This window comes from Vibrio sp. SCSIO 43137 (assembly GCF_028201475.1).
GTDB lineage: Bacteria > Pseudomonadota > Gammaproteobacteria > Enterobacterales > Vibrionaceae > Vibrio.
In genome coordinates this window covers 980,414-1,038,084 of sequence record NZ_CP116383.1, presented here as the reverse complement: position 1 = coordinate 1,038,084, position 57,671 = coordinate 980,414, and the positions used below count along the sequence as shown (strand labels likewise).

47 protein-coding genes (2 of these 47 running past the window's edge) are annotated in these 57,671 nt (G+C 46.4%); 22 read left to right on the top strand and 25 right to left on the bottom strand.

Annotation, left to right across the window (positions count from 1 at the left end; all coding sequences use genetic code 11):
- Nucleotides 1-901, bottom strand: the 5' portion of a protein-coding gene (rluC, locus tag PK654_RS04960) for a 23S rRNA pseudouridine(955/2504/2580) synthase RluC (RefSeq protein ID WP_271697988.1). 44 nt of this gene lie to the left of the window's left edge; 901 of the gene's 945 nt are visible here — the first part of the coding sequence; its start codon is at nucleotides 899-901; its stop codon lies off the left edge, out of view.
- 627 nt (nucleotides 902-1,528) lie between these two features.
- Between rluC and rne the strand changes: the two genes are divergently transcribed.
- Entirely contained in the window at nucleotides 1,529-4,477 is a 2,949-nt protein-coding gene (rne, locus tag PK654_RS04955; RefSeq protein ID WP_271697987.1) for a ribonuclease E, read from the top strand.
- A 94-nt stretch (nucleotides 4,478-4,571) separates the two neighbouring features.
- Here rne and PK654_RS04950 read toward each other — a convergent pair whose 3' ends face one another.
- The 6 genes from PK654_RS04950 to hutW form a co-directional block, all read right to left on the bottom strand.
- Entirely contained in the window at nucleotides 4,572-5,054 is a 483-nt protein-coding gene (locus PK654_RS04950; protein ID WP_271697986.1) for a GNAT family N-acetyltransferase, read from the bottom strand.
- 2 nt (nucleotides 5,055-5,056) lie between these two features.
- The gene (locus PK654_RS04945; protein WP_271697985.1) at nucleotides 5,057-6,853 is read right to left on the bottom strand and encodes an ABC transporter ATP-binding protein; all 1,797 of its coding nucleotides are present in this window, start codon (nucleotides 6,851-6,853) and stop codon (nucleotides 5,057-5,059) included.
- Nucleotides 6,854-7,128: 275 nt separating this feature from the next.
- Nucleotides 7,129-9,264: a TonB-dependent hemoglobin/transferrin/lactoferrin family receptor gene (locus PK654_RS04940; protein ID WP_271697984.1), complete on the bottom strand. Its 2,136-nt coding sequence runs from the start codon at nucleotides 9,262-9,264 to the stop codon at nucleotides 7,129-7,131.
- 96 nt (nucleotides 9,265-9,360) lie between these two features.
- On the bottom strand, nucleotides 9,361-9,882 hold the full coding sequence (gene hutZ / locus PK654_RS04935; protein ID WP_271697983.1) for a heme utilization protein HutZ: 522 nt from the start codon (nucleotides 9,880-9,882) through the stop codon (nucleotides 9,361-9,363).
- Entirely contained in the window at nucleotides 9,882-10,355 is a 474-nt protein-coding gene (gene hutX / locus PK654_RS04930) for a heme utilization cystosolic carrier protein HutX (RefSeq protein ID WP_271698803.1), read from the bottom strand. Before hutX ends, hutZ begins: the two co-directional genes overlap by 1 nt.
- 60 nt (nucleotides 10,356-10,415) lie before the next feature.
- Nucleotides 10,416-11,768: a heme anaerobic degradation radical SAM methyltransferase ChuW/HutW gene (gene hutW / locus PK654_RS04925; protein ID WP_271698801.1), complete on the bottom strand. Its 1,353-nt coding sequence runs from the start codon at nucleotides 11,766-11,768 to the stop codon at nucleotides 10,416-10,418.
- 166 nt (nucleotides 11,769-11,934) lie between these two features.
- Between hutW and PK654_RS04920 the strand changes: the two genes are divergently transcribed.
- From PK654_RS04920 to PK654_RS04890, 7 genes are all read left to right on the top strand, one after another.
- Nucleotides 11,935-12,681 (top strand): energy transducer TonB, encoded by a 747-nt coding sequence (locus PK654_RS04920; protein WP_271697982.1) that lies wholly within the window; start codon nucleotides 11,935-11,937, stop codon nucleotides 12,679-12,681.
- Between the two features lie 3 nt (nucleotides 12,682-12,684).
- On the top strand, nucleotides 12,685-13,401 hold the full coding sequence (locus PK654_RS04915) for a MotA/TolQ/ExbB proton channel family protein (protein ID WP_271697981.1): 717 nt from the start codon (nucleotides 12,685-12,687) through the stop codon (nucleotides 13,399-13,401).
- On the top strand, nucleotides 13,398-13,817 hold the full coding sequence (locus PK654_RS04910; protein ID WP_271697980.1) for an ExbD/TolR family protein: 420 nt from the start codon (nucleotides 13,398-13,400) through the stop codon (nucleotides 13,815-13,817). The genes PK654_RS04915 and PK654_RS04910 overlap by 4 nt, the downstream gene beginning before the upstream one ends.
- On the top strand, nucleotides 13,814-14,644 hold the full coding sequence (locus PK654_RS04905; RefSeq protein WP_271697979.1) for a heme/hemin ABC transporter substrate-binding protein: 831 nt from the start codon (nucleotides 13,814-13,816) through the stop codon (nucleotides 14,642-14,644). The genes PK654_RS04910 and PK654_RS04905 overlap by 4 nt, the downstream gene beginning before the upstream one ends.
- Before the next feature lie 76 nt (nucleotides 14,645-14,720).
- On the top strand, nucleotides 14,721-15,776 hold the full coding sequence (locus tag PK654_RS04900; RefSeq protein ID WP_271697978.1) for a FecCD family ABC transporter permease: 1,056 nt from the start codon (nucleotides 14,721-14,723) through the stop codon (nucleotides 15,774-15,776).
- On the top strand, nucleotides 15,776-16,549 hold the full coding sequence (locus PK654_RS04895; protein WP_271698799.1) for a heme ABC transporter ATP-binding protein: 774 nt from the start codon (nucleotides 15,776-15,778) through the stop codon (nucleotides 16,547-16,549). Before PK654_RS04900 ends, PK654_RS04895 begins: the two co-directional genes overlap by 1 nt.
- A 369-nt stretch (nucleotides 16,550-16,918) precedes the next feature.
- On the top strand, nucleotides 16,919-18,478 hold the full coding sequence (locus tag PK654_RS04890) for a SulP family inorganic anion transporter (RefSeq protein ID WP_271697977.1): 1,560 nt from the start codon (nucleotides 16,919-16,921) through the stop codon (nucleotides 18,476-18,478).
- A gap of 91 nt (nucleotides 18,479-18,569) precedes the next feature.
- On the opposite strand, the gene PK654_RS04885 is transcribed toward PK654_RS04890, so the two are convergent.
- A complete protein-coding gene (locus PK654_RS04885; RefSeq protein WP_271697975.1) occupies nucleotides 18,570-19,022 on the bottom strand; it encodes a low molecular weight protein-tyrosine-phosphatase in 453 nt (150 codons plus the stop codon).
- Nucleotides 19,023-19,188: 166 nt separating this feature from the next.
- Here PK654_RS04885 and cobO point away from each other — a divergent pair, with 166 nt between their 5' ends.
- Nucleotides 19,189-19,794 (top strand): cob(I)yrinic acid a,c-diamide adenosyltransferase, encoded by a 606-nt coding sequence (gene cobO / locus PK654_RS04880; protein ID WP_271697974.1) that lies wholly within the window; start codon nucleotides 19,189-19,191, stop codon nucleotides 19,792-19,794.
- A gap of 42 nt (nucleotides 19,795-19,836) precedes the next feature.
- Here cobO and PK654_RS04875 read toward each other — a convergent pair whose 3' ends face one another.
- The 4 genes from PK654_RS04875 to apbC form a co-directional block, all read right to left on the bottom strand.
- A complete protein-coding gene (locus tag PK654_RS04875) occupies nucleotides 19,837-22,488 on the bottom strand; it encodes a DUF2339 domain-containing protein (protein ID WP_271697973.1) in 2,652 nt (883 codons plus the stop codon).
- A gap of 173 nt (nucleotides 22,489-22,661) precedes the next feature.
- Complete coding sequence (locus PK654_RS04870) at nucleotides 22,662-24,809, bottom strand: AsmA family protein (protein WP_271697972.1); 2,148 nt, start codon at nucleotides 24,807-24,809, stop codon at nucleotides 22,662-22,664.
- A gap of 202 nt (nucleotides 24,810-25,011) precedes the next feature.
- On the bottom strand, nucleotides 25,012-25,653 hold the full coding sequence (gene udk, locus PK654_RS04865) for a uridine kinase (protein ID WP_271697970.1): 642 nt from the start codon (nucleotides 25,651-25,653) through the stop codon (nucleotides 25,012-25,014).
- Between the two features lie 157 nt (nucleotides 25,654-25,810).
- Nucleotides 25,811-26,875 carry an iron-sulfur cluster carrier protein ApbC gene (gene apbC, locus PK654_RS04860; RefSeq protein WP_271697968.1) on the bottom strand — a complete coding sequence of 355 codons (1,065 nt, stop codon included), beginning with the start codon at nucleotides 26,873-26,875 and terminating at the stop codon, nucleotides 25,811-25,813.
- A gap of 226 nt (nucleotides 26,876-27,101) precedes the next feature.
- Between apbC and metG the strand changes: the two genes are divergently transcribed.
- Nucleotides 27,102-29,141, top strand: coding sequence for a methionine--tRNA ligase (gene metG / locus PK654_RS04855; protein ID WP_271697967.1), 2,040 nt, complete (start codon nucleotides 27,102-27,104; stop codon nucleotides 29,139-29,141).
- A 97-nt stretch (nucleotides 29,142-29,238) separates the two neighbouring features.
- Here the strand turns inward: metG and fadR are convergent, their stop codons facing one another.
- Nucleotides 29,239-30,078 carry a fatty acid metabolism transcriptional regulator FadR gene (fadR, locus tag PK654_RS04850; RefSeq protein ID WP_271697966.1) on the bottom strand — a complete coding sequence of 280 codons (840 nt, stop codon included), beginning with the start codon at nucleotides 30,076-30,078 and terminating at the stop codon, nucleotides 29,239-29,241.
- 594 nt (nucleotides 30,079-30,672) lie between these two features.
- On the opposite strand from fadR, the gene nhaB reads away from it, so the two are divergent.
- Nucleotides 30,673-32,265 carry a Na(+)/H(+) antiporter NhaB gene (gene nhaB / locus PK654_RS04845; RefSeq protein ID WP_271697965.1) on the top strand — a complete coding sequence of 531 codons (1,593 nt, stop codon included), beginning with the start codon at nucleotides 30,673-30,675 and terminating at the stop codon, nucleotides 32,263-32,265.
- A 76-nt stretch (nucleotides 32,266-32,341) separates the two neighbouring features.
- Nucleotides 32,342-32,851 (top strand): disulfide bond formation protein DsbB, encoded by a 510-nt coding sequence (gene dsbB, locus PK654_RS04840; RefSeq protein WP_271697964.1) that lies wholly within the window; start codon nucleotides 32,342-32,344, stop codon nucleotides 32,849-32,851.
- A gap of 54 nt (nucleotides 32,852-32,905) precedes the next feature.
- Here the strand turns inward: dsbB and PK654_RS04835 are convergent, their stop codons facing one another.
- Entirely contained in the window at nucleotides 32,906-33,496 is a 591-nt protein-coding gene (locus tag PK654_RS04835) for a YecA family protein (RefSeq protein WP_271697962.1), read from the bottom strand.
- A gap of 132 nt (nucleotides 33,497-33,628) precedes the next feature.
- Between PK654_RS04835 and dusC the strand changes: the two genes are divergently transcribed.
- Nucleotides 33,629-34,588 carry a tRNA dihydrouridine(16) synthase DusC gene (gene dusC / locus PK654_RS04830; protein WP_271697961.1) on the top strand — a complete coding sequence of 320 codons (960 nt, stop codon included), beginning with the start codon at nucleotides 33,629-33,631 and terminating at the stop codon, nucleotides 34,586-34,588.
- 96 nt (nucleotides 34,589-34,684) lie between these two features.
- On the opposite strand, the gene PK654_RS04825 is transcribed toward dusC, so the two are convergent.
- From PK654_RS04825 to yfbV, 4 genes are all read right to left on the bottom strand, one after another.
- Nucleotides 34,685-35,479, bottom strand: coding sequence for an ABC transporter ATP-binding protein (locus PK654_RS04825; RefSeq protein WP_271697960.1), 795 nt, complete (start codon nucleotides 35,477-35,479; stop codon nucleotides 34,685-34,687).
- Nucleotides 35,476-36,420, bottom strand: a complete 945-nt coding sequence (locus PK654_RS04820) for an ABC transporter permease (RefSeq protein WP_271697959.1) — start codon at nucleotides 36,418-36,420, stop codon at nucleotides 35,476-35,478. Before PK654_RS04820 ends, PK654_RS04825 begins: the two co-directional genes overlap by 4 nt.
- 90 nt (nucleotides 36,421-36,510) lie before the next feature.
- Nucleotides 36,511-37,476 carry an ABC transporter substrate-binding protein gene (locus PK654_RS04815; protein WP_271697957.1) on the bottom strand — a complete coding sequence of 322 codons (966 nt, stop codon included), beginning with the start codon at nucleotides 37,474-37,476 and terminating at the stop codon, nucleotides 36,511-36,513.
- 311 nt (nucleotides 37,477-37,787) lie between these two features.
- Nucleotides 37,788-38,240, bottom strand: a complete 453-nt coding sequence (gene yfbV, locus PK654_RS04810; protein WP_271697956.1) for a terminus macrodomain insulation protein YfbV — start codon at nucleotides 38,238-38,240, stop codon at nucleotides 37,788-37,790.
- A 325-nt stretch (nucleotides 38,241-38,565) separates the two neighbouring features.
- Here yfbV and PK654_RS04805 point away from each other — a divergent pair, with 325 nt between their 5' ends.
- Together PK654_RS04805 and pta are read left to right on the top strand one after the other, a co-directional pair.
- The gene (locus PK654_RS04805) at nucleotides 38,566-39,762 is read left to right on the top strand and encodes an acetate kinase (protein ID WP_271697954.1); all 1,197 of its coding nucleotides are present in this window, start codon (nucleotides 38,566-38,568) and stop codon (nucleotides 39,760-39,762) included.
- 103 nt (nucleotides 39,763-39,865) lie between these two features.
- A complete protein-coding gene (gene pta, locus PK654_RS04800; RefSeq protein WP_271697953.1) occupies nucleotides 39,866-42,001 on the top strand; it encodes a phosphate acetyltransferase in 2,136 nt (711 codons plus the stop codon).
- A gap of 88 nt (nucleotides 42,002-42,089) precedes the next feature.
- Here pta and PK654_RS04795 read toward each other — a convergent pair whose 3' ends face one another.
- Nucleotides 42,090-42,950, bottom strand: a complete 861-nt coding sequence (locus PK654_RS04795; RefSeq protein WP_271698798.1) for a Tim44 domain-containing protein — start codon at nucleotides 42,948-42,950, stop codon at nucleotides 42,090-42,092.
- Between the two features lie 216 nt (nucleotides 42,951-43,166).
- Here PK654_RS04795 and PK654_RS04790 point away from each other — a divergent pair, with 216 nt between their 5' ends.
- The 3 genes from PK654_RS04790 to PK654_RS04780 all read left to right on the top strand — a co-directional run bounded on the left by PK654_RS04790 (nucleotide 43,167) and on the right by PK654_RS04780 (nucleotide 46,671).
- Nucleotides 43,167-43,760 (top strand): TetR/AcrR family transcriptional regulator, encoded by a 594-nt coding sequence (locus PK654_RS04790; RefSeq protein ID WP_271697952.1) that lies wholly within the window; start codon nucleotides 43,167-43,169, stop codon nucleotides 43,758-43,760.
- A gap of 4 nt (nucleotides 43,761-43,764) precedes the next feature.
- Nucleotides 43,765-45,639 (top strand): MFS transporter, encoded by a 1,875-nt coding sequence (locus PK654_RS04785; RefSeq protein WP_271697951.1) that lies wholly within the window; start codon nucleotides 43,765-43,767, stop codon nucleotides 45,637-45,639.
- Nucleotides 45,640-45,753: 114 nt separating this feature from the next.
- Nucleotides 45,754-46,671 (top strand): YeiH family protein, encoded by a 918-nt coding sequence (locus tag PK654_RS04780; protein ID WP_271697949.1) that lies wholly within the window; start codon nucleotides 45,754-45,756, stop codon nucleotides 46,669-46,671.
- A 275-nt stretch (nucleotides 46,672-46,946) separates the two neighbouring features.
- Here PK654_RS04780 and menE read toward each other — a convergent pair whose 3' ends face one another.
- The 6 genes from menE to PK654_RS04750 all read right to left on the bottom strand — a co-directional run bounded on the left by menE (nucleotide 46,947) and on the right by PK654_RS04750 (nucleotide 54,346).
- On the bottom strand, nucleotides 46,947-48,371 hold the full coding sequence (gene menE / locus PK654_RS04775) for an o-succinylbenzoate--CoA ligase (protein ID WP_271697948.1): 1,425 nt from the start codon (nucleotides 48,369-48,371) through the stop codon (nucleotides 46,947-46,949).
- Nucleotides 48,371-49,363, bottom strand: a complete 993-nt coding sequence (gene menC / locus PK654_RS04770; RefSeq protein WP_271697947.1) for an o-succinylbenzoate synthase — start codon at nucleotides 49,361-49,363, stop codon at nucleotides 48,371-48,373. Before menC ends, menE begins: the two co-directional genes overlap by 1 nt.
- A 255-nt stretch (nucleotides 49,364-49,618) precedes the next feature.
- Nucleotides 49,619-50,485 carry a 1,4-dihydroxy-2-naphthoyl-CoA synthase gene (gene menB, locus PK654_RS04765; protein WP_271697946.1) on the bottom strand — a complete coding sequence of 289 codons (867 nt, stop codon included), beginning with the start codon at nucleotides 50,483-50,485 and terminating at the stop codon, nucleotides 49,619-49,621.
- Nucleotides 50,486-50,554: 69 nt separating this feature from the next.
- Nucleotides 50,555-51,352 carry a 2-succinyl-6-hydroxy-2,4-cyclohexadiene-1-carboxylate synthase gene (gene menH / locus PK654_RS04760; RefSeq protein WP_271697945.1) on the bottom strand — a complete coding sequence of 266 codons (798 nt, stop codon included), beginning with the start codon at nucleotides 51,350-51,352 and terminating at the stop codon, nucleotides 50,555-50,557.
- Nucleotides 51,339-53,051, bottom strand: coding sequence for a 2-succinyl-5-enolpyruvyl-6-hydroxy-3-cyclohexene-1-carboxylic-acid synthase (gene menD, locus PK654_RS04755; RefSeq protein WP_271697944.1), 1,713 nt, complete (start codon nucleotides 53,049-53,051; stop codon nucleotides 51,339-51,341). The genes menH and menD overlap by 14 nt, the downstream gene beginning before the upstream one ends.
- Complete coding sequence (locus tag PK654_RS04750; RefSeq protein ID WP_271697943.1) at nucleotides 53,048-54,346, bottom strand: isochorismate synthase; 1,299 nt, start codon at nucleotides 54,344-54,346, stop codon at nucleotides 53,048-53,050. Before PK654_RS04750 ends, menD begins: the two co-directional genes overlap by 4 nt.
- Nucleotides 54,347-54,615: 269 nt before the next feature.
- Here PK654_RS04750 and PK654_RS04745 point away from each other — a divergent pair, with 269 nt between their 5' ends.
- From PK654_RS04745 to PK654_RS04730, 4 genes are all read left to right on the top strand, one after another.
- Nucleotides 54,616-55,830 (top strand): pyridoxal phosphate-dependent aminotransferase, encoded by a 1,215-nt coding sequence (locus PK654_RS04745; RefSeq protein ID WP_271697942.1) that lies wholly within the window; start codon nucleotides 54,616-54,618, stop codon nucleotides 55,828-55,830.
- A gap of 90 nt (nucleotides 55,831-55,920) precedes the next feature.
- The gene (gene yfbR / locus PK654_RS04740) at nucleotides 55,921-56,520 is read left to right on the top strand and encodes a 5'-deoxynucleotidase (protein ID WP_271697941.1); all 600 of its coding nucleotides are present in this window, start codon (nucleotides 55,921-55,923) and stop codon (nucleotides 56,518-56,520) included.
- Between the two features lie 358 nt (nucleotides 56,521-56,878).
- Complete coding sequence (locus PK654_RS04735) at nucleotides 56,879-57,220, top strand: DUF3316 domain-containing protein (RefSeq protein WP_271697940.1); 342 nt, start codon at nucleotides 56,879-56,881, stop codon at nucleotides 57,218-57,220.
- A 159-nt stretch (nucleotides 57,221-57,379) separates the two neighbouring features.
- On the top strand, nucleotides 57,380-57,671 hold the beginning of the coding sequence (locus PK654_RS04730; RefSeq protein WP_271697939.1) for an anti-phage deoxyguanosine triphosphatase. Its footprint extends 1,034 nt past the window's final position; 292 of the gene's 1,326 nt are visible here — the first part of the coding sequence; the start codon lies at nucleotides 57,380-57,382; its stop codon lies off the right edge, out of view.

The window sequence follows — 57,671 nt, the reverse complement described above, 5'->3', positions numbered from 1 at the left end:
CCATCTCCGCGGCTATCTCCATAACCTCACCTTTTGCCGGATGAGTAAAACGGATATGAGCTGCATGCAAGAAGAGCCTGTCCAAACCGCACTTGCCGGTATAAGCATCAAAACGTCTGTCACCATATCTGTCATCCCAGGCAATAGGATGGCCAGTGTATTGAGTATGAACCCGGATCTGATGAGTACGGCCGGTAATCGGGCTCGCCTGAATTAATGTCGCTTCATCAAACGCTTCTATTATCTTAAAGCGGGTTTCTGACGCTTTACCGTTGGGATTTACCCTGACAATGCTATTAACTTCATTTTTCAGCAGCGGAGCATTAACCACTTTGCAACTTGGCTTCCAACGCCCCATTACTAAAGCGTAGTAATACTTTTGTACCGTCTTATTTCGGAACTGCTCCTGCAGTTGTCTTAAGGCAGAGCGTTTCTTGGCAACAAGCAAAATGCCTGATGTATCTCTGTCGATACGATGAACCAGTTCAAGAAAACGGGCTTCCGGCCTGAGTGCCCTTAATGCTTCAATGGCACCAAACTTAAGCCCGCTTCCGCCGTGTACTGCAGTACCAGACGGTTTATTCAGTATCAGCAGATGGTCATCTTCAAAGATGATGCAAGACTCTAATTGAGCAACTTTATCCAGCTTGGTACTCAAAGGAGCCGGTGACTCACTCTGCTCAACCTTAACGGGCGGAACCCGGACAATATCTTGCGCCTTAAGCTTATATTCGGCTTTAACGCGTTTTTTATTCACCCGCACCTCGCCTTTACGGATAATTCTGTAAATCAGGCTTTTTGGTACGTTCTTTAACTGGTTTTTCAGAAAGTTATCGATACGCTGACCGGCCATATCCGCATCAATATCAATAAACTGTACTTGGGTTTTTATCTCATTCATGGCGCGTATTTTAGCACTCAAACAGGTGAATTATCACTTTTTATTGATAACTTGCCGGAAAAGGAAAAAAATCCAACATTACTTGTCACTAAACACCGGACTCAGCTAAAAAATTCTTATCAGAACAGATTGTGTATAAATTCTGGGATTAAATTTGGACAAACGGGAAATCAAAGGCAATAAATATTTATTTTTCATTATGTTAACTGTCTTATTTTTGCAAACAAAATAAAAAACCACCCCTGTTTATAACAAAGCAGATTGCTGAAATTGCCCTTCACTGCTATAGTTCACACCTGTAATAGGCGAATTGATTATATTTTGAACTTTATCGATTGCCTTTTAGTCAGCAGAATGAGTAGATCGCCCTATATCAAAATGCAGCAACTGGCGTAAGACATTGAGAATAGAGCTTGCTTGTCGCACTACTCATCGTTTACTGATGTTGAGTATTAACCACCAAAAGTGTGGATCAGGATTTTATTATTTCCTGATAACTGGAGTGTCCGAGAGCATCCCTTCCAGCCGTGAGGTTGCAACTAATAAACCATGGGATCAGACGCCATCAGTATCGACGCGCAGCGGCAAGTAACAATCAAAAATAGAGAAAAAACGAGAATTTCTACAATGAAAAGAATGTTAATTAACGCAACTCAAAAAGAAGAGTTGCGTGTCGCTTTGGTTGACGGACAGCGACTTTTCGATCTTGATATCGAAAGCCCTGGCCACGAATCAAAAAAAGCGAATATCTACAAAGGACGTATCACCCGCATTGAACCAAGTCTTGAAGCCGCATTTGTTGATTACGGCGCTGAACGACACGGTTTCCTCCCTCTAAAAGAAGTTGCAAAAGATTATTTCCCTGATGGTTATACCTATCAAGGCCGCCCAAGTATTAAAGAAGTACTTGAGGAAGGTCAGGAAGTTATTGTGCAGGTTGAAAAAGAGGAACGCGGTAGCAAAGGTGCGGCACTAACCACTTTTATCTCTCTTGCCGGTAGCTATCTTGTTCTGATGCCGAATAACCCTCGCGCCGGTGGTATTTCCCGCCGTATCGAAGGTGATGAACGCACACAACTAAAAGCCGCATTGAGCACGCTGGAACTGCCTCAGGGCATGGGCCTGATTGTTCGTACCGCAGGTGTTGGTAAAAGTGCTGAAGAGCTGGAATGGGACCTTAACCTTCTTCTTAACCGCCATGAAGCGATTAAAGAGACGGCCGAGTCCAGACCTGCTCCGTTCCTGATCCATCAGGAGAGTAACGTGATTGTTCGTGCAATCCGTGACTACCTGCGCCGTGATATCGGTGAGATCCTGATTGACAGCAACAGCATCTATGAGCGCGCCCGTGAGCATATTCAGTTTGTTCGTCCGGACTTCCTTAACAGAGTTAAGAAGTACGACGGCGAAGTGCCTCTGTTCAGTCACTACCAAATCGAAAGCCAGATTGAATCAGCCTTCCAGCGTGAAGTTCGTCTTCCGTCCGGCGGCTCAATTGTTATCGATCCGACTGAAGCACTCACTTCTATCGATATCAACTCCGCCCGTGCAACTAAAGGCGGCGATATTGAAGAAACAGCCCTGAATACTAACCTTGAAGCCGCAGACGAGATTGCCCGTCAGCTACGTCTTCGTGACTTAGGTGGTCTGGTTGTAATCGATTTTATCGATATGACACCGGTTCGCCACCAGCGTGAAGTAGAGAGCCGTCTTCGTGAAGCTGTCCGTATGGACCGTGCACGTGTACAGATCGGTCGTATCTCCCGCTTTGGTCTTCTTGAGATGTCCCGTCAGCGCCTGAGCCCGTCTCTGGCAGAAGCGAGCCATCACATCTGTCCTCGCTGTATGGGTACTGGTGTTGTACGTGACAACGAGTCTCTGGCTCTGTCAGTACTGCGTCTGATTGAGGAAGAAGCCCTTAAAGACAACAGCTCTCAGGTTATGGCCATCGTACCTGTTGCCATTGCTTCTTACCTGCTGAACGAAAAACGTCGTTCAGTGAACCATATTGAGAAGTCGCAGAAAGTTAAGATTATTATCGTTCCGAACTCAGATATGGAAACACCTCACTTTGAGGTCGTCCGTATCCGTGAAGGCGAAGAGCAGGAACTACTCTCTTATCTGTTGCCTAAGAAACTGGAAGCGCTGAAAGAAGCAGAAGCCGCTGAGCCGGAAGAAGCTGAAATTAAGCCTCGCAAGATCGAAGAGCCAGCCCTGCAAGGGTTCGCAGGTCCTGCTCAGTCTGCACCAACACCAGCACCGGCACCTAAGCCAGTTGAGAAGAAACCTCAGCCAAGCCAGCCGGGTCTGTTTGCAAAACTGTTTAAAGCTCTTGGTAATCTGTTCTCCGGCTCTTCGGAAGAAGAAGTAAAAGAAGAGAAGAAAGAGCAAAAACCAAGAAACAACCGCAATAATCGTAACCGTCGCGATCGCCGTGACCGTAACGATAACCGTCGCCGCAATAATCGCGATGGTTCGCGTGACCAAGACAGAGATCAGAATCGCCGTAAGCGTAAGCCAAGCCGCGATGATGAGCAGCAAACTAACAAACAAGAGCAACGCAAAGAGCAGAACCGTAAAGGCAAGCAGGAGAGAAAAGGCAACAAAGCTCCTTCTAAACTAGCCGAACAAGGTAAGCAACTTGCTGCTGATGCTCAGTCTGATAGTTCAGCTGAAGAGAAAACCGTACAGGTTAAACAGCGTCGTCAACGTCGCCAGCTACAGAAGAAGGTTCGTGGTAAAGCGGCTGAAGAGCAGAATGTTGTTGATTCAGCTGCTATTGTTGCAGAACAAGCTGCAGTAGCAGAAGCCGCTAAGCCAGCAGTTGAAGTTGAGAAGGAAGAAAACAAGCGTCGTAGCCGTCGTTCTCCTCGTCATCTTCGTGCCAGCGGACAGCGTCGTCGTCGTGGCCGTGATCGCAGACCAAACCCATTCCGCCTGCGTAAAGGTGGTGTAGCCTCTCCTGAGATGGCGATGGGTAAAGTTATGCCGAAATACGACCTGCCGAAACCTAAGCGCAGGGAACGTAATCGCAATAAGAAGCGTGATACGGAACTGCTGACTCTGGGCGGATTCTCATGTCCTGAAATGGCAATGGGTAAAGTTATTATCCTGAAAGCCGCAGAAGAGAAAGTGACTGTAGAGCTTCAGGCAGAAGCCGCTGTAACTGAAACTGTGCAAACAACTGAAACCGTACAAACGGTAGCAGAAACCAGCCCTCAGCCGGCACCTCAGGTTGAGAAAGCGGAAGAAGTTGCAGTTGAAGCTGTAGTTGCAGAACCAGAAGCAGTTGTTGTGGAAGAAAAAGTTGAAGTACAACAACCTGAAGCTGTTGAACCGGCTCCTGTCGCAGAACCGGTAGCCGTAAAACAAGTAGCAGAAGAAAAACCTGCACCGGTTCAGCGTAAATCACATGCAAGCTCTGCAATGGCTAAAGCGCCGGGTCCTCAGGAGATCAAAGAGATTGAAGTGGTTGCCGCTCCTTTCCGTGATCAAATGTTCCAGGGTAAAGGCGCAGGCAGTCAGGCAGCCAGTAATAAAGCATTTGCTGAAATGACAAAACCTGACTTCAGCTAACTGAAAAATCAGTGACAAAAAAGCCGGATTTGATATCCGGCTTTTTTATTGCCTGCAGTTTATTACTCAAAGACAGCGAGTAGTTTTGCTTAAGCTACCCTGACTTTAGGTATTTATGCATCAATAACAGATCCCACTGCTCTCCCTCAAGCATTAACACGCCTTTCTCAGTTGATGTAATAACAAATCCCAGAGAGTGATAACAAGCAACTGCAGCACGGTTATGAGCAAAGACACGCAGGCTCAGTTCTGAGCAGTTATATTCATTCTCAGCCAGACAGATTAACTCCGTCAGCATAACCTCAGAGAAACCTTTTCCGCGGTACTTATCAGCAATAAATACCCGGCAGATCCGGTAATGCCCTTGTGATACACGGCAAAGTTCAGCAAAACCAGCTTCTTTACCCTCTACCAGAAACAGAAAAGCGCTGATTTCTGCTTTAGAGCAGTGCTGAGCAATACTCTGCTTCGTAAGAGGAAAGGAATAAGTCGTTGATCCCCAAAGCCGGTTAAGCTTTTCACTATTAATCCAGCTTATAAGCAGAGGGTAGTCCGGCTTTTCAAATGGTCTTAGCATCACTAGCCTGCCTGAAGAGAACCGTATAGAGTCTGATACAGCCCGTCCTCATTAACCAGTTCATGGTGGCGGCCGGTCTGAATCACCTTGCCGTCCTCCAGCACATAGATCAAATCAGCTTGTTTCACTGCCGACAACCGGTGAGCCACAATCAGTACCGTCCTGCCGTCAAGAAACTCATTTAGTGCCGAATGTAATGCTGCTTCTGTCGAGGTATCCAGTGCTGAAGTTGCTTCATCCAGAATAACCAGATCCGGGTTAGCCAGTACCATACGGGCAATCGCCAGCCTCTGTCTCTGTCCTCCTGACAGACGTACCCCCTGACGGCCAAGTTCTGCATCAAGGGTATCACTCAAGCCTTCGACAAACTCTTTAAGCTGGGCGACTTCCAGCGCATGCCACAAGCGGCTCTCTGCTATCTCTTCACCGAGCGTCAGATTTTCTCTTAACGTATCGTTAAAAATCATCGGCTGCTGCAATACAACGGCCAGTTTCTCCCGTAACTGGTCATAACCGACTTGCTCAATGGGGTGACCGTTTATCAATATCTCGCCGCTATTTTTCTGATAAATACCGAGCAGCAACTGGATCAGGGTAGATTTACCGCCACCGGAGGCGCCGACCAGTGCCACCCGCTTACCTTGCGGAATATGCAGGCTGAGATCATCGATAATCTTTCGCTCTTCATTATAAGAAAAATCGATATTTTTCAGTTCAATATCAAACGAAGTATTAGGCTGGAATGGGTTGATAACCGCCCGACTCTTCTGCTCCTCTTCCAGATGAAGAATGCTGTTTAACCGTTTCATTGCCGCTGAAGCACCAAACCATGAATATTGAATGCTTAACAAGTCCTGTATCGGCGAGAGCAAAAACCATAGATAACCAAATACTGCAATAATCTGCCCCACAGTAAGGTCGCCCCACAGCACCATCACCATTGAAACGGCGCGGAAAACTTCAAAGCCCAACAGGAATAGCAGAAAAGAGATTCGGTTCGCCGCATCGGACTGCCATGCGAAGCTGTCGGCATCCTGCCGGATAGATTCGGCATCTTGCTTTAGCCTGTTCAGGTACTCTCTTTCCCGGTTTGAAGCACGAAGCTGATACAGGCCGTCCAGTGTCTCCACCAACCGCTGCTGAAAACGCTCAAAAGATCTGTTTTCGCGTTTTTTCAGTACCTTAACCCGTTGCCCCATCTTTTTGGAGAAGTAGATAATCACCGGGTTAAGCAGAATGATAAACAGTGCCAGTTTCCAGTCGAGCCAGAAAAGCACCAGTGAGATACCAATAGTGCTTAATACACTGACAACAAAGCGACTAAGGCTGGAACTGATAAAGCTGTCTATGGTTTCTATATCGGTAACCAGATGAGAGGTTAGTGCCCCGCTGCCCCGCTCTTCGTATTGGCGCATGCTGATTCTGCCCAGCTTGGCTAAGATCTGCTGACGCAAAAAGCAGGTAAGGGTTTTAGAGATAAGGGTAAACTGCCTTGTCTGAAGAATATTCAGTGCCTGACTGCTGATCCGCATTACAATTACCAGCAGCAGCACAAGTGCTATATAGCCCTGCGGAGTTTGTAGAGATTCAGGCAACAGATAGTTGAGCAGGTTTAATCCGCCAGCCGGCTGGCCAAGTAAAACTTCATCCACCAATAAGGGTAGTAACAGCGGAATAGGAATGCTGATAAGGGCAGCAAACAGAGCCACGATATTGGCAAAAATCAGTTTGTTTTTATGCTTACCCGCTTCCCTGAGTAACCATTTTGTATTGAGTTCAAATAAGGCGTTGTCCGACACGATTTACTTCCAATTTAAAAAGCCGTCCTCTCTATTATACCCAAGTGACCTCAAGATGCAGAGTTCAGAACCACTTCTTAGATTACTTGACTATATGATCGGACGGCTAACTAACTGTTGTTAAATATAAGTCACTTTGGCAAATAGCGAACACAAACACGCATAACCCCCATCCATGAGGCTCCGCCGCGCCATCCTTGGCGCGGAGGGTTTGTTTATCGCTATTTCCAGTATGACAAAGTTGCCTGATAGGTAAAGGCGATAACCTTCTGTTATTAAAACTGGTAATCCAGAGTAACAGCCCAGTTTCTGCCTGGCTGAGATTTACCATCAATATGGAAAGTACTTGATGTACGGCCGGCGATATCATCGTATAGCCAGTATTTCTTATCAAACACGTTAAACAGCCCGGCAGATAATTTCAGATCTTTTATCGGCTTGTAATAAGCGGTTAGGTCGACCAATGTATAGCCCGGCGCTTTAACATTGTTATCTGTTTGCCACTCATCTTTTCCTTTAACCATTTTCACATTCATCAAGCCACCGAAGGCATCCCTGTCCAGACCAAGACCAACCACAGTAGTCAGAGGCGCTGTCGAATCGAGAGACTTACCGGATTTCTTATCTTCACCATCCACATAGGTAACGGCAATACGGGCGTAAGATCCCTGAGGTGCATCAACCGTGTTTTCCAGATCCAGCTGACCGCTGAACTCAGCACCATAAATCTTAACTTCATCAAGGTTCTTGTTGGTGTAAACGGTTCTGCCCATACGGGTGCCCGTTGTTACCTGTGCGATAAAGTCCTCATAGTCATTGTAGAAGGTGGTAATTTCAAAGTTACCAATATCATTCTGACCTCTCAGACCAAGCTCATAGGCAAGGCTGCGCTCTGCTTTCAAATCTGGGTTGGCTTCGATAATGGCAAAAGAATTATAGGAGTAATACAGATCATTTATCGTCGGAGCCTTAAAGCCCTGACTTATCTGGCCAAACAGGGTGAAGTTGTCATTAAGGTGATAAGCAGACCCTAATCGCCCGGTCAGTGCGCTGTCATTATTAGCCTTATAGTTTGCCGTGTAGGCTTCATCAGCAGAAGGATTAGCCCTGAAGGAGTCATAACGCAGACCCGCCGTCACTACCCAGCGATCCTCCATCAGATAAACCTGATCCTGAGTAAAGACACCCCACTGAGTTACTTTGGCATCCGGAATTAACGAGCTACCCGGAGAAACCGTATTGGTATCGAACTTAATGTCCTTATTCTTCAGCTCAAAGTCATTGTTACGATAGCTTGCCCCATAAGTGAACTCGTGGCTGTTATCGCCAATCTGTACCAGTTTGGAAAGCTGAGATTCCAGTTGAACTGACTTATTGATCGCCTCTCTTTGTCTCAGGCGTTTACCATTTGCCGGAGTGTTATCAAAGTTTTTGTTCAGCGTGCTGGAATCTTGATAGTTGACCGACCATTTCAGTGAATCTGCCATCAAGGTTTGCATGGTCATTTCATGTTCAAAGCCAACTCTCAGCCGCTTATTAGTATCTTTATTACTGCTGTCGGTATACACAAAGCCGGGGCCTGCACTATAGCCTTCATAGTTGATCTCATTTTCATCGTACTGCTTATTATAAAACTCAGTAGTAAAGCCAACTCTGTGATCGTCATTTATCTGGTAAAAAGCTTTTGCCAGCAGGTTACCCAGCTCTTTATCCGCCGGGTTTGCAGCCCCCCTGTCCGGCCCTGAAACTGTCGAACCTGAACCATGGGTTTCCGTTTCATGGCCTTTGGCATAAGTCGCCATAACTAATGTTTCCAGCTTATCCTTACGCATTGCCCAGGTCAGAGTATTTTTAAACTGCTCATCTTCCGATGAATAACCTGATTTAATGCCAAAACGATGCTCATCACCGTCAGTCAGCAGAATATCTTCAGGGTTTTTCGTCCTCAGCAGCACAACACCACCTAGGGCATCTGAGCCGAACAAGGTTGAAGATGGCCCTTTGTTCACTTCGATACTCTGCAGAGTATCGATTTCAATAGAGTTTGGATAACTTCTCTGCTCTGTACGTCCAGCACTGTATGGCACTGGCTGCTGAACACCATCGATCATCATTTTTATGCGGCTGTCTTCCACGCCACGAATATTAAAGCCTGAGATACCAAATCTGCCTGATCCCTTTACATCAACACCGGGAGTGAATTTCAGTGCCTGCTTGATATCACCCGCCATGGTTTGTTCCATCTGCTCCGCAGAGACAGTTTCAATAGAAGAAGGCGCATCTTGCTTTGCAAGCTCGGTACGGGTGGCAGAAACCACCACCTCATCAAAAGTATAGTTTTCTGCATTTACAACGGCCGGAGCAGCTACAAGGGCCCCGATAACCATTGCCAATGGTGTTTTATTAAACATGATTAATCCTTTTTTTGGACAAAATAATCCCGGGCGAAATAATGTATTTCACCTAAGTTACTGTTATTTAGTTAGTAATTTACTTTCTTGTTATTGCTACTTGCTTACAGAGCGGTGGCCCTGATCAAGGTGAACAAAGCCCACCATGTCCTGACCTGATATGTCGAATGCCTTTCCGAAACCTTTTACAAAACGGCCTTTTTCCGGCACCAGACGGTATAGATTAAAGTCCTCAAGTGTACTTAAGCCGGTGACAATCTCACCGAATCTCTCTTCAAGGGCAGAGATACCCTGCTGCCACTCCTGAGAATCCCGTTCAATCAAATTTGCCTGAGTATCAAAACTAAGGCGTTTTCTGGCATAGATACTTTTCGCCTGTTGCTCATCTTCAATCATCATGATGGAAGCATCACGGGACTGCTTCAGATTCTGCCCGTGCTGAGCGACATCACTGATTAGAATGTAATAGCCGCCTGGCAAGAAAACGAAGGGGCTATAGCTGACATGGGGAACACCTTCAGGAGTGATGGTTGCCAGTTGCAATGTTTTTTGCTGCTGACGAAACTCTTCAACTTCCGGCCCGATACGATTTTGCAATCTCTCCTGCTTGCTTTCCATCAAACAAACTCCGTTTTCATTTGGTTAAATCTCTCTATCTGTTCAGGTATCAGTTGGCGTCTCTTATCTCTTCCCAGATACACTTTAAACACGCAACTTCCTGCTGCACTGTAAAAGCCGATATAGTGGCTCTCTGTGCCTCTGAAGGGTTTACTGACAAAGGCAATATCTGTTACCAGATCTAATCTCAGGTGGCCGTGAAGCTGCCCCTCTTTACCACCCATCAAATTATAGTAGCCATGTGCGGCCTTTCCTTTAGGAAAGGGGGCTTTGGCTTCAAATATTGAACCCGCAGAATGGACAATAGTGGTTACTGTGCCCCATTCAGGCAGCAACTGCAGTATCGCCTCTGCAAACTTGCCGTCCGCCCTTGTCATCATTGTCTGATCAAGAGCCAGTGTCACTTCTCCCTCTGTCAGGGCAAGCTCGCCGGCCATCTCGGCCAGAGAAAGATTTGGTTGCTTCTCGGTCATTTCAGCCACCAAAAGCTGAACATCGGTCAGTGAATGTGTTGAGTACACTCTTTTTTCTCCTTATGCGACTCTTTTTTCTAATTGATTTTTTTGCAACACAGTAATGACATTCTGAGCCAGATTAACTGACCAGAACTCACCGGCAAGGTTAAGGCTCAGATAGTCGCCATCTAAGTTAACCAGACCATTGTTTTGCCACGCCAGAAATAGTGGCGTGAGTTGTTGAAAGATATGTTGTTTGCCAATTTCTGCCAGAGAACGCTTCGCTAATACACCTCTGTCAAAACCGGCTTTAATCACAGCATAAAGCTGATGATCTGTTTCGCTGTAAAGCGCCATAGCGACAGGAAACTGCTGCTGTTTAACTGCCTGGCTATACTGCTCCATATCACGATGGTTCATCATCTGCAGACCGTTAACGTTGCCGCCCGCTCCTGCCCCCAGAGGCAACACCTCGGCATTATTCTTCGCCAGACTGTTGTAAATACTTCTCTCACGGTTTGATGAAGCCCAGTGACTGACACTTAACCGTCTCTGGTGGTGTCTGGCCATAAAACTGACGCCCATTTCAAACATGGTCGCCTTCATCTGGGTGTCCGCCGGATGGGGCAGTTTACCCTGACTCACCATTCGCTCCATCGGAAGCCCCTGCATCTCTATCAACTGATAAAGATCTACTCCGTCAGCTCCGGACTCCAAATACTGCTGTAAGTCATCCTGCCAGATATCTAATGTCTGATGCGGCAGGCCAAATAAGAGATCAATAACTATTGGGGCGGCGTTGTAACGGCTCATAGCATTCAGTCTTTTAATTACAACTTCTCTGTCATCCAGACGCTTAGCAGCACGTCTTACATGGCTGTCAAAGCTCTGAACACCAAAAGAGAAACGGTTAAAACCACCTTCCAGTGCCGCTTCAAACTTATCTTCAGCAAAGCGGTTGATACGCCCTTCAAGGGTAATTTCACAATCTGGTGCCAAAGGGAAATAACGACGTATAGCCTCGCCCAGTTGTTGAAGTTGCTGCGCTGAAAGATCCGTTGGGGTACCGCCACCGATATATACCGCCTGAAACGGTGCGCTCTGGCTCCAGTTAAATGAGGACTTCCAGCGGATCTCCTCCAGCAGAGCATTGAAATACTGTTCAATCAGAGAAGTGTTAGTGGCGTACTGGAAGAAATTGCAATAAGTACAACGGACTCTGCAAAAGGGAATATGAATATACAAACAGCGATCCCTGTTCTCTGCAGTTGCAGTAGACAGAGCTGAGTGCAACGCACTTTGGGTTTTATCCCCGGCTAACGGCCGGGTCATACCACCGGCATGGGCACTGGTCTTACGGCTAAAGGCAAATCGCAGCGGATCGGGGGAGCTCACTCCGACAATGGATACATCATCAAGATCAATATTCATGTAATCACTAATTCTAGTTATCAAAACCTGTCCGTCTCATTTCTGACGACGGGCTGGATTTTACCTATCTATTTTCAAATGTAAATGATAATTGATCTCATTATCATTTAGATCTAGAATCGTGGCCTGTTAGGTACTTATCATAGAACGTTATAGGGATAGCTGTTTGAATATTAGCCGATATGTGCTTTGTGGGGCTTTGTCTATGCTGCTGCACAGCCTGTTTTTTTCCGCTACCGCCAAGGTTAGCGAACGGAGAATTTCTGATCATGATGCAGGAACCGCTGTCAATATTCAGTTTCGTGCTCCCTCAGCCCCGGCAAAAAACAGACCTCCGGAGCAGAAGAAACAGCCAAAAGAAACGGTAGCCAAAGCAGAAGCAGTTGTTCAACCGCCACCCCCAAAGCCAAAGCCAAAGCCAAAGCCAAAGCCAAAGCCAAAGCCAAAGCCAAAGCCAAAGCCAAAGCCAAAGCCAAAGCCAAAGCCAATTATTAAAAAATCGGTCACAGAGGTAAAGCAAGCCGAACCGGTTAAAAAAACGCAAGAAAAACAAAAAACAGAAGAACAAAAACAACCCGAGACTTCAACAGAAACTGCCAAAAGTTCTTCTGTTGCACAGGTGGCCGCTAAGCCAAAACTGGTAGAAAAACCGCGCTTTGCTGCCAGACCAACCAAAGTACGTTATCCGCGTATCGCCAGAAAAAAGGGCTATCAGGGACGGGTTCTGGTTGAAGTCTCTATAGATAAAAACGGTCAGCAGTTGGCAAGAGTAATACTGGAATCATCTGGTCATGATCTGCTGGATAAGGTGGCTATAGACACCATTGCTTACTGGAAATTTAAAGCGTACCAACAAGACGGAATCGCTGTTGTTCACAGGGTCAATATCCCTGTTAATTTTAAGCTGGATTAATTTATGCAAATCACCCAAATCGCGGCCACTATTCACTCACAACTGGGTGTGATGACCTGGCCTCTCTCACTTATGTCCGTTATCACCCTATTATTGCTGATAGAAAGATCCCTATTTTTATTGCTTAAAAACCGAACTCACAGCAAATCAATTCTCAGGCAACTCTATCAAACGGATATTGACGATAGTCAGGCGGTAAAAAATTTTATCGATGCCAACTCCGGCCGGAAAAACACCTTAAGTCAGGGCATATGCGTACTGCTTTCCCATAAACACTTTCGTAAAGATTTGCGTGAAGAGACCGTCAGCATCTGGCTGATTAAACAGAAACAGCAGTTTATTGCCGGCCTGAAGTTTCTTTCTGTTATCGGGGTAATAAGTCCGTTAGTCGGCCTGCTGGGTACGGTTCTCGGCCTGATGGAGATGTTCAAAGGATTAGCAGAGACATCCGGTTCTATTTCGCCCTCTGATCTTGCTGATGGTCTGGGACTGGCCATGTCCACCACAGCCGCCGGCCTGATTATCGCTCTGCCGGCCATAACAGGCGCGCAAATAATGCAGCTCTGGGCGAACAGAATCATCGGCAGTATTGAGCACACCCTTAATCATGCCAACCTATATCTGGAAGGCATCAGCTTTGAAAGGCCTGCCTCCCCGGTTCCCTGCCACCATACAGCAGACGGTCTTTGCGACAAAAAATCATCAGCGGAGCCGGCATGATTCAGACTCAGACAGACAGAGAAGAGAGCCTCTCTCTGGATCTTACCCCTCTGCTGGATCTGATCTTTATTGTTATGGTGTTTCTGCTGCTGAGCACAAATGTTCAGGTGCAGACCATGGAGATCAATGTTCCTCAGACAGAAGAGAGCAATGTGCTCTCTGTGATAGAGAAGCAGGTTATCACTATCAATATTCTTGCCGGTGAATCGCGATGGGCACTGGACAGTAACAAATACCAAAACTGGGGTGAATTTACTTCAGCACTTTTGCAAACCGTTAAAACTAACCCTGACAAAGAACTGATTATCGCCGCAGATAAATCCGCTGATGTGCAGTCCATGCTCAGGTTACTGGCCTTTCTGCAAAAAAATCATATTCAGACCACCAATATAGTAATGGAAGAAAATACTCTATGAAAAAATTCATTTTACTGACTAGCCTGCTGCTACTCCCACTGTCGGGTTTTGCTCAGCAGCGCATAATTAGTGCCGGTGCCAGTGTCACAGAGCTGATTTATGCCTTAGGTGCGGAAAAAAAACTGGTCGCGGTAGATTCCACCAGCCGGAACTTTACCAAGGGAAGCCAGATACCTCAGGTCGGCTATCACAGAAGCCTTTCAACCGAAGGGCTGCTCTCTTTAAACCCTACCCTGTTACTCGGTTCAAATGAGATGGGGCCGGAGACCACACTGGCTAAACTGGAGTCGGCCAATGTAAATGTGGTTGTCGTCCCTCCCGGTGATGAAATTGCCAACCTTTACTCGCGCATTGATACTGTGGCAAAGCTGACTGATACCACGGAGAAAGCAGAGCAAATAAAGCAACAGGTCGCTGACTCTGTTGAACAACTGCAAAACGCCAGCCTGAAAGAACAGCCTTCGGTGATCTTTTTATTGATCAATGAAGCCCGTCCCCTCTCTGTCGGCGGTGATAAAACACCGGTAAACAAGGTTATCTCCCTTTCCGGTGCCAGCAATCCGGCAGCAGAAGAGGTCGAATCCTACAAACCTATATCCCTTGAAGCCATTATTGCCATGAAGCCGGACTATATTCTGGTCAGTGAGTATGCGTGGCAGAAACATGGTGGTGCTGAGGGAGTACTTAAACTCTACCCGCTACTTAAGCTGACACCGGCAGGCGAGAAAAAACAGATAGTCGCCATACCGGGCGGTGCCCTTAGCGGAGGGTTCGGACTGCAGAGTATTAAACTGGCTAAAACCCTTTATGATAAATTTTCAGGATAATCTTGGTTATGCTTCACCTCGTTTCATGCTTAAATAGCCTGATTACCTGCTGAGGCTATTTACTATTCAAAGCACTATGAAAATAAAAACAAACGGTCGGATTTCAGTTCGCTTTCTGATTCCGGTAGGCTTGGTCGCCCTGTATGTTGCCATTGCAACATCGGTAGCGGTGGGGCCGATGGATATACCCTTATCGCAAAGTGTTCTGGCTATTGTGCCGGACTGGCTATATCCGCTGAAAGAATCAGAAAATCACATTCAGATGATCATTCAGGAAGTCCGCCTGCCAAGAACCCTGCTATCTGTTGCCGTCGGTGCCATGCTGGCACTGTGCGGCGCTGTTATGCAGGGATTGTTCCGTAACCCCCTTGCAGATCCGGGCATTATCGGAGTCTCAGCCGGAGCGTCGTTAGGCGCAGCTATTGCTATCGTTCTTTTTGCCGGTATGGCTGAAAACTACCCTCAGCTTCTGCTGTTAGGTACGGTTCCTGTTTTCTCTTTTTTAGGCGGGACCATAACCACCCTAATTGTCTATCGTCTGGGCACCAGCCAGAACGGAACCTCAGTCACCATGATGCTGCTGGCGGGTGTCGCCATCAGCGCCCTTGCCGGTGCGGGACTCGGACTGATGAACTACTTTGCCGATGATCAGGCATTACGGGATTTATCTCTCTGGACCATGGGTTCCCTTGCCGGAGCCAACTGGTCTGGCATTACACTGGCCTTTGTCAGTCTGGGTATTCTGTTTACCTTCTTCTACCGCGACGCCGATAAGCTTAACGCACTTCTGCTGGGCGAACCGGAAGCCAAGCATATGGGAATTAATGTTCAGTCCATGAAACGAAGACTCATTCTTCTTACCGCTGCCGGGGTAGGAATTACCGTTTCTCTTTCCGGTATGATCGGCTTTATCGGCCTGATCGTTCCCCATCTCGGACGTATGTTGTCAGGGCCAAATCACCGCTCTCTGTTACCGGTATCTATGGTTCTTGGCGGACTCATTCTTCTGGTGGCGGATATTATCGCCCGTACCATCAAGCCACCTCTGGATATGCCGGTAGGCATTATCACCGCACTGATTGGCTCACCGTTTTTTATCTGGTTGCTGGTTAAACAGAGAGGACGGTTATGATGAGCAATATCGCTGTAGAGGCTAAAAACCTGCACCTGAAACTGGGTAACCGGATTATTCTTGATGATCTTTCTGTCCGGTTTAAAAAAGGGGAGCTGACCATTTTGCTCGGGCCAAACGGCACAGGGAAAAGTAGCCTGCTTAAAGCTCTGACCAATGAATGGAGTGTTAAAGGTAACGTCCGTTTCTTTGACCAGCCATTTGAACAGTGGCACGCCTCCGAACTCGCTAAACATATGGGGGTGCTGCCGCAGTCCAGTAGCCTGACGTTTAACTTCACCGTAAGGGAGGTGGTTGAACTTGGTGCCCTTGCCCTGAGCGAAACCCAGAAGAGAATCCGGGAGATCGCCGAAAGCAATATGGTTAAAACCGATATCCTACATCTTGCTGAGCGCCTCTACCCTAGCCTGTCCGGCGGAGAAAAGCAGAGGGTTCATCTGGCAAGGGTGCTGACGCAACTGGAGCAGAGTGGCGAACAGAAAATTCTGTTGCTCGATGAACCGACATCGGCACTGGATATCTCCCACCAGCATCAGACCCTGAGTCTGGCCAAATCACTGGCTGAGGAAGGCGCATCGGTAATCGCTGTTATTCATGACTTAAATCTGGCAGCACAGTACGCCGATCGAGTGATGATTATGCACAACGGAAAACTGGCGGCTAACGGCACTGCATGGGAGACCCTGACTGCAGAAATTATTCAGCAGGTGTATCAATATCCGGTTCAGGTTATTAAACATCCGGATTCAGGGCATCCGGTAATACTAAGTTAATCCGGCTTATAAGTCGCTTACTCTGCTGCTATTATCTGCATGCAAAGTAAGCGACTCATCCATCAGAACGTACATATTTCACTTCGCTATGATTGCTATATGAAAATGCTTATCAGCAGCATTTTATAGCGGCCAATCTGTTTTAATAGCCATTCCTTCTTTAAAATCCGTTTTTTATAACTTTCATATTTAATTTCCAGCTCTTAATAATTGATTATTCTTGAACTTAATCACACTTTTCTGTAGCATGCGCCCACTTAAATGGGTCTCCGATCACAATTGTTTTTAAAGCGTCTTTTTCTAAACGGTTTGGCTTTAGCGGCAATTAAAGATTGGTACAGCGTCTTAATCTTTAACAAAAGAGCCAAAATGTTCGAATTTCCTCAGTTTTCCAGTCATTCCGCTAAAAATGACATTCTGTCCGGTCTTACCGTGGCACTGGCACTGGTACCGGAAGCCGTTGCTTTCGCATTTGTCGCCGGGGTTGACCCTATGGTCGGCCTGTATGCCGCCTTTATTGTTGGTCTGGTAACCTCTATCTTCGGTGGCCGCCCGGGTATGATTTCCGGTGCAACCGGCGCAATGGCCGTTGTTATGGTCAGCCTTGTTGCTACACACGGTATCCAGTATCTGTTCGCCGCCATACTTCTGGCTGGTGTGCTGCAAATCTCGGCCGGTATCTTCAAACTGGGTAAATTTATCCGTATGGTTCCCCATCCGGTGATGATCGGCTTTGTTAACGGCCTGGCTATCGTTATCTTCCTGGCTCAGTTGGGGCAGTTTAAAGCTCCGGACATCAATGGTGTCATCGGCTGGTTGCCGGCTGATCAGATGATGCTTATGGGTGGCCTGATCGCCCTGACTATGGCAATCATCCACTTCCTGCCTAAGTTTACTACTGCGGTTCCTTCGTCACTGGTTGCTATTGTAACTGTGACTCTGCTGGTTCAGCTTCTTGGTCTTGATACCCGTACTGTTGTTGACTTCCTGCGCACCATGTCTGGTGATGAAGCTGCCACTCTGGCCGGCTCTCTGCCGACTTTCGCTGTACCGTTTGTACCGTTTAACTTCGAGACTCTGCAGATTATTCTGCCTTACGCCATTATTCTGGCTGCGGTAGGCTTGATTGAATCACTACTGACCCTGACGGTTATTGATGAAATGACTAACTCACGCGGACAAGCTAACCGCGAATGTGTAGGTCAGGGTATTGCTAACGTAACCTGCTCTTTCTTCGGTGCTATGGGTGGTTGTGCCATGATTGGTCAGTCGATGATCAACGTTAACTCAGGTGGTCGCGGCCGCTTATCCGGTATCGTTGCGGCGCTGGCACTGCTGTTCTTTATTCTGTTCGCGTCATCCCTTATTGAGATGATTCCTCTGGCGGCACTGGTTGGCGTTATGTTTATGGTTGTGATCGGCACCTTTGAGTGGGCAACCTTCAAACTGGCCCGCCGGGTACCTAAACAAGACTTCTTTGTTATCGTACTGGTCACCGTAGTAACAGTGATGACTGACCTTGCGGTTGCCGTAGCCGTTGGTGTTATCGCTTCTGCCCTGATGTTTGCATGGCAGCACGCCAAGCACATCTACGCAAGCAGCCAGCTGAACAGTGAAGGCTCAAAAGAGTACCATGTAAATGGCCCTATCTTCTTCGGCTCTGCAGCAAACTTCCTTGAGCTGTTTGATGCAGCCAATGACCCACAGGACGTTATCGTCGACTTTGGTAACTCTCGTGTTGCTGACCACTCTGCTATCGAAGCTATTGAGACTCTGGCTGAGCGTTACACGGCACAAGGTAAAACTCTGCACCTGCGCCACCTTAGCCCGGACTGTCGTACTCTGCTGGAAAAAGCGGGTAGTCTGGTAGAAATTAACGTGAAAGAAGACCCAAGCTATAAAGTTGCTACGGACGTGTTAGCAGGATAATAGCTAATCAGATAGTAAAAGGGCGGATAACCAGTGGTTTCCGCCCTTTTTTGCTTTGTTCTGAGACTATTTTTAGCTGCCTGTGTTGGCTTCAGCGACATCTCTTAAGAAAGATATAACTCGCCTCTTCAATTAAATCCAATACCAGCTCAAAGCCACTGTCGCCCCCATAGTATGGATCAGGAATCTCACTATGATCAGAATTAGAATGGCTTAAAAACAGGCTGATTTTATGAGTATGATCAGGCGGGCAAATACTCAACAACTCATTCTCATTGTCCCTGTCAGCCGCCAGAATATAGTCAAAATACTCAAAATCTTTCTGGTTAACCTGTCGTGCACGAATGCCTGCAAAGGAGTAACCGCGATTCTCTCCTGCCGCCCTCGCCCTCGGGTCAGGTTTTGCCCCTACGTGGTAATCTATTGTCCCGGCAGAATCTATTTCAACCTCTACTCCTAATCGTTCTGCAGTAGATCTTAATACTGCCTCTCCTGTCGGAGAGCGACAGATATTGCCCATGCAGACTACTAGTATTTTTTTCATACCATGCACCATTAATTCCGTTTATATTGACCATCAAAATTACGAGGTTTTTACTGGCGTATACTTCAATTATCATAGATATATACTTGGTTAAGCTCAAGAGAGTCATAGTGTTAATTTCTCCTCTCATCAGCTACTAATACAAAAAGCAAAAATAAGGATTCCCATGCCATCTCAGCAATCAAAGGACAGCCGCCACAAAGAGAGGCAGCAAAAAGTTAAACAGAAAGTCGATGCCAAAATTGAAGCCGCACAGATAGAAAAAGGGCTGTTTCTTATTATTACCGGCAACGGCAAAGGTAAATCCACTTCTGGTTTCGGCACCGTAGCCAGAGCCGTCGGACATGGCCTGAACTGTGCCGTGGCTCAGTTTATTAAAGGAACCTGGGATAACGGTGAGAGAAACCTGCTGGAAAAACTTGGCGTAGAGTTTCAGGTAATGGCGACTGGTTTTACCTGGGAAACCCAGAATAAAGAGACAGACACTCAGGCAGCTCAGCAGGTCTGGCAAGAGTGTAAGCGCATGCTCAGCGACGAATCTATTGATGTGGTTCTGCTGGATGAGCTTACCTATATGGTGAACTACGGCTATATCGAGTTAGATGAAGTAATAGCAGCCATTGAGTCACGGCCAAAAATGCAGTCGGTAATTGTGACCGGCAGAGCGGCTCATCGTTCCCTGATAGAGATTGCCGATACGGTATCAGAAGTGAAAAACGTCAAACATGCATTTGAGTCCGGGGTAAAAGCGCTGAAAGGCGTCGACTGGTAAGCTTGTCGACGGATAGAGATATTACAGTAAAACCGAGCAGGGCTACCCCTGCTCTTTTCTTGATGCATTAATTCTCTGAAACAGCCAGCCAAGCCCCACTAGTGTGCCTCCCAAAACCAGATAAGAGATTGCACGCAAAATGCCTTCCAGCTCTGAGGTATCTACCAGAAAGACCTTGGCCATAATAACGATCAGAATGGTTAACCCGATAAGCTTGCTATGATCATTCCGCCTGAAGGTACCATATAGGGCAAAAGTAACGCCGGTAATAATTCCCGCCAGAGAGTAACTGATCTGTTCCGCCATAGATGTTGCAACATAGAGAGTCATACTCTCATCCTGCCAGAACTGGCGTATAGACATTACTCCCCACAATAGCAGTAAAACTCCGGACACAATCTTGATCATTTTGTCCGTAATTAAGGCCGGGCAAAGTTTATAGTGGTTTACACACAGCAGAATAATAGCCGCTAATAGCCAGCCCATACTCAGCCAGTTAAACAGAGGCGGAGCATCTGCTGAGATAGTGTTATTGATAAGCGGGGACAACAGTGTGTTGTTTATCAGGATCAGGCCTGCCGCCAGAACAAACATCAACTCTGAATACTTACTATAGAGCCACTTAAGACGCTCAGCCCTTTTCGCTCTTAGCAGGTAAATGGCTGAGACAATTAACATCTGCAATGAATAAACAATACTGAGTTGCAACAGCCTGTCCCAATCCCATATCCGCACATCGGCAAATAACCAGTAGTGAGTCTGTGAGAACAGGGTAACCACCAGCAGGTACATAATCGTACCTTCCAGCCAGTCTGCCAGCTTTTTATATTTGGCTTTAATCAACCAGTAACTAAAACCGAACAGCCCCAGAAGCAGAGCAAACAGCAGTAACATGCCGGATAAATCAACCGCTCCTGTCTGCCACTCAGGTATTACTGTCATTAAGGTCGCCCGCAGGATTGCCGCAGAGACAGCCAGCTTCATCGCCCATGACGCCGGCCGGTAACGAGTCTTTATCATCTGCCATGCAATACAGGCTACCTGAACCGCCATCATCAGAGTCAGCTCGGTTCCGGAAAAGAGAAAACTTAGGGCAATAGCAACAATGACGTGCTGGCTGGCGTAGATATGCCGCTGAACGGGTTTAACCAGAGAGGAAAAATAGCTATAGCCAAGAATAACCAATACCGTAAAGCCCCCCCATAACCAGAGGGAGTCATAATAGCTGTCATAAATCACCCACCAGCCAGTTCCGGTAAGAACAACCGGAGCGGCCAGTAACAGCAGCTTTGTATACTTGTCCCTTGGCCTGCACATATGCTGAATAAAGCTTCTGGCCATCAATAACGAAACCATAACCATCAAAAGAGAAATAACCAAACCATCAGACAAAGACGCGGAAACAGGCAGCAGAAGAATCAAAAGCGCCAAAACAATGGCAACGGATGTATAAGAGAGATAACGGCTGTGAGTGCGTTTCTGGTACACAACAGGAAGCCATGCAATCAGAAGCGTCAGATAAATTGAGCAAAGCAGTCTCAGTATTGTATCCGCTTGATTATAAAACGATATCGCAACCAAAAGCCCTACCGCAACAGCAGCCCCTACAATATTGTAAGTTTTCTCTGTCACGCTACGATGATAGGAAGTTTTTAGTTGCCATCCCATCAAAGGGACGCCAAGAATAAAATAGATTGCCAGGGTCAGATAGAGAAGTGACCAGTGGCTGAGTATCTCACTACGCACAGTAAACTCAATGGCCAGCATCCACAGATAATAGGGAATCAATACCAATGGGAACAACCATGCTTTTCTCACATGAGTTGCCAACAACAACCCTGCCAAGGCGATAAAACTGATATATCCCGCCAGACCAAAACCGTTACTGGACTGGTCCAGAAACCAGAAAGGCGCACAATAACCAGCCAGCACACCCAACACCGCCATCAGAGGTCCAAAGCGAAGATACAAAGAGAGGGTAAAGACAGAAACAGCCCCCATAGAGAGAAGAGAGACAACCGGAGGCAAAAAGCTGTAGATAATGTAGGAGAAGATAATGGTGCTATACAGCCCCATACAGCCTGCCGCTGAAATAACAGCGGGAATATAGGCAAAGCCTATACTGGCGTAGCTCTTTTCCCTCTGGTGGAAACGTTCAGCCAGCGCAAGCACCAGACAAGAACCAGAGAAGGCCGCCACAATACGCATCAATGGTGTAATTTCTATATAGTGAGAAATCACTTCAACCAGATAGGCTACCCCAATCAACAACGCCAATCCGCCAACCCAGACTAACCAATGCTTTTTCAGATGACTCAGAGCTCTGCTCAGCCACTCTGGTTGGCTGGCTAAAGCTGTTAGTTCCGCTTTTGATAATGTAAGTTCCGGCTCCGCCAGCCCGGGAGTTCCATCCGGTTTAATGATGCCAGTTGTAAGCTTTGCTTCTTCGTCTGCTATCCGATCGGCTTGTATATCCGAAAAGTGCTCAGGTGTGCTGCTCTCCCCGGTGTAAACAACCTTTTCTTCGGGGGCTGGTTGTTTAGCGACCTCTCTATTTAGTTTATGCGGATAACCGGACAGCAACTTCTCTAGCTGCCTTTGCAGTTGATTCACCTTACGTATAGCAACAATAGAAATCACCAGAGGAGCAATAAATACGGACAAAATCAGGGTTATAAGTAGTATGCTTTCCATGCCACTGTTGTTCCTTATCAGTACAGGGGGAAACCGGGGCGAATCGTCTCCCGGCTAATAAAAGTTTAGACAAAAACAGCATTAATGGAACCGAGGGGGCAAAGCAGGTAGTTTCTGAAACAAACAGGGAGCATTTCTGCTCCCTGTTGAGTGATGAGATTAGAAAAATCAGACTAGTTAAATAGCCCCTTCAGAAGCTGATCGGCAATCTGTCTGGTTTCATCATCCTTAATCTTTTCACCTAAGAACTTGTTCAGCTCTTTCTCTGCCTTTTTCTCCAGCTGTTTCTTTTTCTCTTCCTGAAGTTTCTTCCATAACTTATCCAGCTCAATATCATACTGAGGCTTAGCCCACTGACCATACAAACGAACCGGAATGGTGACATCCCTTAATTCATCAATATCTTTACCGCCCTGACCTTCAAGGCTTCCGACGATAGAGGTATTGAGCTCCATATCCATGGTCTCATCAATATAGTTAACCTTACCGGCACCGTGTACACGTAAAAGCGGCGACTGAACCGAAAGATCATTTGTGGTCATTTCACCCTTAGCCAGCTTAAGTGTTGCTCCCATGGCACTAAAGTCAGTTTTCTTAGAGTCATTGGCATCTTCCGGAACTTTTTCACCTTTAATCTTGGCGTAATTGACCCGGATAACCTGAGCGATATTAATGCCGTTGATGGCACCGTCAGCAAATTTGATTTTGATAATACCGGCCAGATTTTTCTTAATCGCTGAAGGTTTAAGGCTGCTGCCTTTCACATCCACATCAATATTACCAGTACCTTCCAGCATATCGTTGTCTGCGGCATCTTTAAGTAATGGTTGTACCTTTACGTTTTTAATCTGCTTCTTAGCCCAGTAAGTTGCCGGAACCTTTCGCCCATCCAGATAAGCGGTAGCATCGATGGAACCCTGATAAAGGTCAGAGTGGAACTTGCTCAGCTTAACCACACCACGATTAACACTAAAGCGGCTCTGTACGTTCTGCATATGTACATTGTTGGCTTTAAACTTGTCTATGGTCACTTCACCGGCAATATCCAGTGTTTTCAGCGCCGTAAGATCCGGTTCCTGCTCAGCTACAGGCTCTTTAGCTGCCGGCTCTGGTGCTTTTTCACCTTCCGTTGCTGGCTCTGAAGCAGCTTGCTCTGTTTTGTTCAAACCAAGGAACTCATCCAGATCAATTTCCGGACTATGGACAGAAAAACGAATCGCCGGTATCTCTGCAAGCTGCACGCTGGCTTTACCATCAACCGCAATCTTGTTCATGGTTAGTTTGTTCAGCATCAGGGAAAGGAACTGCTTATTCAGATCAAAACTAAAATCTGAATCTGCAGTAATGGTCATCGGAGACTGAGGCAGGCTTGCGCCAATTAGCTGGCTGTTCAGGCTCATGTTCTGCATAGAGACTTTGCTAATGGCTTTATCAACCTGCAAGTTTGAGCTAAGAGACATATCGATATCCATCTCAGCCGCTTTGCCTTTAACCGCCAGAGTCAGCTTATTTAATTGATCAAATACAAAGCTATCCAGCGTTACTTTTACAGACGAGATATCTGTAGTTGGATCTTTAAAAGTCGCATCCAGAGCAATATCTCTTAACGCGTAGTCCGCAAGGCTCTGTGCCAGTTTAAACTCAGCTTTACCCTCTGCAGTGAAATGCTGCTGGTTATTATCACCTTTAGCGGCAAACTGAACGCTGGTCCACTGATCAAATACAAACTCAGATACCGACAAACCAACATCATACAACTTGGTGTAACTGCCCTTGGCATCATCACGAATTTCCAGCAGGCCGTTAGTAACAGAAACACCGGCAAGGTTAATTTTCCATGGCTGGCTCTCCGCTGCAGGCTGTTGCTCTGTATCAGTTACCGTTTCTGACGATTCTGTTGCAACAGCTTGATTAGCCTGTTCTGATTTCGCTTTACTCAGAGAATCCAGATTACTACGGCCATCTTTCAGGGTTTCCAGATGAATCTCAGCGCCATCAAGGGAAACATTGCCTATCATTAGTTCACGGCTAAGCAAAGGCATAACAGAAACATCAACGCCAACCCGCTCAATCTTGAGTAAATTACTGTTTTTAAAGCCTTGAGGGTTTTTCAGTTCCGTTTTACCCAGAGAGAGCCCGACAGAAGGAAATACCCTCCAGCCAATATCACCCTCAATAACCAGATCTAAGCCGGTCTGTTTTTTTGTCTGTTCAACAATAAGAGGTTTAAATTGATTGGCATCGACCAGAAATACCAGAGCTGCGACCGCTATCACGATGGCAACTAAAGGAACGGAGAGAACCAGAAGTAGTTTTTTCATTGAAGTTATCCCTGACACTTGAATCTAAGCTACTAAGACTAAAAATGGCACGAATAGTGCCATTTTTTCAATCAGATAATCTGTTTTTTTTATTTTATTCGTCACTCATAGCTAAGTTGAACTCCTATGGACATTATTGCAGAGCTTTGCTGGTTTATGACTGGGGTCATTCCATTGCCTGCAAACAGCGACGAATAATAATTTATGAGTTCAACAGCTTTGCGATATGCGCTTTTAATACGTCAATAGCAATGCGGTTTTTACCACCACGGGGAACAATAATATCTGCGTACTGCTTAGAAGGCTCAATAAACTGCATAAACATAGGGCGAACGGTCTTCTGGTATTGGTTCAGTACGGATTCCATTGTTCTGCCACGTTCCTGAACATCACGGGTAACACGTCTCAGCAGACAGATATCCAGAGGAGTATCCATAAAGATTGATGCGTGCATCAGTTCGCGAAGACGGGGATCCGTCAGCAGCAGAATACCTTCAAGAATAATCACTTTTTTCGGTGTCATAGTGACAGTATTTTCGGTACGGGTATGTTCTGTGTAGCTGTACTCAGGCACTTCTACAGACTGACCCGAGATAAGTTGCTTTAAGTGCTCGCAAAGTAAGTCATGGTCCAGTGCACTTGGGTGGTCGTAGTTAGTTTTAACTCTCTCCTCCATGCTCAGGTGACTTTGATCGCGGTAGTAGCAATCTTCTGTAATCACACCAATCTGGTGATCACCTACTTTCTCCAGTAGTTCTTCATAAATGGTACTTGCAATTAGACTTTTCCCGGAGGCTGATGCGCCGGCGATGCCGACTATGACGCATTGATTATTTTCAGACATGATAAGCACTTGGTGATAATTAAATAAACCGCCCGATTATAAGGGGTTCGAAGGCGAGATACTAGGATTTGTATCAAGTGAATGGCTAGTTGGTTGGTAAAAAAGCAGTTTCTACCAACCAATAAAGACAATAGTTCTTATAACCGTTGAAAATATATTACTTCAGTTCCATAAAAGGAATGCTTTCCGGTCTTGCTCTGCCTGTCCAGTACATCTGGCTGGTGACTTTTTCTGCCAGCGCTAAATAAATTTGTGAGTGCTCACTATCAGGTCTGGAAACAACCGTTGGCTTACCCTGATCAATATCTTCACGCATAGAGATATGCAGAGGAACCTGAGCCAGCAGTGAACTACCAAACTCCTGCGCCATTTTTACTGCACCGTTAGTGCCGAAGATATACTCTTTCTCACCACAGTTTGCGCAGATGTGATAACTCATATTCTCGACAATGCCCAGTACCGGCACCGCCACCTTTTCAAACATGGCCAGCCCTTTCCTTACATCAGCCAGAGCCAGATCTTGCGGAGTAGTGACAATAACGGCTCCGGTTACCGGAATATTCTGCGAAAGGGTAAGTTGCACATCACCGGTTCCCGGCGGCATATCGATCACCAGATAGTCCAGCTCAGGCCAGTCAGTTTCGTTTAAAAGCTGACTCAGGGCTTTGGACGCCATAGGCCCTCTCCAGATGGCCGCCTCTGACTTATCGACAAGATAACCGATAGAGTTGGTATACAGACCATAGGCTTCAATAGGGATCATATACTGGCCGTCACGTACATCGGGCGTTTCATCTTCTTTGTCTAACATCATAGGTACGGAAGGGCCGTAAATATCGGCATCGAGAAGGCCAACTTTCGCTCCCTGCGCCTGAAGCGCCAGCGCCAGATTAACCGCTGAGGTTGATTTGCCGACACCGCCCTTAGCCGAAGTCACCGCAATGATGTTCTTTACATTTTTCAGTTCTGACTGAACCTGAGTCTCCATCGCTGCAACGTTCAGTTTTACCTCTACCTTTGACGTATCTTCGCCACTGCTATTGAGCCACTCTTGTAGTGAACTCATCAGCGACGCAGAAGCAAATGGCAGATTAATTTCAACCTTACCGCTTTTCAGCAGCTTAACGATACGGTTATCGTCACTCCAGCCTTCAATAAGCAAAGGGTGCTGAAACTGGTTCAGCCACTGACAGACAGACTTCTTGGATTCGAATATGGACATTATTTACTCCCGGCCGAGAACTGAAAAGTCAGACAGAAAATGAAATCTGAAGCTCTCAGCTTCTATAAGGCTATTATTATTAGGTTTCTTGTATGCTAGCACTCCCGCCTGTTTAGCTAAACCTTAAAAATCTTATGGAATCAATCTTTACCGTCTTGGAGTCCGTCACAGCATAAGGTAGTATTACTGCTTATTTTTTCCTTCCAACTATAGCGAATTATTAAGTATGGCAACTGATCCAAGAAAACTTTTGGTAACTTGTGCCCTTCCGTACGCTAACGGCTCTATCCATCTGGGACATATGCTCGAGCATATTCAGGCAGATATCTGGGTTCGTTATCAGCGTCTTAGAGGCAACTCGGTAAACTTCATCTGTGCAGACGATGCCCACGGCACCCCGATTATGTTGAAAGCACAACAGATGGGCGTTACGCCAGAAGAGATGATCGCTGCAGTAAGTGAAGAGCATCAGAAAGATTTCGCCGGTTTTGATATCAGTTTTGACAACTATCACAGCACCCATAGTGATGAAAACCGCGAACTTGCATCACTGATCTACACCCGTCTGAAAGAGAATGGCTTTATTACCAGCCGCACTATTTCTCAGCTGTTTGACCCTGAGAAAGAGATGTTTCTGCCGGATCGCTTTGTAAAAGGCACCTGCCCTAAGTGTAAATCTGAAGATCAGTATGGTGATAACTGCGACAGCTGCGGTGAGACTTACAGCCCGACAGATCTTATCGATCCTAAGTCGGCTGTTTCAGGCGCGACACCGGTAATGAAGGATTCAGAGCATTTCTTCTTCGACCTTCCGCAGTTTGAAAGCATGCTAAAGGAGTGGACTCGTTCCGGTTCTCTTCAGGCAGAAACGGCCAACAAGATGCAGGAGTGGTTTGAGTCCGGACTGCAACAGTGGGATATCTCCCGCGACGCACCATACTTCGGTTTTGAAATTCCGGGTGAGAAGAACAAGTTTTTCTACGTATGGCTGGACGCACCTATCGGCTATATGGGCTCATTTAAGAACCTGTGTGACAAGCGCGGTGATCTGGACTTTGATGAGTACTGGAACAAAGACAGCAAAACAGAACTTTACCACTTTATCGGTAAAGATATCGTCTACTTCCACAGCCTGTTCTGGCCTGCAATGCTGGAAGGCTCTGGCTTTCGTAAACCAAACAACGTGTTTGTACACGGCTATGTAACGGTTAACGGTGCGAAAATGTCTAAGTCTAAAGGGACATTTATTAAAGCAGCTACCTATCTTGATCACCTTGATCCTGAGTGTCTGCGTTACTACTACGCCGCTAAGCTGAACAGCAGAATCGATGATCTGGATCTCAACCTTGAAGACTTTACTCAAAGGGTTAACTCAGATGTGGTTAACAAGATTGTTAACCTTGCATCACGCAATGCAGGTTTCATCAGCAAGCGCTTTGAAGGCAAGCTATCTGCAAACTTTGCTGAACCTGAGCTTTATCAGGAATTTGCTGATGCCGCAGAGAAAATCGGTGATCTGTATGAGAGCCGTGAGTTTGGCCGTGCTATCCGCGAAATCACTGCGCTGGCAGACAAAGCTAACCAATATGTAGACGAGAAAGCCCCTTGGGTTATTGCTAAGCAGGAAGGTAAAGATCAGGAACTTCAGGATATCTGTTCTGTTGGTATTAACCTGTTCCGCGTTCTGATGACTTATCTTAAGCCTGTTATGCCTGAACTGGCAGCCCGTACAGAAGCCTTCCTGAATCAGGAACTAAACTGGCAGGCTATTGCCCAGCCTCTGACCGATCATGAGATCAGCAAGTTTAAAGCTCTGTTCAACCGCATCGACCCTAAAAAGGTTGAAGCTATGATTGAAGCCTCTAAAGAGGATGCTGCAGCGGAAAAAGCAGCGACAGAGAAAGCGACTGAAACAGAACTAAGCAAAGATCCAATTGCAGATGAAATTGAGTTTGACGATTTCGCTAAAGTGGATCTGCGTATTGCTAAAATTGTTGCCTGTGAAGAGGTACCAAAGGCAAACAAACTGCTGAAGCTACAACTGGATATCGGTGGTGAAACCCGTCAGGTATTTGCCGGTATTAAGTCTGCTTATAAGCCAGAAGACCTCATCGGTAAGCACACTGTAATGGTCGCTAACCTGAAGGCAAGAAAGATGAAGTTCGGCATGTCTGAGGGTATGGTTCTTGCGGCAGGTCCGGGTGGAGAAGATCTTTGGATTCTGGAACCTCATCAAGGTGCCAAACCGGGTATGCGTGTAATGTAAGCTTGGTGCTCAACTTCAGCCTGCTAATAAAGCGGGCTGAAAATAGATAAAAAAATCCCGCTATTTAAACAGCGGGATTTTTTATATTTAATTAATTTTAATGGTCGTCTTCAGTAAAATCCGTCGGAAGCTCTACTTTCATCTGATTCCAGATTTGACCACTGGCAAGACCATAATTACGAATCACAACTGGTAACTTTTCTCTTTCACCCGACTGACAAAGTTCCAGCAGCTCATTATAAAATGATAATGCTAAAGCGCGGGATTCCGGATTAGAGAAATAATAGTTACCTACACGATCATATAGCTTTTTAAGGCCGTTAAATATCAGACCGTAAATCTGGTTGCCTGAATGGAAAGCCAGTCGCTGAAATAACATGTAATCATAAAAGTTAAATGTTTTAGCAATTAACATAGCCTGACGCTTGCTTTCATCTTTCTCACCTTCATCTTTAACTGACTGAGTGATTTTTTCCCCGTAAGGAGAAGATGCAACAAACTCATCCCATGAATCTGCCTCAAGCAGGCTTTCACAAGATTCAATCACACTCTGAATAGTGCGGATAGAGGTCTCTTTATTCGCTTTAAAGGCGTAACGCATAAAGATAGGGCTGATATTTGTACGTGCCGCAAGTAAATCTTCAACAATTCCCGATGCATTGTCCGCATCCAGTGTCATTAGGGTATCCAGAATATGTAGACCTGAGGTCTCCATAAACTGATTTACTTTAGTTGGCTTGCCATGCTGAATAGTCAACCAACCATCTCTGGCCAGCCTTTGTAATACTTCACGTAATGTGGTGCGTGTAACACCAATCAACTCTGATAACTCGCGCTCTGCTGGCAGTATGGAGCCTGGTGGAAAGCGTCCGTTCCAGATGCTTTCAATAATATATTTTTCTGCAAATCCCGCCGGACTTTTTGCCTTGATGACCATGTATTGATATATCCGAGTAGTTATTTTTAAGGCCGAATGACTCATCATACCACTAGTTAAACCCAGCGGAAACAGGCCTTGCAGATTCAGTTACGCCAAACATCACGTCTTTGTAAAAAACAGCGTACGAAATAGATATCCGCAGTTAAAGGGCATATAAAGCACAATATTCACCTGATTTCTTACCCGTCTGCTAACCATTTTCAGAGCCAAAATGTCAACATAAGCAATTGTTTTTATTAATTTTGTTAATAAAATAACAGTTATCACTTTCCATGCTACAAATCCCCTAAGAAAATAGTAAGCAAACATTGTTTTCCGTGATATGCTATGCGCGTTTTATTCTCCGCATTGTTGGATTTTTGAGCTTTTCATAATTTAAATGAGTCAAATTCTGAAAGGCATAACAAGACAATAATGGTTGGAAATATTACCCGGAGTGTTTGCCCATCAGAAAGTACCGGTTATAAAAAGCACACTTTTCAGTATTTTTTTTATAGTTGGAACTGATAAATCCTATTTGGATTATTTTTAATAAAAATAACTTAAAGCAAACATACTGTTTATAATTTTTTCACATTTAAGAGTACTCCCATGCCGATTTCACTCGGAAACGCCTTTATTAAGAACTTTCTTGGTAAAGCACCCGATTGGTATAAAGTTACCATTATCGCTTTCCTCGTTATTAACCCAATTGTATTTTTTCTGATAAACCCATTTGTTGCTGGTTGGTTGTTGGTCATTGAATTTATTTTCACACTGGCAATGGCACTAAAATGCTACCCGTTACAGCCCGGCGGCCTTCTGGCTATTCAGGCAGTCGCCATTGGAATGACCACACCTGCTCAGGTAATGCATGAGATTGAAGGCAACTTAGAAGTATTGTTGCTGCTTATCTTTATGGTTGCCGGTATCTACTTTATGAAGCAGCTTCTGCTGTTTATCTTTACTAAGATACTTCTGGGCATACGCTCAAAAATGCTGCTTTCTGCCGCCTTCTGTTTTACTGCTGCTTTCCTGTCTGCGTTCCTTGATGCACTGACAGTAATCGCCGTTGTTATCAGTGTTGCTGTTGGTTTCTACTCCATCTACCACAAAGTGGTATCAGGAAAAGGCTCTAACGCTTCACATGATCACACAATAGATGAGCATCTGTCTGAACTGACCCGTGATGACCTAGACAACTACCGTGCATTCTTGCGTTCACTGCTGATGCATGCTGGTGTAGGTACCGCACTTGGTGGTGTAACCACTATGGTAGGTGAACCACAGAACCTGATTATTGCTGATCAGGCAGGCTGGCTGTTTGGTGAATTTATCATTCGTATGGTTCCGGTGACCCTTCCGGTATTTATCTTCGGTATGTTGACTTGTGTTTTGGTCGAGAAGTTTAAAGTATTCGGCTACGGTGCAGAACTTCCGGAGCACGTACGTAACATTCTTAACGATTACGAGAACGAAGAGAAAAAACGCCGTACTAATCAGGATATCGCTAAGCTTTATGTTCAGGGTGCCATCGCTGTCTGGCTGATTGTTGGTCTGGCATTTCACCTTGCAGCAGTAGGTCTGATTGGTCTGTCTGTTATTATTCTGGCAACTTCATTTACCGGTGTGATCGAAGAGCACTCAATGGGTAAAGCATTTGAAGAAGCGCTGCCGTTTACCGCGCTGCTTGCTGTGTTCTTCTCCGTTGTTGCGGTCATTATCGACCAGCACCTGTTCACACCAATCATTAGTGCTGTACTGGCAATGGAAGGTGATACTCAGCTAAGTATGTTCTATCTGGCTAACGGTATTCTTTCAATGGTATCTGACAACGTGTTTGTAGGTACGGTATACATTAATGAAGTTAAAGCTGCCCTGATTAATGATGTTATTACCCGTGACCAGTTTGACCTGCTTGCCGTAGCAATCAACACAGGTACTAACCTGCCTTCAGTTGCAACGCCAAACGGTCAGGCTGCATTCCTGTTCCTGCTGACATCAGCACTTGCACCACTGGTAAGACTCTCATACGGCCGCATGGTTTACATGGCACTGCCATACACCATTGTGCTGACCATAGTAGGTCTGTTCGGTATCACTTATCTGCTTGATCCTATGACAACCTGGATGTATGACCTTGGCTGGATTTCCCACCATGTTGCCGGTGCCGCAGACGCAGCAGTAAATTCTTCTGGTCATTAAAATTTCCAGTTGAATATTGAACTAAATAGTTATAAAAAGCTCTGAGTTATCAGAGCTTTTTTTTAAGGATAAAAACGTGAATTTTCTCTCTCCGGTTAAAGCCTTTTCCCAGTCCCGTCTCTCCTGGTTACTGCTGTTCGCTTTTAGTTTCGCCTTCCTTCTTTGTGCCCTCTACTTCCAGCACGGCATGAACTTAGAACCCTGCGTAATGTGTATTTATGAAAGGGTTGCAATGATATCCATAGGCCTGGCGGCCTTGATTGGAATGGTTAAGCCGAAAAACAGCGCTGTCCGCTGGCTGGGGCTGGCGGCATGGGGAGCCAGTGCTTATAAGGGAATGATGCTTGCCATTGAGCATGTAGGTTACCAGACCAATATTTTTGCCACCTGTGAGCCGCTTATCTTCCCTGACTGGGCACCACTGAATAAGTGGGTTCCGTGGTACTTCGAAGCACCGGGTAACTGCAGTGAAGTGGTCTGGCAGTTTATGACTCTTTCTATGCCTCAGTGGCTGGTGATTATCTTTGCCGGCAACCTGGTTGCTCTTGCTGTTATTGTTCTGTCGCAGTTTGCAGCGAAAAAATAACCGCTCACAATAAAGGCCGCATCAGCGGCCTTTAATTTAACACTCTCTAAAATGTTATTTGGCGCAGCAGCGCTTAAACTTTTTACCGCTACCGCACGGACAAGGGTCATTTCTTCCCACCTGCTTAAACGGGTTAACACTCTGAGCTTTACCTCCCAGCATGTTTTCGTCTGCTGACTGAGCGACTTCTGAAATCATTAGATCTATCTGACTAAGCAACTGAGATAACTCAGGCAGCGGAGTAACACCTGCCTGCTCCATTTCACTTAACGTCTGCTGCTCATCAATCAATAACATAAAGGTCGTCAGCAGTGCCTGTAGCATACGCAGGGAACCATCATTTAATGTCACTGACTGATACTGCTGTTCTACAACCGGCCAGACGGAGAAAAACCCTCTGGCAACTTCTGCCAGCTGGCTCTGCTGCAGATGAGAAACAGAATACTCGTTCCGCTGTAACAAGTTGTGTTGCTTATTGATTTGAGAAACCAAAAGAGAAGACGCTTCATCAGCATCCACGCCAGCCTGCTGACACCAGGCCTCCGGCTCAAGGGGTTTAACAGCAAAATTGGAGGCTAAAATTGCACCTTCCAGAAAGTACTCTGATTCACCCTGCCAGTCTGACGGCAAACTGATTAATTCCATAGCATACAACCTAAACAAGTAATTTTTGCAGAGAGTATATGATTAGAGCTGCTTCGTCCATGTGATTTCCTGCTTGGGTTTAGCCCTAAAGCTAGGTAGAATGCCCGCTCCCTAAAACCAGAGCTCCAGACTATGCGCGTAATACTCGGCCCGATGCAGGGCGTACTTGACCACCTGATGCGAGAGATCCTGACTGATATCAATGATTATGATCTCTGCGTTACTGAGTTTGTACGCGTAGTGGATCAGAAGCTGCCTCAACATGTTTTTACTAAGCTCTGCCCTGAGCTCGCCACCGGCTCAAAAACCGCCGCCGGCACGCCTGTACATGTTCAGTTACTGGGACAGGAGCCTGAGTGGATGGCTGAGAATGCGATTCAGGCAGAAGAGTTAGGCGCAGCAGGAATTGACCTGAATTTTGGCTGCCCGGCCAAAATGGTGAATAAAAGCCGTGGCGGCGCGGCGCTGCTGAAAGATCCGCAGCAGATCTACAAAATAGTAAAAGCGTGTCGTGATGCAGTCAGTAAAGAGGTTCCTGTTAGCGCCAAAATTCGCCTTGGCTGGGAAAACCCCGATGACTGCTTCGAGATTGCAGATGCGATTCAGTCAGCCGGAGCCAGCGAGCTAACCATTCACGCCAGAACTAAAGCAGGCGGTTACCGGGCTGAAGAAATTAAGTGGGAGTATATCAACAAGATCAGGCAGTCTGTTGACCTTCCTATTATTGCCAACGGTGAAATCTGGAACTATCAGGACGGCCAGAACTGTATTGAAGTAACGGGAATAGATTCGCTAATGGTGTGCAGAGGCGCATTTAACGTACCTAATCTGGGCAATGTGGTTAAGTATAACCATCAGCCGATGAACTGGTCTCAGGTGATTTCACTATTGCTGAAATATTCTCAGTACGAAATTAAAGGCGATAAAGGGCTCTATTATCCCAACAGGGTAAAACAGTGGCTCGCCTACCTGAGACAAGAGTATACCGAGGCCGATGAGCTGTTCCGCAATATCCGCAAGTTTAATAAAGCGGCGCCAATTGTTGAGTATATTGAAAAATATCAGGCTGAGTACTGCTCTGCCATGAACTGATGCGCTACAGGCAGATTTTCCCCATAACAAGGCAAAATAAAAAATCCCTCTTCAGATAAAGAGGGATCTCAATTAAAGCGTTATAGCAGAGCTAAACTAGTTCAATAGCAAACCATCGTCAGCCAACTCTTCGCCCCTGACTTTAGAGAACATCTCTAACAAATCAGGCACCTTCATGTTGCTTCTCTGCTCACCAGCCACATCAAGCACCACCTCACCCTGATGGAGCATAATGGTTCTGTCACCACAAGCCAGCGCATCCTTCATTGAGTGAGTCACCATCATCACGGTAAGGTTAAACTCTTTTACGATCTTTTTCGTCAGGTCGATAATAAAGGCCGCCATACGCGGATCAAGTGCCGCTGTATGCTCATCAAGCAGTAACAGTTTACTCTCTGAAAGTGTTGCCATAACAAGGCTCACTGCCTGACGCTGTCCACCGGAAAGCAGACCGATATTGTCCCCCAGCCGGTCTTCCAGACCTAAGCCAAGAATACTAATACGCTCCTGAAACAGCTTACGTCTTTTACCTGACAAACTGTGGTGCCAGCCACGACGTTTACCGCGCAGATAAGCCAGCGCCATATTCTCTTCAATAGTAAGGTCCGCACAAGTTCCGGCCAGCGGATCCTGAAACACTCTTGCGCACTGACTGGCTCGCTGATCGACGGTATGACGGGTTACATCCAAATCATCGATACGTACACGACCGCCAACCATAGGCGTTTCGCCTGTTACCGCACCCAGTAGGGTTGATTTACCTGCACCATTAGAGCCGATAACCGTCAGAAACTGATGCTCAGGAACTTCAATTGAAACGCCGCGCAACGCCCGGTTTTCCAGTATGGTTCCGGGATTAAAGGTCACCTGAATATCTTCCAAATGAATCATACTGCCTCTCCTGAATTTTTAGCCAACTTAGATACCGCTTCACCCTTAGCCGGCTTTGAGACCTTTTTTGCTTTCAGGTTTCCTTTCACTTTTGGTGCAATTAATGCTGCTGCCACCAATACTGCTGTCACCAGATTCAGATCCGATGCCTGCAAGCCGAACATGCCTGAGCTCAGGGCAAAGGCTACGGCAAGACGATAAAGAACCGAACCGACAATTACTGCGGTCACAGCCACCCAGATTTTTCTTCCCGGAATAAGAGTCTGACCAAGGATTACCGCAGCAAGACCGACCACAATGGTACCCACGCCAGAAGTGACATCAGCGAAGCTGTTGGTCTGGGCAAACAGTGCACCGGCGAAGCCAACAAAAGCATTAGAGAGTGCCAGACAGAAATAGGTATAAAATGAGGTACTCGCGCCTTGTGAGCGCACCATACGGGCATTAACACCAGTCGCACGCAATCCAAGACCGAAGTCACTGTTCAGCAAGCGGACAATAAAGAAGGCGGAGATCAGTACCAGAACACCCACCACCAACGGACGGATATACATGGAATCGCCCATGGCTTCAAACGGAGTCAGAATGGTATCTGAACCGAGCAGAGCAATATTTGGCCGTCCCATAATACGGATGTTGATGGAGAAAGCGGCAATCATAGTCAGTATTGAAGCAAGCAGATGCAATATGCCACACTTCACAGCCAGAAACGCCGTAACCAGACCTGTCATAGCACTGGCAATAATGGCCAGCAGAGTCGCTATCCAGGGGTCAACACCGGCAACAATCAGAGTCGCCGCCACTGCGGCTCCCATAGGGAAACTTCCGTCTACGGTCAGATCGGGAAAATCTAATACTCTGAAAGTGAGATAAACACCAAGAGCAACCAATCCGTAGATTAAGCCAATCTCAAGTGCGCCAAAAAATGCAAAAGCAGACATATTTACTCCTTCTCTGCTTCAAATGTTCTGGCTGGTATAAATACCAGCCAGATCTCGATTATGCCGAGGCAAGCTCTGCCTCACGCATGACTACTTAACAGCCGTAGCTTTATCCATAACGGACTTAGGAATCACGATACCCAGTTTGTCGGCTGCCGTTTTGTTGATAACAATGTCTGAACCTTTGGCAACACGTACAGGCAGATCACCCGGCTTTTTGCCTTCCAGAATGTCGGCAACATAGTCTGCTGTCTGTACGCCAATCTGGTAGTAGTCAAAGCCCAGAGCAGCAATAGACCCTGCATCAATATAAGTCGTTGTCGCTGCAAACACAGGCGTCTTAGCCTGATTAGCCGCAATGGTCATACCTTCAATGGCACTGGCAACCGTGTTATCGATCATGGCGTAAATCACATCTGACTCTGCAGAGATAGTCTGAGTGGCACTCTGTACATCAGCACTCTTAAGGGCAGTCGCTTCGATCAGCTCAAGACCGTTTTTAGCCACGCTCTCTTTAAGCAGCTTCATCAGGCTGATTGAGTTTGCTTCACCCGGGTTGTAAACCACACCAACGGTTTTTACGTTAGGCAGAATCTCTTTAATCAAATCAACATGCTGTGCGATAGGAGAAAGATCCGACAGACCAGTTACGTTCTTGCCCGGCTTTTCAACATTACTTACCAGCTTAGCGCCTACTGGGTCTGTTACTGCGGTAAATACCACAGGAATGTCGCGGGTGGCAGAAACCAGAGCCTGTGCTGTCGGAGTAGCGATACCCACCAGAACATCAGGACGCTCACCAACATACTGACGTGCGATCTGAACAGCAATGGCCGGATTACCCTGTGCCGTTTTAAAATCAAAATCTAAATTTTTGCCCTGTTCGTACCCTTTCGCTTTCAGTCCGTCGATAAGGCCTTGTCGGGTCGCATCCAGTGCCGGGTGTTCTACAATCTGAGAGACAGCGACTTTCACTGTTTTAGCAATAACACCCGTTGAGGAGAGGAGAGCAACCCCGGTTAGACATGCGGTTGCCAGAATTCTGCTTGCTTTCATCTTAACTCCTTGATTAGCAAATATATGGTTTCAATACCATGAGTCTATTTTTTATTTATTCGGTTCGTACGTATTTCTTTACGCTTCGTAAACATTTTTACCAGCATTGACTGAAGAATGGAAGAAGCTTTTTAATTTATTATTTCAATTTAGTAGAAATGAGAAGTTGTTTACGTTGCAAACTACCATTAGAGCCGGATATTTATGCGGAAAAATGAATAGGGTAAACAACAGAAAAGAGGCGAACGAAAAACGGCAGCTTAGAAAAGCTGCCGTTTTATCTATTAAATCATTTGCTGACTAATGCAGGATCAGAACCAACGCTCAAGCGCTCGTTTATCAAGTTGGCGAAAGGCCCTGTTAAGGATGTTGGCCAGCTCTTTATATCTTGGTTTGGATTTTACCGGCTCCAGCGCAAAACCTGACTCGATGATCTTCTGATGCAGTTCGCGATACCAGCCAGCTAAAGCGGGAGGCAGTTGTGTATTTGCCCGGTTACCCAGCCACCACATACCCTGCAGCGGTAAACTAATAGCAAACAGAGCGATAACTACGGCCTGAGGCATTGCCTGCTCATTGTGAAAGCTCATCTGAAAAAGAATGCTGATGGCCGCAACCGCCGGCATCACCTTGATACCGAAACGAGTCGCCTTAATCACCCGCTGTTCAGGAAAAATAGGAGATAACTCTTTTCGCATCGGCCAGGTATCCATGTACTTCTGACCATCTCTCAGATTGTGAACCAACCCTGAATTAGTATCCATCACGACCTCTCACTAAAAAAAAGTTGAATCATTCAACAAAAACTATAAAAAACTTGATGAAAGTTAATATTCTCTAAAATATTTTTTGTTATATTGGCCTAATATCGCTATCCTTTGCAGACCCTCAATGTCATTGTTGACTTTATTTTCGAAATTAGCAACCAAATGGCATTTATAAGCAAGGATTGCTGACAAAATCATAGATTAAATGATCTTGTTTCATATACGGATAATTAATATTTATAACTGAGAAAGTAGCGGGGTTGTATCATCCTCTACTATTCTTGAGATTGATTTTTCACCCTTGATTAGCAGGTAATCACTCATGTCCAAGCTGGTTTTAGTTTTAAACTGCGGTAGCTCTTCTCTTAAGTTTGCTATTGTAGATGCAGATAACGGTACCGAACACCTTACAGGTCTTGCAGAATGTCTTCACCTTCCTGAAGCACGTATCAAGTGGAAACTTGATGGCAAGCACGAAGCACAACTAGGCGATGGTGCCGCTCACGATCAAGCTCTTGCTTTTATCGTTGAAACTATTCTTGCTTCTAAGCCAGAACTTTCTGAAGCACTATCTGCTATCGGCCACCGTGTTGTTCACGGCGGTGAAAAATTCACTCAGTCTGTTCTTATTGATGATGCTGTTGTTAAAGGTATCGAAGATTGCGCTGCACTGGCACCTCTTCACAACCCGGCTGCTATCGTTGGTATTAAAGCGGCTCAGAAAGCTTTCCCTGGCCTGCCAATGTCTGCGGTATTTGACACTGCATTCCACCAGACAATGCCTGAAGAAGCGTTCCTGTACGCACTTCCATACGATCTATATAAAGAGCACGGCATTCGTCGCTACGGTATGCACGGTACTTCTCACCTGTTTATTGCCCGTGAAGCTGCAGAGCGTCTGGGTAAACCAGCTGATCAATTAAATATCATCAACTGCCACCTTGGTAACGGCGCATCTGTTTGTGCTATCAAGAACGGCCAGTCTGTAGACACTTCTATGGGTCTGACTCCTCTTGAAGGTCTGGTAATGGGCACTCGTTGTGGTGATATCGACCCTGCAATCATCTTCCACCTGCATGACACTCTTGGTTACTCAGTAGAGAAGATCAACACTATGCTGACTAAAGAGTCTGGCCTGCAAGGTCTTACTCAGGTGACTTCTGACTGTCGTTTCGTTGAAGACAACTACGGTGAGAAAGAAGAAGCGACCCGCGCAATGGACGTATTCTGTCACCGTCTGGCTAAGTACGTTGCCGGTTACACAGCAACGCTTGAAGGCCGTCTGGACGCTATCGTATTCACTGGCGGTATCGGTGAAAACTCTGCGCCTATCCGTGAAATGGTTCTTAACCGTCTGGGTGTATTTGGCATCGAAGTTGATGGTGAAGCTAACCTGAAAGCACGCTTTGGTGGTGAAGGTACTATCACTTCTGCAGAGAGTCGCATCCCTGCAATGGTGATCTCTACCAACGAAGAGCTGGTCATTGCAGAAGATACAGCAAGACTGGCTAACCTATAAAAAATTACTGGCTAACATAAGTTAGCCAGTTCTCTATTAAGGCTCAGTAAATCTTAAAGCCATATTGCTGAGCCATTTCCCCGTAATCAGAGGTACCCTACGAATGTCCCGTACTATCATGCTTGTACCGATTAGCGCTGGTGTTGGTTTAACCAGTGTTAGTTTAGGTGTAATTCGCGCTATGGAGCGAAAAGGCGTTAATGTTTCTTTCCTGAAACCAATTGCTCAGCCACGTCACGGCGGTAACCAGCCAGACCTGACGTCAACCATCATTTCTGCCAACACTGCGATTAAAACGGCTAAGCCGACACCAATGCATGAAGCAGAGTCTCTGATCGGTAACGAGAAGATGGATGTACTGCTTGAGTCAATCGTTGAACGCTACAATCAGGTTAACGATGCTGAAGTGACATTAATCGAAGGTTTAGTACCTACCAGAAAACACCCGTTTGCTAACCAGGTAAACGAAGAGATCGCTAAGACTCTGGGTGCTGAAATTGTATTTGTTGCCACTCCGGGCACTTACAACGCCACTCAGCTGAGAGAGCGTATCGAGCTTGCCGTTTCTAACTTCGGTGGTGCTAAAAACAAGAACATCTCAGGCGTTATTATTAACAAACTGAACGCTCCTGTTGATGAAGCAGGCCGTACCCGTCCTGACCTTTCTGAGATCTTCGATGAAGCCGATGCTGCCCAGCAGGCAAATATGCAGGCGATGGAGATCATCAACAACAGCCCTATCCGTGTTCTTGGCTGTGTGCCGTGGAAGATCGACCTAATCGCTACCCGTGCCATCGATATGGCCAAACACCTTGATGCTGAAGTAGTTAATGAAGGTGAGATGTTGACTCGCCGTATTAAGAGCATCACCTTCTGTGCACGCTCTGTTCCTCATATGATCGAGCACTTTAAAGCGGGCTCTCTGCTGGTAACGTCAGCTGACCGTCCGGACGTAATCGTTGCGGCTGCTCTTGCTGCAATGAACGGTGTTGAAATTGGTGCCATGCTGCTGACAGGCGGCTACGATCTTCCTCAGGAGATCCAGAAGCTTTGCCAACGCGCATTTGATACCGGCCTGCCTATCTTCAAAACTGAAAGCAACACATGGCAAACCTCTCTTAACCTGCAAAGCTTCAGCTTAGAAGTACCTGCAGACGATAAAGAGCGTATCGAGTTTGTTAACGACCACGTTGCAAGCCATATTGACGGCCCTTGGATTGATACTCTGTCTGAAGGTTCAGAAGGTATCCGTCGTCTGAGCCCGCCGGCATTCCGTTACCAGCTGACTGAATTTGCCCGTCGTGCCGGTAAGCGTATCGTTCTTCCAGAAGGTGACGAACCACGTACTGTTAAAGCAGCAGCAATCTGTGCAGAGCGCGGTATCGCTAACTGTGTACTGCTTGGTAACCCTGACGAAATCCGTCGTGTTGCTGAGCAGCAAGGTGTTGAGCTGGGTGCAGGTGTTGAGATCATCGACTCTGATGCCGTACGTGAAAGATACGTTGCCCGCCTTGTAGAGCTTCGTGAGAAGAAAGGTATGACAGAAGTTGTAGCTCGTGAGAAGCTGGAAGACTCTGTATTCCTGGGCACTATGATGCTGGAAAATGACGAAGTTGACGGTCTGGTTTCTGGTGCTGTTCATACAACAGCGAACACTATCGTTCCTCCGTTCCAGATCATTAAGACGGCTCCGGATGCTTCAATTGTATCTTCCGTGTTCTTTATGCTGCTTCCTGATCAAGTTCTGGTATACGGTGACTGTGCAATCAACCCGGATCCAACGGCTGAACAACTTGCAGAAATCGCTATCCAGTCAGCAGACTCTGCTGCTGCGTTCGGTATCGACCCTCGTGTTGCAATGATCTCCTACTCTACTGGTGAGTCCGGTAAAGGTGCTGACGTAGATAAAGTACGTGAAGCAACCAAACTGGCCAAAGCCAAGCGTCCTGATCTGGTTATCGATGGTCCGCTACAGTACGATGCCGCTATCATGGAAAACGTGGCTGCTTCTAAAGCGCCTAACTCTCCGGTAGCAGGTAAAGCGACAGTATTCGTATTCCCTGACCTGAACACAGGTAACACAACTTACAAAGCTGTACAGCGTTCTGCTGACCTTGTATCAATCGGTCCAATGCTTCAGGGCATGCGTAAGCCTGTAAACGACCTGTCCCGTGGCGCACTGGTAGACGATATTGTTTACACTATCGCACTAACAGCGATTCAGGCAGACAACGCCTAATCTCCGCTTCTGGATCAAAAAGGGTCAGCACTGCAAAGTACCGACCCTTTTTCTTATCTGACGGTTTAAACCGGATGAGTGATAACGCTTATCCCTGAATACCGATAATCAGCCAAGGGGCATTTGGTGCGGTTAAATCCCGCTCAAGGTGCCAGATATCGTGAATATCTTCCTCAATACCTTCAACAGCATCACGGTAGCGACCACTAAACTGAATACTCAACTGAGCCTTAGTTGCATCGCAATCGCCGCGTACGATTTCCGCATCCACATACATAACGTCTGTATGTTGCTCGCCAGAAAGCTCTGCCCGTTCGGCGCTCAGCTCCGCAAATAGTTCAGCAGAAACGTACTCCTGTATGGTATGCAGTTCATTGTGGTTCCATGCACCCTGAATAATTCTATAGTGCTCACGGGCCCCATTAATAAAGCCTGCCTGATCAAAACCCGGAGGGAAGTTGTAAGGTACATCACTCTGACCCGTTGACCCAAAGCCGCTAGTTGCCTGAGGTTGCTCAAATTGATGTACATTTGGCTGAGGCTGTTGATAGCCCTGACCAGCAGCGGAGTATGCCTGCTGATTCATGCTACCCGCCTTGGCGCCCAACATGCCACGTAAGAACTTAAAGGCAAAGTAAGCAATCAAACCAAAGATCAGGATATCCATAAACTGAATACCTTCAAATGCGCCGCCGAAGAATGCGGCCAGCAGTCCGCCTGCCAGCAAACCACCCATTAAGCCGCCAAATAAACCACGTTTTGTGGAGCTCTTAGGCGCTGTCTGATCTTTTTTTATTGTACTGGTGTTGGTGGTTTTCTGCTTAGGAGCAGGAGCAGTTTTAAATAACTTGCCAAACGACTTACCGCCACCAAACTTTTTTGCTTCCGCCTCTGGCGCCGCGGAGACTGCAAAGATGATTAGCGTGAACATAGCTAATATACGTTTCATCATTTCCCTTCTGTTTCTGAGTAACTCATATGATATATGCGTGCTACAAACACTAATATCAAGCCCCTGCTAATGCAAGCCTTGCCGCTATCGGCCTATATTTCTATCATTAAGCTCACAGTTTTGCTTCATTTTTGCCTCACCCCCCGCAGAAGCTTGACCCTGTATAAGCGGGTCAATAGAATAATGAACATTGTTCATTAACAGATTGTATCCATGGCACGCAGAAACGATCATACCCGCGAAGAGCTTATTTCACTTACTCTTGAGAAAGTAAAAGAGTTCCTCCATAACCACCCTCATCATGATCTCAGCCTGAGAAAGCTGGCCAATATGATTGGCTATGTGCCAAGTACATTAGTCAATATCTTCGGCAACTATAATCTGTTGTTGCTGCAAGCCGTCGCCCAGACTGTTGATGAACTGAAGCAGCAAGCTTCCGAAGCCATTTCTCACACAGACGACCCAAAGCAGGCCCTATATGAGCTTGCCTACTGTTATCATGACTTTGCTCAGGCCAACCCACATCGCTGGCAACTAATTTTTCAGCACACCATGAACGGTGAACAGCTTCCGGAATGGCAGGCGGAAAGAATTGACGATATGACAGCTATGCTGGAAGAGCTGATGATGCTACTGGCACCACAAAAATCCAAACAGCAGGCAATTGAGGCCAGCCGGGTGCTCTGGGCAGGTGTACACGGAATTACCCTTCTGAGTGTTGACGATAAGTTCTTTACCGCCTCACCTGTTGACGGAAAAGCCCTGATCAAAAACCTGATAGAAAACTATACCAACAGCTGGACCTGATATTATGAACAGCGTTTCTACCGCCGCCCTACTGGCACAACGACGTTTTCTACCCTACTTTGTTACCCAGTTTTTCGGCGCTTTTAACGATAATATCTTTAAGAACGTATTGCTGATTCTGGTCGCTTTTGCCGGTAGTGGTGCGCTGCCTATCTCGACGGATCTGTTTATCAATCTTGCAGCCGGTCTGTTTATCCTACCCTTCTTTCTTTTCTCTGCCACCGCCGGTGAGCTGGCAGACAAATACGACAAAGACTGGTTTATCCGTAAAGTGAAGCTGGCTGAGATTGGCATCATGTGTCTCGGTGCCATAGGGTTTATTACCCAGAGTTATCAGATCCTGCTGCTGTTACTGTTTTTAATGGGTACCCAGTCGGCTTTTTTCGGACCAGTAAAGTACGCCTTATTACCCCAGCATCTTAATGAGAAAGAGTTGGTTCCCGGCAATGCGCTAGTAGAAACCGGTACCTTTCTGGCGATTTTGCTTGGCACTATCGGGGCAGGATTTATTGCCTCAGCTGAACGTGCCACCCATATTGCCGCAGCCTCTGTTGTACTGTTTGCCCTGCTGGGTTATCTGGCCAGTCGCTTTATCCCCAAAACACCTGCCGCGAACCCGCTGGCAAAGCTTCGCTGGAGACCAGTTACTCAGACCCGCCATACTCTGGGAATTGCGAAAAAAGATAAGGTGGTGCATAAAACCATACTGGCCATCAGCTGGTTTTGGTTCCTCGGCGCCTGTTACCTGACACAGTTTCCTAATTTTACCCGCTTATACCTGAACGGCGGCGAAAGTGGTGTCTCTTTCCTGCTGTCTCTGTTTTCTGTCGGCATAGCCTTAGGCTCTCTGCTTTGTGACAAGCTTTCTAACCACAGAATTGAGCTGGGCATTGTGCCGCTCGGTAGCTTAGGTATTACCCTGTTCGGTGCTCTTATGGCCCTTTCCATACCGGAGAGCCTGCCGGTACTAACCAATTTCACCGACTTTGTCAGCTATCGTGAGCTCTGGCCAACCTTTATCTATCTGCTACTGATTGGTGCTTCAGGTGGTATTTTTATCGTGCCTCTCTATGCATTGATACAGTCGAGGGCAGAGAAAAAAGAGCGCTCTCAGGTTATTGCAGCCAATAATATTTATAACTCTCTGTTTATGGTTGCCAGTGCCGTACTGGCCATTATCTGCCTGTCGGTAATCGGCCTTGAGATCCCGCAACTGTTTATTCTGCTGTCAGTGCTGAATCTTTTGGTCGCCATCGCTATCTTTACTCAGGTGCCGATCTTTGCTGTCCGTTTTGTGGTGTGGATACTGACTCATACCATGTACCGGGTAAGACATGTCGATCTTCACCATCTGCCGGAAAAAGGCGGGGCACTGATTGTCTGTAATCATGTCAGCTATCTTGACGGTTTGCTTATCAGCGCGGTTTCTCCCCGGCTAATCCGCTTCGTAATGCAGGAAGAGTATACTGAGTTTGCTCCCATCAGAGGCTTTCTGAGACGAATCGGTATTATCCCAATCTCTGCTGAAAACCGTTCATCCATAAAAAAAGCTTTTGCTGAAATTGAAACAGCACTGGAGAATGGCGAGCTGGTCTGTATATTTCCTGAAGGTGAACTCTCCAGCGATGGCGAAATAAAAACTTTTATGCGCGGTATCGATATTATTCTGCGCAGAACCTCAGCTCCGGTTATTCCTATGGCGCTGAAAGGTTTATGGGGTAGCTATTTCAGCCGTTACAGAGGCAGAGCCTGTAAAGGCCTTCCCGGCCGATTCTGGTCAAAACTGGAAATTGTAGCCGGTGAACCTGTTAATGCCAGTCAGGCCAGCAGTAATCTGTTGCAAGAGAAGGTAGCAGAACTTCGCGGAGACCATCGTTAGATGGTTATAGCCCGTTCAATTTTCCTTAACCCTTAGTAAAATAAGATAAGACATACTTAACCCAGAGCTTGCGCTATGATAGCGCAACTCTATGATGTAAATGCGACCTGAACTATGCCTGTAAAGAACCTTCTGTTTTATCTGTGCGGACTACTCTGCCTCACTCCGTGGGTTTCTTCACCGGCAGCACTGGTTATCGGCTTTATGCTTTCCGCCCTCGGATTAGTGCCGAAAGAGCTGAAAGTCGCTGCAATCACCAAAAAGCTATTGGCCTACTCTATTGTCGGGCTGGGGTTCGGTATTCACTTTCAACAGGCGCTGGCAGTTACCGGACAGGGTATAGGTATTATTATTGCCACCATTGCCGGCACCCTTGTGATTGGTACACTGATTACCAGAAAAATTGGTCTGGACAAGCATACCGGCTACCTCATCTCAGCGGGTACCTCAATTTGTGGCGGCAGTGCCATTGCTGCCGTAGCACCGTCAATAAAAGCCGATGACAACCAAACAGCCCTTGCTCTGGCAACCGTGTTTGTACTCAACTCAGTTGCTCTGTTTATCTTCCCTGTTATCGGCCATAGTCTCGGTTTAGATCAACACACCTTTGGTACATGGGCGGCTATCGCTATTCACGATACTTCCTCTGTGGTTGGTGCGGCATCAGCCTATGGGGAAGAAGCGTTGAAAACAGCCACAACACTCAAGCTGGCAAGAGCTTTGTGGATTATTCCTGTCGCTTTTATCAGCGCGATTCTGTTTAAGAGTGACAGCAATAAAATTACTATCCCTTACTTTATTCTTTTCTATTGCGGGGCGATTGTGGTAAGTGATTACTTACCTCAGTTTGAGGAGGTATATGGTGTTATCTTCTCTGTGGCTAAGCAGATGCTGGTTGTCTGCCTGTTTCTTATCGGTTCAGCCATTTCACTGGAAAAGCTTAGGGCAGCAGGAGTGAAGCCCCTGCTGTTCGGCGTATCACTCTGGGTAATGATCTCCGTGCTTTCTCTTAGCTGGCTGCTGATATCTTAAAACCAGCAACACAACGCAAACAAAAGCCATCAGCTCACCAATGGACTGAGCCAGCCCCTCGCTAAATACAGAAAACAGAATAAGTAGCACACTGAGAGAGAGCAGAATTCGCTTCATGCTGTTGTCTCTTTCTTCCCTGAAACCTTGTCCCCCACATTCTCAGTATGCTGTTGGCACTATTAAGGTTTCTATCGGGGACAACCGATACGACATACTGACTGATTCAGCTAATACTAAGTGATATTAAACGGTAGGATAAATTCCCTTTTTGACTATTAAATAACTAACTGGTAGGTAGACTGATGTTCAGAGAACCACTGTTTCACTGATATGCGTGAAACTTTTATCCCCTGCCCCTGCAATACAGTTTCAGGTAGCTGAAAATAAGCTATCGGCCACTTAAATCTATCCAGACGGGATGTTAGCAGCGGTTTATACTGTTCCGGATCCAGCTCTCCGTTACAGGATAACAAAGCAACAGGCCGGGCACCAAACTCAGCATCGGCAACAGGCACAACAAAGGCAAGCCCGATATCTTTATGCTGCAGCAGAACCGATTCAATCTCTTCACAGTGGATATTCTCACCGCCGGAAATAAACTGATTATCAGCCCTGCCGAGAATACGCAGTTCTCCGTCTTGCCGGCAGCCCAGATCCTTACTATCAAACCAGCCGTTATCCGTCAGAGGGGTCAGCTCTCCCTGATAAAAATAGCCTAAGGCCAGAGTTTTACCGCCGATAAGTATATTCTGGCCGTTCAATTTAATCTTTCTGCCGGGCAGCACATTCCCCACTCCACTTTTACCGTCTACCTGCTTGGCGGTAACCGTCGAAGCCGCTTCCGTCATACCATAACCCAGCCATGTGCTGATACCTCTGGCTTTTGCCCTGTTAGCTAACTCAGCAGGGATATGACTACCACCCAGCAGTACATGAGTAAGGGATATCTGATGCTGTTTATCCAGCAGCCTCTTAAGCTGAGTAGGGACCAGTGAAGCGTGGCTTACCTGATACAGGTCATCGGCCAGATTGCCACCCTCACCGATTTTCAGAACCGCACCAACAGAAAGCCAGCGCCAGACAATGGCCAGACCAGAAACGTGAAACATAGGCAAGCTAAGCAGCCAGCAATCGGCCTGCTTGTATTCAAACACATCCAACAGGCCTTGCGCAGAAGCGAGATGGTTTTCAGCACAATGGGCAGCAGCCTTAGCCTGCCCAGACGAACCGGAAGTAAATATCAGGCTGACAATGGCTTTCTCCGGCAAAGCCGATACAGCAGGAAGCGCTTTGTTGCCGCCATTATTTTGCAACGGGTCAATACAGTTGAAGTGCTGCCTGATGCTGTTTTGCTCCCTGCTGTCGGTTTTTGCCAGCGCCTCTTTGCCCAGCCAGACAGATCGACAACCAATCTGCTGCAGTTTTTCCACTAACGGGGAAAGGGGCTGAGGGGCGATAAGGGCTGGGATAACTCCTATGCGCACACAAGCAAGATAGAGAAAAAGCAGCTCAGTGCTATTTTTTGAGACGCAGGCTAACACATCTCCGGACTGAAGCCCTTCAGCCAGCAGTTGCCGGCTGATATCAAGCACTTCACTGCTTAACTCGCTCCAGCTATAACGGCCCTGTGGGGTAATCAGAGCCGGATTTTCTTTTCTGTACTCCGCCCAAAACTCAGGCAGATAACAGTGCAATTTCATTAAAGGCTCTGCCAGACAAGCTTCTGATCTTGCAGCGAAACAAGCGGCAATTCAGAACCGGGCCAAGGTGTATGTAGCTGAGCAGCAAACATTTTGATGGTATCAAGGCCGGGGATGGTTTGCGGTGTCAGCCAGTTTGCCATCCGTGCCAGTTGGCAAAGCCCGAGGCTGGATTCAAGGCTGGAACTGAATACCACAGAGATAGCCAGTTTATTAGCCTGCTCTACCAGAGAAACACAACGCTCAACCGAGCCAATCAGAGTTGGCTTGATAATAATGACCTTTGCGCCAGTCATATGGCTGAGGTCGGACTCCTTATCCCTTACCGACTCCTGCAGGGTTTCGTCCCACGCAATAGCAATACCGGTATCGATAGCAAAGGTAAAGCTATCACCCGGTTTCTGACACGGCTCCTCAATAAACTCTATTCTCTGACGATAAGAAGGGTTTATATAACTGGCAAATTTCTCTGCCTTTTCGATGGTCCATGCACGGTTGGCATCTAATCTTAGTTTGAGATCTGGAATGGTCTCCAGAAACAGGTTGGTTATCATACCGTCACGAATCGGTTCATACAGCCCGACTTTCACCTTGGCAACTTTATGTTCATCCGGCATGGCTTCCAAAACCGGCAGAAGATCATCGGGATCACCGGTACATAGGGGAGCGCCGGTAAAGTTGCCTTCAGCCGGCAACTCTTGCCTAAGCTCAAGCTCTGCCATAGACAGGCCGAAAGCGACAGAAGGATAGAGAGAATCAAAATCAATAGTGTCGCCACGCACCCACTGTTCCAGTTGTGCCTGCGCCTGTATGCCAGCTTCATCACAGCTTTCCCGGCTAAAGCCCGGCAATGGTGCTATTTCACCATAGGCTGTTTTGCCTGCCTGTGTCAGTTCTACAATCCAGCCGTGTCTTTCGGACAGTTTTTGATCGCGGAGAATGACACCACTATCCATCGGAAGCTGATATCTATACAGTTTTGCGTGACGCATCGGAATGATTCCTAGATTGGTAAATAATACAAAATTTTACTTTTTGTCATCATTGACAAGTGATACTCAAACTGTTGCAAACTATTGATTAGTCCACAGTTTGGAACCATAAGCTTAGAAAAAAACAGACGATAAACTTATGACCCAGATCGGGTAATTCATAATTTTTATGAATATTTATTTTCATAATTGCGGCAACCGACCGGAAACAGGCTTGCGAGCCTGCCTCCGGATGAATACCGGGTGAATAATATTCTATGGATTTCTCGGGAATTTAGAGAAATCAGGGCGACGTTTCTCATTGAAAGAGTTACGTCCTTCCTGACCTTCTTCAGTCATATAGAACATCATAGTGGCGTTACCAGCCAGCTCCTGAAGACCTGCCTGACCGTCACAGTCAGCGTTTAGTGCTGCTTTCAGGCAACGCAGAGCCATCGGGCTGTGCTGAAGTACTTCACGACACCAGCGTACTGTCTCTTTTTCCAGATCAGCGACAGGAACAACGGTATTAACCAGCCCCATATCGACCGCTTCCTGTGCATCATAGAAACGGCACAGGAACCAGATTTCACGCGCTTTCTTCTGGCCGACAATACGCGCCATATAAGAAGCACCCCAGCCGCCGTCAAATGAACCGACTTTAGGACCTGTCTGACCAAACTGGGCATTTTCAGCCGCGATGGTCAGGTCACACATCATATGCAGAACATGACCACCACCAACGGCATAACCGGCAACAGCAGCAATAACCGGCTTAGGACAAGTACGGATCTGACGCTGGAAATCCAGCACATTCAGGTGGTGAGTCCCCTCTTCATCCCTGTAGCCGCCGTAGTCGCCACGGATTTTCTGGTCACCACCGGAACAGAAAGCATCTTCACCCAGTCCGGTAAGGATAATCACACCTACCTGCTCATCATAGCGGGCGTCGGCCAGTGCCTTAATCATCTCTTTAACGGTCTGAGGCCTGAATGCATTACGTACCTGAGGGCGTGCAATGGTTATTTTTGCGATACCATCAGCGGACTTATGAAAATGGATATCTTCATACTCTGCACTACAGTCCTGCCAGTCTACCGGTGCATAAAGTTCTTCTTCTGTAATTCCGATTGTTCTTGCCATGATTTGTTCCAATCTCTGTTCGTGTATCTAACGATGTTTATATCCCCAGATAACCTCTGAATCCTACATCTAGAGGTCACTTGGGTATAACATATCTGTCTGTTGCTGAATCAGCTGAGCAAACCGGGTTGGTTGCTCCTGATGAACATTATGTCCCGCAGAGTCAATACAACTGTATGACAGCCCGCTTTTCTCAGCCAGTTCGGTAAATTTTTTGTCTTTTTCACCACAAATGTAATGAATGTGCTGCTGTTTATCCAATAGCAAATCTAATAAATAGGGTTGTTTTGCCAGTGACGTCGCCAAAAGCATATCCGCCACTTTTTCACCATGGTTATGACGACGCTTTTCCACCAGCATCACTCTCTGTTGCGGGCTGAGCGAAGAGAAGACAGCTTGCTGATACCAGTTTTGCAATACAGTATCTATTTTCTGCCGGGAGAAACAATCCGCCCAATGTTGATCATTTTGCAAACGCTGTTCTCTTTCTGCTTCACTCTTTAAGCCAAAGTTGCCGCCTTCAATCAGGTAGCTGACAATATTCAGTTGTTCAAACAAGCCATAACTCAAACCATACATTGCCAGCCGTGCGCCAAGTGAATAACCGATCATAACTATAGGCTGACTATCATCCTGCCGGTTCTGTTTTACTGACTCTGCAATCAGGAGGCAACAATGATCAAAGTCGCCGGCGCTGATATCTGCGCTGGCTCCGTGGCCGGGCAGGTCAATCAGCAGCGCATCAAACTCATTGAGCAGCTCTGTGACACATTGCCAATCTTCACCACTTCCCAGTAATCCATGCAGGAATACAAGTAGCGGTTTGCCGCAAGGTACAGAGGCCGGAGAGTACTTAGCTGAAAGCATGAATTTCTTTTACCAGCCGTTTAATATCTGCAGAGGCTTCATCAGCATTTGTGCTCACTTCAATAACAAGGGTTCCGTTACCCTGACTCAGGTGTTTTTGCACCGCACCCTGCAGTTCATCAAGCTTTTCACACGCCAGATACTCCAGCTCAAACTGCTTAGCCGCATGCCGGAACTTATAGCCATGAGGCATCTGATAAAGACTCTGTTTTTTCTGTTTATCGACCGGAAGCAGGTTAAAGATGGCGCCGCCATCATTATTGGTCACCAGAACCACCATTGGAATATCACGGCTGCAAAGGGAGAGTGAATTTAAGTCATATAGCAGCGAAGTATCACCTATCATCATTAGCATAGGTTTCTGAGTCACCGACTGGACACCGGTTGCCGTAGCCACCAGCCCGTCGATACCGGATGCTCCGCGGTTGGTATAAACCCGGTTCCCCTGCAATGCCGACACCATATCAATCAGGCGCACAATTAAGCTGTTACCGATAAACAGGTCGTTGCTCCCTGCCATCGCGCTCAGCTGGCGGGCAAGGTTTATCTCAGAAATCTCATTACCATTAACTGCCGTCTGGCTGACATGCTTACTAAAGTGTTGCAGCTTATCTGCCCAGCCAGCATATTGGCTGATTTTCCCTTGCAGACGTTCTGTCTGAAACTCAGCCCATTCAGCTGGCTCTGCAATGATATGTGTCTGGGCAAGGTGATCAGGGTTAAGACGCTTTCTGTCCCGGTTAATCAGATAATATTTACATGCATCTGCTGCAACCCGGTTTTTAATAAACTGGTTTAAACGTTTAGAAACTAACCTGGCGCCAAACTGAAGGATAACCTCACACTCGCCAAGTTGCTGTTGAGCCAGCTTATTTTGCAGCCAGATATCATAATGAGCCCAGTTAGTGGATACACCACTCTGGGGATCGCATAAAACCGGCCAGCCCAACTGACGGCCAAGTTTCAACGCAGAAAGAGCTGATTGCAACTCAATACTGCCGATAACAATCAACCCTTTTTTCTGTTCAATGGCACCTATGTCAATGGCTGAATCAAAAGGCCCTGAAAGCTGTTGGCAATATGGCTTATCACTCTCCAGCCACTGTTGCAAAGGCTCAAGATAGCTCTGGTAAAAATCTTTGCCGTTATCTGAATAAAGAGGCTCAGGAAATGGACAGTTAATATGCACCGCCCCCCCCTTTTCATGCTGCTCATTTAATAACTGGTCAACGGAGGTAAGTAGCCAGCGGGGAGATATCTGCTCGCTGGCAGAAGGCAGATTGAGACTTGCCGTAACATGCTGAGAAAAAATGCCCGTTTGTGAAATGGCCTGATTAGCTCCACAGTCAATCAGTTCGACAGGACGGTCAGCAGTCAGCAACACCAGCTTTTCTCCGGTCAAAGCAGCCTCTGCAACGGCAGGAAGCAAGTTGGCTACAGCAGTACCTGAAGTCACAATAATGGCTACTGGTTTGTTAGATCCTTTAGCAATCCCAAGGGCATGGAAAGCCAGACCCCGTTCATCAAAGTGGCGGTGAAGAGAGAAGCCAGAGTGTTCATCGGCCTCCAGAGCAAGGGGGGTAGAACGGGACCCCGGGGCAATACAGATATGTTCTACACCGAAGCGGTGAAGCTCCTCAAGAATCAGGCTTGACCAGACACGATTAAGGGCGGCCTGATCGCGCTCTGCGGCGATCATGAAGCCACTCCGAGCGGCCAGTTACCCTGAATCAGACACAACAGTGTCGACATCTTATTATCAAGCTCCTGCCACTCATATTCCGCTTCTGAACCGGTAACAATACCGGCTCCGGCATAAAGGTCGACATTTTCACCCCGAACCAGTGCACTTCTGAGCGCCACGCAGAACTCTGCTTTACGGTGACTGATATAACCAATAGAACCACTATACCAGCCACGGGAAAATGGCTGATTTTGCAGAATATATTGCATCGCCTCTTCTCTCGGCAACCCGGCTACCGCCGCGGTTGGCTGTAAGGCAGCGAGTAGCTGAACACCGTTTACTCCCGCTTTAAGGTGTGCACGAATTTCACGCTTAAGGTGCTGCACCTTGGTCAGGCGTATCAGCTTGGCTTCATCTTGTGCTTCAATACTTTCGGCATGTGGCGTTAAGCGATCTATGATGTCGTCAACCACATACTGGTTCTCTTTGAGGTTTTTCTTGTCTTGCGCCAGCCAGTTTGCCAGATCCAGATCTTTCTGGGCAGTCTCACCGCGGCCGATGGTTCCCGCCAACGCTTCCGTTTCCAGTTCTAATCCGACGCGGCTGTATAACCTTTCTGGTGTCGAACCGATAAAACTCTGCTCTTTATTCAGAGCAAACAGAAAATGGAAACTGTGGTGATTCTTACTCAAGCTTGCTTTTAGTAGCTGAGCGGAAGAGATAGCCGAGTCGAGCCGGACACGACTTTTTCGCGCCAATACGACTTTCTTAAATTTATCCTGCTCAATATGAGTCAGTACATCTTCGACCTGAGTTTTCCAGCCGGGTTTATCCGGAGTGTGAGAAATTTGTTTTATTTCCACAGAGATAGGTGCTAACGGCTGAACGTCTACAATTAGTTTTTCCAAAGCCGCTATTATCTGATCTTTATCGTCGGCCAGATTAACACTTACTGACCACTGCTTATCAAAGCGCACTAACTCAATCTGAGGTAAGAAGAAGTAGGATTGCGTATCGGTATATTCAGAGGTCTGAAAGGCCTTGCCTCCCCATACTCTCTGATCATCAGACAGAATAGTATATGCCGGTGCAGGGTCAGAAAAAGTGTGTACTTTGCCAAGGGCGACGACTTCTTCCCGGGTGTCTCTGGACTGCCAGTAAAACTTCGGGAAATGAGGTTGAGCTTCAAGCCAGTCAATGCATGATGAAACCGGCGCATTGGCGATGGGCTGAGTTATTCTGATATCTTGCTCTTCAGCGTTTTTAACCCGTTGAGCTAGCTCAACAATAGCCTGACTAAATAGGGACAAATCAACCTCTGTATGTCAATGGGATTATTCACATTAATTCTTGTCTAAAACGCATGTTTCACAAGGGCTCAGTGAACAATTTACTCTGCTCGCTACTCTATTGTTTCACTACGTTCAAATCAAGAGTGCAAGGCCAGTTTTGAGGAAGGATACAGGTATATGTTCCCCTGACACAAACATCTTGTTCATTTACAACAGATTTTTATACTAAAAATAACCATAATGGTGTACTTTGATAAAGTAAAATCAGAATATTCAGGAATCAAACCATGCAAAATATCGAGATGTCATCAAAACTCGATAATGTCTGCTACGACATTCGGGGACCAGTGCTCAAACATGCTAAGCGTATGGAAGAGGAAGGGCATAAAATTCTAAAGCTAAATATTGGCAATCCGGCCCCTTTTGGATTTGATGCCCCGGATGAAATTCTGGTCGATGTGATCCGTAACCTGCCTACTTCACAGGGCTATGCAGACTCAAAAGGGATCTACTCCGCCCGTAAAGCTGTGGTTCAGCATTACCAGCGAAGAGGCATCCGCAGCTTTGATGTTGAAGATGTTTATATAGGTAACGGTGTTTCTGAACTTATTGTTATGGCAATGCAGGCCTTACTGAATAATGGTGATGAGCTACTAGTGCCTGCTCCGGATTATCCACTATGGACAGCTGCAGTATCACTGTCGGGCGGCAACCCTGTCCACTATATCTGTGATGAAGAGTCGGACTGGTATCCGGATTTAGAGGATATAAAGCAGAAGATTAACAGCAAAACCCGCGGTATTGTTCTGATCAACCCGAACAACCCTACCGGTGCTGTCTACAGCCGCGACTTCCTTCTGCAGGTTCTGGAAATTGCCCGCCAGCATAATCTGATTATTTTTGCTGACGAAATCTACGACAAAGTGCTTTACGACGGTGCTACCCATACATCTATCGCCTCCCTGGCTGATGATGTATTAATTATGACCTTTAACGGACTATCCAAAGCTTATCGCGTATGTGGTTTCCGTAGTGGCTGGATGTTCCTGACCGGGCCGAAACACTTGGCAAAAGGCTATTCTGATGGTCTGGATATGCTCGCCTCTATGCGACTTTGCGCCAACGTACCTATGCAGCACGCTGTTCAGACTGCACTTGGCGGCTATCAGAGTATAAATGAACTTATACTGCCCGGTGGCCGCCTGCTGGAACAGAGAGATAAAGCCTTTGATCTGATCACTCAGATTCCGGGTATCAGTTGTAAAAAGCCGAAAGGCGCCATGTATCTATTCCCGAAAATAGATACCAAAATGTATAACATTCACGATGACCAGAAGATGGTACTGGATTTTCTGGTACAGGAAAAAGTACTGCTGGTTCAGGGGACTGGCTTTAACTGGCCGAAACCGGACCACTTCCGTATTGTTACCCTGCCCCATGTCGAGGATCTGGAACTGGCCATTGGCCGGTTTGAGCGGTTTTTATCTACCTACAGCCAGTAAAATTACTTACTATATAGAGTATACTAGCTCCCTCCATGGGAGCTTTTTTATGCGTTCGAAACACGCAGATAGCACGACAAGGATAAGTAAGTGAAGCAAAAGCAAAGTACATTTATGGCATGGGTTACCCGTATGCCTTTAATTAAGCGCTGGGCGCTTATGCACTGTTTTCAGGAAGAGAATGTGTCAGAACACTCCCATCAGGTATCGGTTATTGCTCACCTGTTAGCAGTGATCAGAAATAAACGATACGGCGGTAACCTGAACCCGGACAGGGCAGCCGTTATTGCCATCTACCATGAAATTTCTGAAACCAAACTTCAGGATATGAACTCAAAAACCAAATATCACAGCCCTGAGTTTACTGCCGCCTTTAAAAAACTGGAAGATATTGCCGAACAGGAGTGTCTGGAGACCCTACCGGACGATCTCAGGGATGAATTTTCCAGCTTAGTGGTTCAGAAAAATGTTGATGCTGAATATAAGCAGATCGTTAAAGCGGCAGATATTCTGGCAGCTTATATTAAAACTCTTAATGAATTAAGGTTTAATAACGACGAATTTTTACATGTAAAAGAGGGGTTGGATCCGAGAATAGAATCTTTAATTGAAACCATGCCGGAAGTAAAAGATTTTATGGATATATTTTGCGAGAGTTGCACAACCACATTTGACAAAATATCAGGCTGATAGCTGTAAAATATTAAAAGGGATTATCAAAATATATAATCCCTTTCTTCAACACACTAGCAGGCATCTCTAATTAACTCTTTCCCTTCGCCAACACAGGCATAGGCGGTTTTCTTTATCTCAAGATTAACAAGCTCTTCTCTCTTTCTTATAGCCAACTTAAAGCTAAAAACAAAAGCCTGTAAAACAGTATGTTAAGCATGAAAAGTAGTTATAAAAAATAAATAAACCATCAACAAATGATATTTTTTATTGTTTTATTAGCTAAATCTCAAATACAAAAACATAATCAAATTGTGCTCACCAGTTAACAGATTTAAAAGGTGGGATTAATTAAATAATGTATTGAGGTGACGAGATGAAAAAATTAACTTTATTAGCAACTGGCCTGTTATTAACGTCTACTGCATTTGCAGGCGAAACAACTATTATTAAAGAAACTACATTAACCACATACGCAACACCATCTGCGGAGTTGGCCTATGAAGCAGGTTATAACCTGATTGACAGAATTAAAGCTATGCCCCAGAAGGAACTGAAAAAAACCTTGCCTTCTTATGCGGATTCTCAGGTAAGAGATATTAAGGTGGACGACTTTAAAGTCACCATTGAAGAGTTCTCTAAAGAGCGTGGCAAAATCCAGTATCGTGCTTTGGTTTCTGTCGACTATAACTATAGCGCCTATGAAAATAATAACTAAGGCGAACTACAGAAGCAGAGGTCGTCTCTCCGGCACCTCTGCTTTGACCATTAATTACCTAACCCTTGCTACTCCGCCTGAACAATAAACATACTGGACAGCTATCTCCATTCAGCGCATTATTAGTTTATCCAAGTGGTTGAAAAGTCAGGACAGGTTATGGAGAACTCTCAGATTGAGCTCTGGCAACAACGTATCAACAATGAACATAAGTTAAGACGAAAAGATCATCGTGACCCTTTCCAGCGCGACAGAGCCAGAATCCTTCATTCAGCGGCTTTTCGTCGTCTGCAGGCGAAAACTCAGGTTCATGGTACAGGTGTTAATGACTTCCACAGAACCCGCCTGACTCACTCTCTGGAAGCGGCGCAAATTGGCTCCGGAATACTGGCTCAGTTAGAGAGCAAACAATCTCAATATAAGGCTTTGCTTCCGTCTGCCAGCTTAATCG

Bases quoted from the DNA above. Each gene is read 5' to 3' on its own strand.
- PK654_RS04795 (WP_271698798.1), bottom strand. From the start codon at position 42,950: ATGAAACGTATATTAGCTATGTTCACGCTAATCATCTTTGCAGTCTCC.
- PK654_RS04905 (WP_271697979.1), top strand. From the start codon at position 13,814: ATGAAAAAATTCATTTTACTGACTAGCCTGCTGCTACTCCCACTGTCG.
- metG (WP_271697967.1), top strand. From the start codon at position 27,102: ATGGCAACTGATCCAAGAAAACTTTTGGTAACTTGTGCCCTTCCGTAC.
- cobO (WP_271697974.1), top strand. From the start codon at position 19,189: ATGCCATCTCAGCAATCAAAGGACAGCCGCCACAAAGAGAGGCAGCAA.
- hutX (WP_271698803.1), bottom strand. From the start codon at position 10,355: ATGACCGAGAAGCAACCAAATCTTTCTCTGGCCGAGATGGCCGGCGAG.
- menB (WP_271697946.1), bottom strand. From the start codon at position 50,485: ATGGCAAGAACAATCGGAATTACAGAAGAAGAACTTTATGCACCGGTA.
- menE (WP_271697948.1), bottom strand. From the start codon at position 48,371: ATGAAATTGCACTGTTATCTGCCTGAGTTTTGGGCGGAGTACAGAAAA.
- PK654_RS04780 (WP_271697949.1), top strand. From the start codon at position 45,754: ATGCCTGTAAAGAACCTTCTGTTTTATCTGTGCGGACTACTCTGCCTC.
- udk (WP_271697970.1), bottom strand. From the start codon at position 25,653: ATGTCTGAAAATAATCAATGCGTCATAGTCGGCATCGCCGGCGCATCA.
- yfbV (WP_271697956.1), bottom strand. From the start codon at position 38,240: ATGGATACTAATTCAGGGTTGGTTCACAATCTGAGAGATGGTCAGAAG.
- PK654_RS04870 (WP_271697972.1), bottom strand. From the start codon at position 24,809: ATGAAAAAACTACTTCTGGTTCTCTCCGTTCCTTTAGTTGCCATCGTG.
- menD (WP_271697944.1), bottom strand. From the start codon at position 53,051: ATGATCGCCGCAGAGCGCGATCAGGCCGCCCTTAATCGTGTCTGGTCA.
- PK654_RS04805 (WP_271697954.1), top strand. From the start codon at position 38,566: ATGTCCAAGCTGGTTTTAGTTTTAAACTGCGGTAGCTCTTCTCTTAAG.
- PK654_RS04885 (WP_271697975.1), bottom strand. From the start codon at position 19,022: ATGAAAAAAATACTAGTAGTCTGCATGGGCAATATCTGTCGCTCTCCG.
- apbC (WP_271697968.1), bottom strand. From the start codon at position 26,875: ATGTCCATATTCGAATCCAAGAAGTCTGTCTGTCAGTGGCTGAACCAG.
- PK654_RS04950 (WP_271697986.1), bottom strand. From the start codon at position 5,054: ATGCTAAGACCATTTGAAAAGCCGGACTACCCTCTGCTTATAAGCTGG.
- PK654_RS04820 (WP_271697959.1), bottom strand. From the start codon at position 36,420: ATGTCTGCTTTTGCATTTTTTGGCGCACTTGAGATTGGCTTAATCTAC.
- PK654_RS04745 (WP_271697942.1), top strand. From the start codon at position 54,616: ATGCAAAATATCGAGATGTCATCAAAACTCGATAATGTCTGCTACGAC.
- PK654_RS04875 (WP_271697973.1), bottom strand. From the start codon at position 22,488: ATGGAAAGCATACTACTTATAACCCTGATTTTGTCCGTATTTATTGCT.
- PK654_RS04835 (WP_271697962.1), bottom strand. From the start codon at position 33,496: ATGGAATTAATCAGTTTGCCGTCAGACTGGCAGGGTGAATCAGAGTAC.
- rne (WP_271697987.1), top strand. From the start codon at position 1,529: ATGAAAAGAATGTTAATTAACGCAACTCAAAAAGAAGAGTTGCGTGTC.
- PK654_RS04735 (WP_271697940.1), top strand. From the start codon at position 56,879: ATGAAAAAATTAACTTTATTAGCAACTGGCCTGTTATTAACGTCTACT.
- PK654_RS04815 (WP_271697957.1), bottom strand. From the start codon at position 37,476: ATGAAAGCAAGCAGAATTCTGGCAACCGCATGTCTAACCGGGGTTGCT.
- PK654_RS04825 (WP_271697960.1), bottom strand. From the start codon at position 35,479: ATGATTCATTTGGAAGATATTCAGGTGACCTTTAATCCCGGAACCATA.
- PK654_RS04915 (WP_271697981.1), top strand. From the start codon at position 12,685: ATGCAAATCACCCAAATCGCGGCCACTATTCACTCACAACTGGGTGTG.
- PK654_RS04940 (WP_271697984.1), bottom strand. From the start codon at position 9,264: ATGTTTAATAAAACACCATTGGCAATGGTTATCGGGGCCCTTGTAGCT.
- PK654_RS04890 (WP_271697977.1), top strand. From the start codon at position 16,919: ATGTTCGAATTTCCTCAGTTTTCCAGTCATTCCGCTAAAAATGACATT.
- menH (WP_271697945.1), bottom strand. From the start codon at position 51,352: ATGCTTTCAGCTAAGTACTCTCCGGCCTCTGTACCTTGCGGCAAACCG.
- PK654_RS04790 (WP_271697952.1), top strand. From the start codon at position 43,167: ATGGCACGCAGAAACGATCATACCCGCGAAGAGCTTATTTCACTTACT.
- PK654_RS04900 (WP_271697978.1), top strand. From the start codon at position 14,721: ATGAAAATAAAAACAAACGGTCGGATTTCAGTTCGCTTTCTGATTCCG.
- hutW (WP_271698801.1), bottom strand. From the start codon at position 11,768: ATGAATATTGATCTTGATGATGTATCCATTGTCGGAGTGAGCTCCCCC.
- dusC (WP_271697961.1), top strand. From the start codon at position 33,629: ATGCGCGTAATACTCGGCCCGATGCAGGGCGTACTTGACCACCTGATG.
- fadR (WP_271697966.1), bottom strand. From the start codon at position 30,078: ATGGTCATCAAGGCAAAAAGTCCGGCGGGATTTGCAGAAAAATATATT.
- PK654_RS04910 (WP_271697980.1), top strand. From the start codon at position 13,398: ATGATTCAGACTCAGACAGACAGAGAAGAGAGCCTCTCTCTGGATCTT.
- pta (WP_271697953.1), top strand. From the start codon at position 39,866: ATGTCCCGTACTATCATGCTTGTACCGATTAGCGCTGGTGTTGGTTTA.
- nhaB (WP_271697965.1), top strand. From the start codon at position 30,673: ATGCCGATTTCACTCGGAAACGCCTTTATTAAGAACTTTCTTGGTAAA.
- PK654_RS04785 (WP_271697951.1), top strand. From the start codon at position 43,765: ATGAACAGCGTTTCTACCGCCGCCCTACTGGCACAACGACGTTTTCTA.
- hutZ (WP_271697983.1), bottom strand. From the start codon at position 9,882: ATGGAAAGCAAGCAGGAGAGATTGCAAAATCGTATCGGGCCGGAAGTT.
- menC (WP_271697947.1), bottom strand. From the start codon at position 49,363: ATGCGTCACGCAAAACTGTATAGATATCAGCTTCCGATGGATAGTGGT.
- PK654_RS04895 (WP_271698799.1), top strand. From the start codon at position 15,776: ATGAGCAATATCGCTGTAGAGGCTAAAAACCTGCACCTGAAACTGGGT.